This is a genomic window from Parafrankia elaeagni (assembly GCF_000374165.1).
Classification (GTDB): Bacteria; Actinomycetota; Actinomycetes; order Frankiales; family Frankiaceae; genus Parafrankia; species Parafrankia elaeagni.
On sequence record NZ_KB893683.1, the window covers coordinates 57,672 to 115,342 of the forward strand.

Annotated in this window: 40 protein-coding genes (2 of these 40 cut by a window edge); 18 read left to right on the forward strand and 22 right to left on the reverse strand. The window is 73.4% G+C overall.

Annotation, left to right across the window (positions count from 1 at the left end; translation table 11 throughout):
• The 4 genes from B207_RS32565 to B207_RS0104700 all read right to left on the reverse strand — a co-directional run.
• On the reverse strand, positions 1 to 1,876 hold the 5' portion of the coding sequence (locus tag B207_RS32565) for a glycosyltransferase (protein ID WP_018635365.1). It extends 1,364 nt beyond the left edge of the window; only the first 1,876 of its 3,240 coding nucleotides appear in the window; it begins with the start codon at positions 1,874 to 1,876; the stop codon falls past the left edge of the window.
• 351 nt (positions 1,877 to 2,227) lie between these two features.
• On the reverse strand, positions 2,228 to 2,833 hold the full coding sequence (locus B207_RS42745; protein WP_018635366.1) for a WhiB family transcriptional regulator: 606 nt from the start codon (positions 2,831 to 2,833) through the stop codon (positions 2,228 to 2,230).
• Between the two features lie 445 nt (positions 2,834 to 3,278).
• Positions 3,279 to 6,110 (reverse strand): bifunctional FO biosynthesis protein CofGH, encoded by a 2,832-nt coding sequence (locus B207_RS0104695; RefSeq protein WP_018635367.1) that lies wholly within the window; start codon positions 6,108 to 6,110, stop codon positions 3,279 to 3,281.
• Between the two features lie 87 nt (positions 6,111 to 6,197).
• Complete coding sequence (locus tag B207_RS0104700) at positions 6,198 to 6,485, reverse strand: hypothetical protein (protein ID WP_018635368.1); 288 nt, start codon at positions 6,483 to 6,485, stop codon at positions 6,198 to 6,200.
• A gap of 192 nt (positions 6,486 to 6,677) precedes the next feature.
• On the opposite strand from B207_RS0104700, the gene B207_RS32570 reads away from it, so the two are divergent.
• The 4 genes from B207_RS32570 to B207_RS32575 all read left to right on the forward strand — a co-directional run bounded on the left by B207_RS32570 (position 6,678) and on the right by B207_RS32575 (position 11,121).
• Positions 6,678 to 7,271 (forward strand): TetR/AcrR family transcriptional regulator, encoded by a 594-nt coding sequence (locus tag B207_RS32570; RefSeq protein WP_018635369.1) that lies wholly within the window; start codon positions 6,678 to 6,680, stop codon positions 7,269 to 7,271.
• A 193-nt stretch (positions 7,272 to 7,464) separates the two neighbouring features.
• Complete coding sequence (gene cofD / locus B207_RS0104710) at positions 7,465 to 8,547, forward strand: 2-phospho-L-lactate transferase (RefSeq protein ID WP_018635370.1); 1,083 nt, start codon at positions 7,465 to 7,467, stop codon at positions 8,545 to 8,547.
• A gap of 55 nt (positions 8,548 to 8,602) precedes the next feature.
• A complete protein-coding gene (locus B207_RS0104715) occupies positions 8,603 to 10,132 on the forward strand; it encodes a coenzyme F420-0:L-glutamate ligase (RefSeq protein WP_230204844.1) in 1,530 nt (509 codons plus the stop codon).
• 110 nt (positions 10,133 to 10,242) lie between these two features.
• Positions 10,243 to 11,121 (forward strand): DUF3105 domain-containing protein, encoded by an 879-nt coding sequence (locus B207_RS32575; protein WP_018635372.1) that lies wholly within the window; start codon positions 10,243 to 10,245, stop codon positions 11,119 to 11,121.
• A 21-nt stretch (positions 11,122 to 11,142) separates the two neighbouring features.
• On the opposite strand, the gene dnaN is transcribed toward B207_RS32575, so the two are convergent.
• Positions 11,143 to 12,321: a DNA polymerase III subunit beta gene (gene dnaN / locus B207_RS0104725; RefSeq protein ID WP_026310673.1), complete on the reverse strand. Its 1,179-nt coding sequence runs from the start codon at positions 12,319 to 12,321 to the stop codon at positions 11,143 to 11,145.
• Positions 12,322 to 12,757: 436 nt separating this feature from the next.
• On the opposite strand from dnaN, the gene B207_RS0104730 reads away from it, so the two are divergent.
• The 3 genes from B207_RS0104730 to B207_RS0104750 all read left to right on the forward strand — a co-directional run bounded on the left by B207_RS0104730 (position 12,758) and on the right by B207_RS0104750 (position 20,939).
• Positions 12,758 to 14,116: an acyltransferase family protein gene (locus B207_RS0104730; protein WP_230204836.1), complete on the forward strand. Its 1,359-nt coding sequence runs from the start codon at positions 12,758 to 12,760 to the stop codon at positions 14,114 to 14,116.
• A 226-nt stretch (positions 14,117 to 14,342) separates the two neighbouring features.
• Positions 14,343 to 15,653, forward strand: coding sequence for a septum formation family protein (locus B207_RS0104735; RefSeq protein WP_018635375.1), 1,311 nt, complete (start codon positions 14,343 to 14,345; stop codon positions 15,651 to 15,653).
• Between the two features lie 2,661 nt (positions 15,654 to 18,314).
• Positions 18,315 to 20,939 (forward strand): sensor histidine kinase, encoded by a 2,625-nt coding sequence (locus B207_RS0104750; protein WP_154675147.1) that lies wholly within the window; start codon positions 18,315 to 18,317, stop codon positions 20,937 to 20,939.
• A gap of 115 nt (positions 20,940 to 21,054) precedes the next feature.
• On the opposite strand, the gene manB is transcribed toward B207_RS0104750, so the two are convergent.
• The 8 genes from manB to B207_RS0104790 form a co-directional block, all read right to left on the reverse strand.
• Positions 21,055 to 22,128, reverse strand: coding sequence for a mannose-1-phosphate guanylyltransferase (gene manB / locus B207_RS0104755; RefSeq protein WP_018635378.1), 1,074 nt, complete (start codon positions 22,126 to 22,128; stop codon positions 21,055 to 21,057).
• Positions 22,129 to 22,290: 162 nt separating this feature from the next.
• Entirely contained in the window at positions 22,291 to 23,247 is a 957-nt protein-coding gene (locus B207_RS0104760) for a glycosyltransferase family 2 protein (protein WP_018635379.1), read from the reverse strand.
• Entirely contained in the window at positions 23,222 to 24,352 is a 1,131-nt protein-coding gene (locus tag B207_RS0104765; RefSeq protein ID WP_026310675.1) for a glycosyltransferase family 4 protein, read from the reverse strand. Before B207_RS0104765 ends, B207_RS0104760 begins: the two co-directional genes overlap by 26 nt.
• Positions 24,353 to 24,416: 64 nt before the next feature.
• Positions 24,417 to 25,628, reverse strand: coding sequence for a glycosyltransferase family 4 protein (locus tag B207_RS0104770; protein WP_026310676.1), 1,212 nt, complete (start codon positions 25,626 to 25,628; stop codon positions 24,417 to 24,419).
• 96 nt (positions 25,629 to 25,724) lie between these two features.
• Positions 25,725 to 25,913 (reverse strand): hypothetical protein, encoded by a 189-nt coding sequence (locus B207_RS0104775; protein ID WP_018635382.1) that lies wholly within the window; start codon positions 25,911 to 25,913, stop codon positions 25,725 to 25,727.
• Positions 25,910 to 26,623 (reverse strand): class I SAM-dependent methyltransferase, encoded by a 714-nt coding sequence (locus B207_RS0104780; RefSeq protein WP_026310677.1) that lies wholly within the window; start codon positions 26,621 to 26,623, stop codon positions 25,910 to 25,912. Before B207_RS0104780 ends, B207_RS0104775 begins: the two co-directional genes overlap by 4 nt.
• A gap of 16 nt (positions 26,624 to 26,639) precedes the next feature.
• Entirely contained in the window at positions 26,640 to 27,848 is a 1,209-nt protein-coding gene (locus B207_RS0104785) for a glycosyltransferase (protein WP_018635384.1), read from the reverse strand.
• Between the two features lie 7 nt (positions 27,849 to 27,855).
• Positions 27,856 to 28,800 carry a glycosyltransferase family 2 protein gene (locus B207_RS0104790; RefSeq protein ID WP_018635385.1) on the reverse strand — a complete coding sequence of 315 codons (945 nt, stop codon included), beginning with the start codon at positions 28,798 to 28,800 and terminating at the stop codon, positions 27,856 to 27,858.
• 139 nt (positions 28,801 to 28,939) lie between these two features.
• On the opposite strand from B207_RS0104790, the gene B207_RS0104795 reads away from it, so the two are divergent.
• The 5 genes from B207_RS0104795 (at position 28,940) to B207_RS0104815 (ending at position 35,716) form a co-directional block, all read left to right on the forward strand.
• Positions 28,940 to 29,614 (forward strand): acyltransferase, encoded by a 675-nt coding sequence (locus B207_RS0104795; protein ID WP_230204837.1) that lies wholly within the window; start codon positions 28,940 to 28,942, stop codon positions 29,612 to 29,614.
• Between the two features lie 4 nt (positions 29,615 to 29,618).
• Entirely contained in the window at positions 29,619 to 31,802 is a 2,184-nt protein-coding gene (locus B207_RS0104800) for an ArnT family glycosyltransferase (protein WP_018635387.1), read from the forward strand.
• Between the two features lie 61 nt (positions 31,803 to 31,863).
• Positions 31,864 to 34,578: a protein kinase domain-containing protein gene (locus B207_RS0104805; RefSeq protein WP_026310679.1), complete on the forward strand. Its 2,715-nt coding sequence runs from the start codon at positions 31,864 to 31,866 to the stop codon at positions 34,576 to 34,578.
• A 181-nt stretch (positions 34,579 to 34,759) separates the two neighbouring features.
• Positions 34,760 to 35,323 (forward strand): Uma2 family endonuclease, encoded by a 564-nt coding sequence (locus B207_RS0104810; RefSeq protein WP_018635389.1) that lies wholly within the window; start codon positions 34,760 to 34,762, stop codon positions 35,321 to 35,323.
• Between the two features lie 33 nt (positions 35,324 to 35,356).
• Positions 35,357 to 35,716, forward strand: coding sequence for a hypothetical protein (locus B207_RS0104815; protein WP_018635390.1), 360 nt, complete (start codon positions 35,357 to 35,359; stop codon positions 35,714 to 35,716).
• A 59-nt stretch (positions 35,717 to 35,775) separates the two neighbouring features.
• Here the strand turns inward: B207_RS0104815 and B207_RS0104820 are convergent, their stop codons facing one another.
• The 3 genes from B207_RS0104820 to B207_RS0104835 all read right to left on the reverse strand — a co-directional run bounded on the left by B207_RS0104820 (position 35,776) and on the right by B207_RS0104835 (position 40,849).
• A complete protein-coding gene (locus tag B207_RS0104820; RefSeq protein WP_018635391.1) occupies positions 35,776 to 36,084 on the reverse strand; it encodes a hypothetical protein in 309 nt (102 codons plus the stop codon).
• 164 nt (positions 36,085 to 36,248) lie between these two features.
• A complete protein-coding gene (locus tag B207_RS39495) occupies positions 36,249 to 38,261 on the reverse strand; it encodes a class I SAM-dependent methyltransferase (RefSeq protein ID WP_018635393.1) in 2,013 nt (670 codons plus the stop codon).
• Entirely contained in the window at positions 38,258 to 40,849 is a 2,592-nt protein-coding gene (locus B207_RS0104835; RefSeq protein ID WP_018635394.1) for an HAD family hydrolase, read from the reverse strand. Before B207_RS0104835 ends, B207_RS39495 begins: the two co-directional genes overlap by 4 nt.
• 339 nt (positions 40,850 to 41,188) lie before the next feature.
• Between B207_RS0104835 and B207_RS0104845 the strand changes: the two genes are divergently transcribed.
• From B207_RS0104845 to B207_RS0104865, 5 genes are read left to right on the forward strand one after another with little or no spacing between them, the layout of a single operon-like run.
• Positions 41,189 to 42,142, forward strand: coding sequence for an ABC transporter permease (locus tag B207_RS0104845; protein WP_026310680.1), 954 nt, complete (start codon positions 41,189 to 41,191; stop codon positions 42,140 to 42,142).
• Complete coding sequence (locus B207_RS0104850) at positions 42,142 to 43,404, forward strand: ABC transporter ATP-binding protein (RefSeq protein WP_018635397.1); 1,263 nt, start codon at positions 42,142 to 42,144, stop codon at positions 43,402 to 43,404. The genes B207_RS0104845 and B207_RS0104850 overlap by 1 nt, the downstream gene beginning before the upstream one ends.
• Positions 43,405 to 43,429: 25 nt before the next feature.
• Positions 43,430 to 44,914: a glycosyltransferase family 2 protein gene (locus tag B207_RS0104855; protein ID WP_018635398.1), complete on the forward strand. Its 1,485-nt coding sequence runs from the start codon at positions 43,430 to 43,432 to the stop codon at positions 44,912 to 44,914.
• Positions 44,911 to 46,554: a glycosyltransferase gene (locus B207_RS0104860; protein WP_018635399.1), complete on the forward strand. Its 1,644-nt coding sequence runs from the start codon at positions 44,911 to 44,913 to the stop codon at positions 46,552 to 46,554. The genes B207_RS0104855 and B207_RS0104860 overlap by 4 nt, the downstream gene beginning before the upstream one ends.
• A 12-nt stretch (positions 46,555 to 46,566) precedes the next feature.
• On the forward strand, positions 46,567 to 47,694 hold the full coding sequence (locus B207_RS0104865; protein WP_018635400.1) for a glycosyltransferase: 1,128 nt from the start codon (positions 46,567 to 46,569) through the stop codon (positions 47,692 to 47,694).
• 290 nt (positions 47,695 to 47,984) lie between these two features.
• Here B207_RS0104865 and B207_RS0104870 read toward each other — a convergent pair whose 3' ends face one another.
• The 6 genes from B207_RS0104870 to rfbD all read right to left on the reverse strand — a co-directional run bounded on the left by B207_RS0104870 (position 47,985) and on the right by rfbD (position 55,897).
• A complete protein-coding gene (locus tag B207_RS0104870; RefSeq protein WP_018635401.1) occupies positions 47,985 to 48,659 on the reverse strand; it encodes a DUF3592 domain-containing protein in 675 nt (224 codons plus the stop codon).
• 91 nt (positions 48,660 to 48,750) lie between these two features.
• Positions 48,751 to 50,508: a hypothetical protein gene (locus B207_RS0104875; RefSeq protein WP_154675148.1), complete on the reverse strand. Its 1,758-nt coding sequence runs from the start codon at positions 50,506 to 50,508 to the stop codon at positions 48,751 to 48,753.
• A 43-nt stretch (positions 50,509 to 50,551) separates the two neighbouring features.
• Positions 50,552 to 51,409, reverse strand: coding sequence for an NAD(P)-dependent oxidoreductase (locus B207_RS0104880; RefSeq protein WP_018635403.1), 858 nt, complete (start codon positions 51,407 to 51,409; stop codon positions 50,552 to 50,554).
• The gene (locus B207_RS0104885) at positions 51,409 to 53,073 is read right to left on the reverse strand and encodes a hypothetical protein (protein WP_018635404.1); all 1,665 of its coding nucleotides are present in this window, start codon (positions 53,071 to 53,073) and stop codon (positions 51,409 to 51,411) included. Before B207_RS0104885 ends, B207_RS0104880 begins: the two co-directional genes overlap by 1 nt.
• Positions 53,074 to 53,182: 109 nt before the next feature.
• Positions 53,183 to 54,883, reverse strand: coding sequence for a methionine--tRNA ligase (metG, locus tag B207_RS0104890; RefSeq protein WP_035739949.1), 1,701 nt, complete (start codon positions 54,881 to 54,883; stop codon positions 53,183 to 53,185).
• 99 nt (positions 54,884 to 54,982) lie between these two features.
• The gene (gene rfbD / locus B207_RS0104895; RefSeq protein ID WP_026310697.1) at positions 54,983 to 55,897 is read right to left on the reverse strand and encodes a dTDP-4-dehydrorhamnose reductase; all 915 of its coding nucleotides are present in this window, start codon (positions 55,895 to 55,897) and stop codon (positions 54,983 to 54,985) included.
• 126 nt (positions 55,898 to 56,023) lie between these two features.
• On the opposite strand from rfbD, the gene B207_RS32590 reads away from it, so the two are divergent.
• Positions 56,024 to 57,671, forward strand: partial view of a glycosyltransferase family 39 protein gene (locus B207_RS32590; protein ID WP_230204838.1) — the 5' portion only. It continues 407 nt past the right edge of the window; 1,648 of the gene's 2,055 nt are visible here — the first part of the coding sequence; the start codon lies at positions 56,024 to 56,026; its stop codon lies off the right edge, out of view.

Sequence of the window (57,671 nt, forward strand, 5' to 3'; positions counted from 1 at the left end):
GCGCCGACGCGGTCACGAGGACGGCGACCAGGCCGAACAGGGCGACCGGCAGTCGGGCGCCCGACCAGCCGCCCCCGCCGGAGCAGCCGCCCCCGCCGGAGCAGCCACGCCGGACAGCCAGGAAGGCGACAGGCAGGACCACAAGCGCGACCGGCGCCAGGGTGGGAGCGCAGGCGTTGAGGACGGTCAACCCGGCCGCGAGACGCCATGCCGGCCAGCCGGCCCGCAGCGGCGCGGGACGGCCGTGCAGGACCTCACCACGCACGACCTCACCGCGCAGAACCTCACCACGCAGGACCTCGTCGGCCGTGGCGAGGACGGCCGGGAGCACGGCCAGCGCCACGGCGGACTCGAACCGGCCGGCGATCACCGACCCTGCCACGGGCGGGGACATCGCGTAGAGCGCAGCCAGGCCGGTCCGCAGACGCCGGGAAGCGGTGATCCGCGCGGCGGCGCGATAGGCGCTGCAGGCGGCCGCGGCAGGTGCCAGCGCGAGCAGGGCCAGGCAGACCGCGCCGGCGTCGAGGCCGACCGGGCCGGCGAGGGAGGCGAGGGCCGCGAGCCCTGGCGTCCACGGGGGCGCGGCACCTGGCCAGCCGAGCGTGCCACCGGCCGAGCCCTGCCATCCGGACCACGCAGTGAACCACAGGTCGCGGGCGTCAGCGAGCATCGGCACCCCGCCGCCGGACGCGTCCGGAGCGAGGCGACGAGCCATCACCCCGCCGGCGACGAGCAGCAGCGCGATCAGGGCCACGAAGGCACGGGACGGGGCGGCCGTACGCGCCGCCAGACGGGTGCTGACGCTGGTGCTGGAACTGGTGCGCAGGCCCCCGGCCAGGGAGGTCGCGCCGCGCCGGGCCGGCAGCAGGTGCCGCACCGCGCGCCGGGGAACGGCGGCCGTCCGGGCTGCCCGCCGGCGCATCCGCGCCAGTTCGCAGGGAGCGACCAGGACCGCGCCGACCACCCCTGCCTCGACCGCGGCCGAGCGCCAGCGCTGACCGGGCCGCGTCAGCCGGCTCCCAGCCCTCCCGAGGCCGGTCACCACCAGCGCCAGCAGGGCAAACGGCAGCCAGATGGGCTGCGCCAGCGTCAGGCGCACCCGCACACCGGCGACGCGGTCGGCCCGGTCGGCCCGGTCGGCCCGGTCGGCCCGGTCGTGCACTCGCACACCTGCCCGGACCCGGACCGTCGCCCGGGGCACGGCGACCACGCGCAGACCGGCGCGCGCGGCGCGCAGACCCAGGTCGAGGTCGAGGCCCGCGGTCAGGCCGGGCGCGAGGCCGCCCAGGCGTTCCCAGGCGGCCGCGCGGATCAGCAGGCCGCTGCAGGAGACCGCCAGCACGTCGCGAGCGGCGTCGCCGGGCCCGGCGACGGACCACGCCGCAGCTGGGACCCGCCGCCCCGCCCGGTCGACGGTGACACCGGCTTCGACAGCCGTTCCGGCCCCGCCGACAGCGAGCAGCCCGGGCCCGAGGATCGCGGCGCTGCGGTCGACCCTGGCATAGGTGAGCAGGCGGTCGAGAGCGTCGTGGCCTGGCACGACCCCGTCGCCGAGAAGCCAGTAGAAGACATCCGGCCGGTCAGGCTCACCGCCGGCCCGTCCGGTCGCGTCGGCCCGGCCACGGTGGCGCTGGGCCGCCTTGTCGAGCTTGACGGCGGCGGCGACCGCGGCACCGAAGGACGTCCCGGGGGGAAGGTCGAGGACCACGACCGGAACCGCGCCGCCCGCGTCCGCCGGCCCGGGATGCTCGCCCGGGTGCTCGGCGCCGGCGGGCCGGTGGGCAGGTGGCCGACCCGACAGCTGATCGGATCCGGCGCGCTGAGCCGGGACGAAGCTCGGGCCCGCGGTCAGGATCCCACCTGGACGGACCACCACGATCCGGTCAGGGGGACGTGCTGCCGCGGCAAGATCCGCCAGTGCCTGGCCCAGATCGGTATCGCCCAGGCCATCGCTGGCGGACGAACTCCGAACCGGCCCGCGCAAGGTGCGCGGCACTGACGGGGTGTGCGGTACTGACGGAGTTCCCGGTGGCAGCGGGGTGCGTGGCGAGGGCACGGTACCCGGCGCTGGTGGGGTGCTCTGCGCACTCCCACCTCGCCGGGCGACCATGATCGCCACGACCCGCTGGCCGGAACGAACGGCATCTCGGGGACGAATCGCCCGAGCGCCTCGGCCGGTGCCCCGCGTTGGTGTGGTCATCGCGGGCGCCGTCCGTGGGATCCGGCGTCAGACGGCCCGTCGGCGCTGCTTGCGCCGCTCACGCTCGGACATGCCGCCCCAGATCCCGAACCGCTCGTCGTTCTCCAGTGCGTACTCCAGGCACTCGACCCTGACCTCGCAGCCGGAGCAGATGCGCTTCGCCTCCCGGGTCGACCCGCCCTTCTCAGGGAAGAACGCCTCCGGGTCGGTCTGCGCGCACAGCGCCCGCTCCTGCCATTCCATCGCCTCGCCGAGCAGATCCCCGAGACCGATGTCGATGACCTCGGCGAGGGAGTCCACCAGCGCGCTGCTCGTGCGGGGCGCGGGCACCTCACCGGGACGGACCAGCTCGCCGGCCTCGTCGTCGTCCTCGTCCTCGAGATCGTCGACCTCGGCGTCATAGCCGGGCTCGACCAGCCCGGGCCGGCCGCGGCCAGGCATGACCGGCGGCGCGACCGCCGCGGCGGTCGACCCGGCCGGCTGCGGGTGCGGCCCGGACACGAACGCCCCGGACACGGGGACCGGCAGCGGCGCCGCCTCGTGAGCGGCCTCCAGCACCGGTCCGGCGTGGTGCTCAGCGGGACGCTCGACGTCCGCCAGGACGGTGTGGACGCCCGCGTCGGTGTGCTCCATATGGACTCCTCCAGACCCGTCGCGGTGCGGTCGGCCACCCCCCGGACGCCGGCGCGCGGTGTCTTGGATCCACACCGACCGGACGTCGCCCTACCGCACGAGTCCCGCCGACGGGGGGAATGACACGCCGGTAATTACACGCGCCAGACTTGGCCGCGTCAACCCCACCGACGCAACATCTTCTACAACCAGCGATGAGACCATAGCTCACAGTCACTGGGGCTCGTCACAGAGGGTCCCCGCAGACCAACCCTCCAATACGGAGAGTGACAATCCGCGGGGTGCACCTGGAGCTTTGGATCTCGGCCCGCAGGGCGAACACCCCATAGCGGACGTCGAGATTCCCGGACATCCCACCCAAACCTACACCGATCACCAGGGCTGCCAGGCGGCACCCGAGGCCACGGTCACACTAGGTAGTGCCACCGACGAGCTGTGACGATCCTCAGTTCACGATGGCGAGCATGGTGCGCGCAGCGTCACCACGTGCGGCGACAAGGCGTTCCGAAGAGACCACACCGTAGGTAGTGGTCCGCTGTCGCGGGGGACGGCCGGCCGCCCCGGCAAGCTCCTCCAGCTCGGCGATCGAGCGGCGTGAGCCATGCTGCGACCCCGCCATTCGGCTGATCGTCTCCTCCATGAGGGTGCCTCCGAGGTCGTTGACCCCACCGTCGAGCACCTGGACACACCCGTCCGTGCCGAGCTTCACCCACGAACACTGGATGTTGGCGATCGCTCCGTGCAACAGGATCCGGGCCATCGCGTGCACCGCCCGGTTCTCCTGAACGGTGGGGCCCGGTCGGGCCACCCCGGCCAGATAGATCGGCGAGCTGTGGTGGACGAACGGCAGTGCGACGAACTCGGTGAAGCCGCCCGTCTCCTCCTGGATGCGGCGCAGCAGCCGCAGGTGGGCCACCCAGTGGGCCGGGGTGTCGACATGGCCGTACATCATCGTCGCCGACGACCGCAGGCCGACACGGTGAGCCGCGGTCACGACCTCGACCCAGGCCGCCGTCGGCAGCTTGCCCTTCGTGAGCACCCAGCGGACCTCGTCGTCGAGGATCTCCGCCGCCGTGCCGGGGATGGAGTCGACACCCGCCTCCTTCGCCGCGGTCAGCCACTCCGCCACGGACAGGCCCGTGCGGGTGACGCCGTTCATGACCTCCATCGGCGAGAAGGCGTGCAGGTGCAGCCCGGGAGCCGCCTTCTTGATCTCGCGGGCCAGGCCGAAGTAGGCGTCCCCCGGCAGGTCCGGATGGATGCCACCCTGGACGCAGACCTCGGTGGCCCCCACCGACCAGGCGTCCCGGGCGCGCGAGGCCACCTCGTCCAGCGAGAGGGTGTAGGCGTCGGCGTCGCCGCGGCGCTGGGCGAACGCACAGAACCGGCAGCCCGTGTAGCAGACGTTGGTGAAGTTGATGTTCCGGTTGACCACGAAGGTCACGTCGTCGCCGACGGTCTCCCGGCGCAGGCCGTCGGCGAGGGCGCACAGCTCCTCCAACGCCTGGCCGGTCGCCCCGAACAGGGTGAGCGCGTCGGTGTCGGAGATCCCGGCCGGGTCGGCGCCCGCCCGCCGCAGGGCGGCAAGCACCTCCGGCTCCGCCCTGGGCACGGCGCCCCGCGCCACCGCCGCTCCGCCTGCCGCCGCTCCGCCTGCCGCCGCTTCCGGAGCAGCCGCTTCCGGAGCAGCCTCGGCCGCAGCCGCCGAGCCGGAGCCGTAGACGCCGTCCACGCCGGTGCCCGCCGCCCGTACCTGCTCGCGCAGAGCCGCCCAGTCCCCGTACACCGAGTCGAAGTCGGAACGGGTGTCGGCGCGGCGACCCTCGACGTCCACCGCGGTGTGCAGGTCGGTGCGGCCGCTGTCCCCCAGCCCGCCGTCGGGCTCCTGCCAGGGGCGCCCCGTGGGCCGAGCGCCCGGGGCGAGCAGCCCGTCCGGACCGGCCAGCGCCGCCACGTGCCCGGCGACCCGCGGGTCGATCCAGGGCTCCTCCAGATGGGTGGGGTGCACGGTGAGCCGCGGCCGCAGCGTGAACCCGGCCTCCTCGGTCACCGCCCGCAGGACGTCCAGGTCCGGCCAGGGGCGTTCCGGGTTGACGTGGTCCGGGGTGACGGGGGAGACCCCGCCCCAGTCGTCGAGACCGGCGGAGAGCAGCAGGGCGCACTCGGCGGTGTCGACGAGGTTCGGCGGTGCCTGCACCCGCATACCCGGGCCGAGCACCAGTCGGGTCACCGCCACGGCCGCCGCAAGCTCCTCGGCACCGACGTCCGGCGCTCCGCGCATCGCGGTGTCGTCCTTGGCCCGGAAGTTCTGGACGATGATCTCCTGGATGGAGCCGTACTCCCGGGCGACCCCCCGCAGCGCGAAAATCGTTTCGGCCCGCTCGGTGACGGTCTCCCCGATGCCGAGCAGCAGGCCGGTGGTGAACGGGACGGACAGCCGGCCCGCGTCGGCGAGCACCCGCAGGCGCACCGCCGGATCCTTGTCCGGAGAGCCGTGGTGGGCGCCGCCGGGGGTGGACCACAGGCGGGTGGCGGTGGTCTCCAGCATCATGCCCATCGACGGTGCGACGGGTTTGAGGCGGGCCAGCTCCGCCCAGCTCAGCACACCCGGGTTGAGGTGCGGGAGCAGCCCGGTCTCCTCCAGCACGGCGACCGCGACCGCGCGCAGGTAGCCGAGAGTCGACTCGTAGCCGTGGGCGTCGAGCCACTCACGAGCGGCGGGCCACCTGTCCTCGGGACGGTCTCCGAGGGTGAACAGCGCCTCCGCGCAGCCCGCCGCCGCACCGGCGCGGGCCACCTCGAGCACCTCGTCCACGGTCAGGTAGGGCGCCGGGAGCCGGTGCGGGACGGTCGCGAAGGTGCAGTAGTGGCACCTGTCCCGGCACAGCCGGGTCAGCGGGATGAAGACCTTGGGTGAATAAGTGACGACACCGGGCCGCCCGGCGGAGACGAGCCCGGCATCCCGGACGCGCGCGGCGGAGGCGCACAGGTCGGTGAGGTCCGTGCCGCGGGCGGCCAGCAGGATCGCCGCCTCGGTGACGTCCAGGGTCGCGCCGTCACGGGCCCGTCGCAGCGCCCGCCGCATCGCGCTGACCGACGGCACGGCGTCGGCGGCAGCGGCGTCGGCAGCGGCAGCGGCAGCGGCAGCGGGCGTGAAGGTGACGGGCGGCGCGGCGCCGGAGGCCGGCGGCGGTTCCGGGCGGTGTTGGTGACCGGGGGTGGGAGTGATCCTCTCCCCGGCTGGTTCTCCGTCCGGTACCGCAGCCGTACTCGTCATGCGCTCACCCTGGGTAGATGGTCGTCTGGTCGGGGGATCCGACCGGCCGTGGAACGCGGCTGGTCGGCTGGTTGTGCCCTGCCGGGGTCAGGCGGTGCCGCCGCCGCGGGCGCCGCTCCGCCCGGGGCCGGCCGGCCGAAGCCGGTCGAGGGTTCCGATCAGCAGGTTCGTGCGCCTGCGGGCGGCCAGGCGGTCGGTCCGCGCACTGCCCGCGGACGGCGCGCCGCCCCGCAGGTCAGCGTGCCGGGCGGCCGCGACCTGCGGGGCCCGGACGCCGGCGAGGGCGCGGTTCAGGGAGGCGGAGAGGGCTTCGAGGCTCTTGGGGGTACGGGTGCTGGTACTGGTCGTGGCCCGTGTGTTCCTGATCGCGGACATGGAGGTCCTTCCAGCGACGTGAAGAGCTGCGTCCATCTCACAGCCCTCTCTAACCAGAATCAAGAGATGGCAGCTTCGCGCCGTGACCGTCACAGCGGGCAACTGCCGGGAGACACGGTGTGCCGGCCGGGTGAAGGCGCCGGTACACGACAATTCCCTCCTCCCCCGGGCCGGGGTCGTTACCCTGATCAGGTGCCACGTAACCGCCAGGAGGTCCCGCGCGAGGAGCGGATCGACGCGCTGCTCGCCGTCGCCGAGCAGCAGTTCCTCGCCCGTGGGTTCGCCGGTACCTCCATCGCCGAGATCGCCCGTGCCGCCGGTATCGAGCCCGGCTCGGTCTACTGGTACTTCCGGTCCAAGGACCATGCCTTCGCCGCCGTCCTGAACCGGCTGCTCGACGGCGAGACGGAGCGCATCGCGCAGCTGTCCGACGAACCGGCCCAGAAGCTCTTCGCGGCGCTGGACTCGGTCGAGCGGCGGCGGACCCTGCACCCCTGTGTCGCGGAGCGGGCGCCACACGCTCCGACGATCATGGAGTACCACGAGCGGCTGCACGACTGGCTGCACGGGCTCGCGCTGAGCGCGGTCGCCGATCTGGTACCCGAGCCCGACCACGAAATCGCCGCGGACGCCCTGGTGGCGACGATCGAGGGCGGCCTGGCCAACCCCGCGCCGTCCCGGCCGACCAGTCACCTCGTCCGCTACCTGCTGGCCGCGCTGGCCACCGCCCGGACCTCCCCCGCAGCCGCGCCCGCGCCAGCACCGCTGGACGCCGTCCCCCGCTGACCGATCCACGGTGGCCGCCGCCGCCGGCCGCACCGCCTGACGCCACCGAGCGCCCCGGGCTGCTCCCCGGGCCGCGCCGTTTCCTGGGCTGCCCCGTTCTCGCCGCCGCTGTCCGGCGCTTTCCGCCGCTGTCCGATGGTGGACGGGCAAGCCGTGCCGCGTAGGTGCGAATCGCGGGTGGAAGGATGGCCCGGTGAGGGTTACCGCACTGGCTGGTGGCATCGGTGGCGCACGGTTCCTGTCCGGGCTGCGGGCAGCCCGGCCGGACGCGGAGATCACCGTGATCGGCAACACGGGTGACGACATCACCCTGCACGGTCTGCGCATCTGCCCCGACCTGGACACGGTGATGTACACCCTGGGCGGCGGGATCTCCGCCGAGCGCGGCTGGGGACGCGAGGACGAGTCCTTCGTGGTCTCCAGCGAGCTGGCCGCCTACGGGGTGGGGCCGAGCTGGTTCGGCCTCGGTGACCGCGATCTGGCCACCCACCTCGTCCGCACCCAGATGATCGACGCGGGTTACAAGCTCTCGGACGTCGTCACCGCGCTGTGCGATCGGTGGCAGCCCGGCGTCCGACTGCTGCCGATGTCGGACGACCGCGTCGAGACCCATGTGATCGTCGACGACGACCAGGGGCGTCGCGCCGTGCACTTCCAGGAGTGGTGGCTGCGGATGCGGGCGAAGGTGCCGGCCGAGGCGATCCTGTCGGTCGGCGCCGCCGAGTCGACCCCGGCACCCGGGGTGCTCGACGCCATCGTGGACGCCGACGTCGTCCTGATCGGCCCGTCCAACCCGGTGGTCTCGATCGGGACGATCCTGTCGGTACCCGGCATCGCGGACACTCTGCGGGTGACCCTCGCCCCCGTGATCGGCGTCTCCCCGATCATCGGTGGTGCGGCCGTGCGCGGCATGGCGGACGCCTGTCTGAAGGCGATCGGGGTGGAGACCTCGGCCCGCGCGGTGGGCGCCCACTACGGCGGCCGGCACCGGGTCGGCGTCCCGGCGGGCGACAGCGCCGGGGGCACGGCGGGCAGCACGGCGGGCAGCCGGGAAGGCGACGCGCCGGACGGCGGCAAGGGCACCTCCGGGGGCACGGAGCGGGAGGTTGGTCACGGTCTGCTGGACGGTTGGCTGGTTGACGTCGTGGATGCCGCGATCGCGGCGGACCCGGAGGCCATACCCGGAGCTACCGTGAAGGCTGTACCGCTTCTCATGACCGATCTGGAGGCCACTGTGGCGATCGTGGAGGCGGCACTGGAGCTCGCCGGTGTCTGAGCTGTCCGCACCGGACCCGTCGGCGCCACGCCCGCCGGACGAGGTGCCCTCGACCATGGGGCCGTCGACGCTGGGAACACCCGCACTGGGGACTCCGGCTCCCCCGGACGGGCCACCGGCAGAGCCACCATCCGGGTCACTGGCCGGGTCACTGGCCGGGTCACCGGCCGGGGATGCCGAGCACCGGCAGGTGCCCGCGGAACCGGCCCCGCCGACATCCACCGACTCCGCGCGCCCGGAGGTGCCGGCGGCGCCGGCCGGCCCGGAGCCGTCCGCGGGTGAGGGGCTCCGGATCCTGCCGTTGCGCGGGATCGGCGAGGTCCGTCCCGGCGACGACCTGGCGGAGGTGATCGCCGCGGCCTCCCTCGCCGGCGAGCGGCTGCGTGACGGTGACACCCTCGTCGTGACATCCAAGATTGTTTCCAAGGCCGAGGGCCGGCTGCTCCAGATCGAGGGCGACCGGGAGGCTGCCCGGCAGGCCGCGATCGACGCCGAGTCGGTCCGCGAGGTGGCACGGCGCGGGCCGACCCGCATCGTCGAGACCCGGCACGGGCTGGTGCTGGCCAGTGCCGGCGTGGACGCCTCGAACATCACCAAGGACTCGATCGCGCTGCTGCCGGTCGATCCGGACGCGAGCGCCCGCACCCTGCGCAGCGGCCTGCGGGAGCGCCTCGGCGTCGACGTCGCCGTGATCGTCAGTGACACCGCCGGGCGCCCGTGGCGGCGCGGGCTGACCGACATGGCTGTCGGGGTGGCCGGAATGGCCGCGCTGCGCAGTCACATCGGCGACGTCGACAGCTACGGCAACGAGCTCGGCATGACCGAGATCGCCGAGGCCGACGAGCTGGCCGCCGCGGCCGACCTGGTGAAGGGCAAGCTCGGTGCGACGCCGGTGGCGGTCGTGCGCGGGTTCGGGCACCTGCCGGACGACGGGGTGGGCGCGCGGGCGATGGTCCGCCCGTCCGCCGAGGACATGTTCCAGCTCGGGACGACCGAGGCCCGCCGGTCGGCCCCGTTCGCCCGCCGGACGGTGCGGGAGTTCACCGACGACCCGGTGGACCCGGCCGCCGTCCGCCAGGCGATCGCGGCGGCGATCACCGCGCCCGCCCCGCACCACACGACGCCGTGGCGCTTCGTCCTCGTCGACGCCCGCCGGCACACCCTGCTCGACGCGATGGCCATGGCCTGGACCGACGACCTGCGCCGCGACGGCTTCGACGAGGACTCGGTGAGCCGTCGGCTGCTGCGCGGCGACGTGCTGCGCCGGGCCCCCGTCCTGATCGTGCCGATGATGGTCATGGACGGGTCGCACGCGTACCCGGACGAGCGCCGCTCCCGCGCCGAGGAGCGCATGTTCACCGTGGCGGTCGGCGCGGCCGTGCAGAACCTGCTGGTCGCGCTGGCGGCGGAGGGCCTGGGCTCGTGCTGGGTGTCCTCCGCGCTGTTCTGCGGCGAGGTCGTCGCCGACACGCTCGAACTGCCGCGCACCTGGACGCCGATGGGGGTGGTCGGGGTGGGTCATCCCGCCGCGCCCGCCCCGCCCCGGCCGGCCCGGGATGTCACGGCGTTCCTGCTGGAACGATGAGCTCCAGGCGGCCGCGATGACCCCGGCGGCCGCCGGCCGCTCCGCCCGACGGCGAGTCGGGCGGACCGGGTGTGCCAGGCCCAGTTCGACACTTCGTAGGATCGGACACCGTGGGAAAGAAGAGTGTCGCGCGTAACGCCCGTCTGGATCAGCTCCGTCAGGAGCAGCGGCGGAAGGAACGCCAGCGCGCCCTGCTGATCTACGGGACGTCCGGCTTCGTGGCCATCGCGATCCTCGCCGGGATCATCGTCTACAGCGTCATCGACAACCGGTCGAAGAGCGAGGAACGCAGGGTCGGCTATGTGGAGGCGGCCAGCCCCGCGGCGACGGCCGCCGGCTGCACCGGCATCCGCAACGACGAGTCGCGGGGCAACACCCACGTCGGGACGACGGAGACCGTCGACTACCAGGACATCCCGCCGTCGTCCGGCAGCCACGACGCGGACCCGCTGCCCGACGCGATCCGCTTCTACAACCCCGACTCGGGCATCCGCGTCGAGCGGGCCGTCCACAACCTGGAGCACGGCTTCGTCGTCGCCTGGTACGACAGCGAGCTGCCCGACGACCAGGTCGAGACGCTGCGCACCGTGGCCAACGACGCCGGCAACCGCTTCATCGCGGTGCCCTGGACACGCGAGGCGTTCGCCGCCAACCAGCACTTCGTTCTCACCGGCTGGGACCGGACGCAGCGCTGCACCAGCGTCTCCGCGGACGTGGTGCAGGAGTTCGTCACGAAGTGGGCGAACCCGCCGGCGGAGGGCGCGACCTGGGACTCACCCACCGCGTCGGAGTCCGGCCTGGCCGGCGGCACGCTGGACGTCACCGCGGACGGCCCCCTCGACGCGGCCGCTGCCGGCGGCATCGCGCCCGGCGCCGGGACGATGGACACCACGCCGCCCAGCCCGGGCGGCGCCACGGACGGCACCGGTACGCCGGGGGCGGACGGGGGCACCGCGCCGAACCCGGCCGACGACCCGGCCGCCCGCTGACCGGATCGCCCGGCACCGGGGTCAGGAGTCCGGGGACGTCCCGGTGCGGATCGGCATGAGCAGGTAGCGGTAGTCCTCCCCGTCGTCCTTGCCGGTCAGGACGGCGGGCTTGCTGGAGGCGATCGTCGGGTCCGCCGTGGCGAACCCGACGATCGCCTCGTCCCCCTCGACCGCGGCCAGGCCGTCGAGCAGGAACGCGGGGTTGAACAGCACCGACAGCTCGGGGCCGGAGTACTCGACCGGCACCAGCTCGCTGGCCTGCGCACCGCCGCCGTCACCGGCCTCGGCGACGACCTGACCGGCTGAGAAGGTGAACCGCAGCGGCGCCGTCCTGGTGGCCACCAGCGCGACCCTGCGCACCGCCGCGGCGAGCACCGCCGTCTGTGCCGTGACCGTGAGCTCCGACTCCTCCGGCAGCAGCCGGCGGTAGTTCGGGAACGTCCCGTCCAGCAGCCGCATGATCGTCTGTCGGCCGTTGACCGACAGGCCGAACCGGGCGACGCCGCTGTCGTCGGTGCCCATCCCGAGCGCGATCCGCGACGCGGTGGTCGGCAGCCGGGCGAGGTCGGCGAGCAGCCGGGCCGGCACATGCGCGACGGCCTCCGGGTCGTCCACCGTGGGCTGCCACGGGATCGTGCGCACGGCGAGCCGGTAGCGGTCGGTGGCGACCAGGGTCAGCCCGCCGCGGGCGATCTCCAGGCGCACGGCGGTGAGCACCGCGAGGGCGTCGTCCCGTCCGGCGGCCGGGGCGACCTGCGCCACGGCCGCGGCGAAGCCGAGGGTGTCGACCTCGCCGAGCGGTGGCGGGAACTCCGGGAGCGCCGGGTAGTCCTCCGCGTCCAGCGTGGGGATGCGGAACCTGGCGGCGCCACACTCGATGATCATTCTGGCCTCGGTAGCATCCACGACGACCGGGGCATCGGGCAGATTGCGCACGACGTCGGCCAGCAGCCGGCCCGGCACGACCGCCCGGCCGGCCTCGGTGACGACGGCCTCGACGGGTGCCCGGGCCGCCACCTCCCCGTCGAAGGCCGAGACGGTCAGCGCCGGAACAGGGCCCGCCGTGCCCGGCGCCGGCAGCGCCGCCTCCAGCAGCAGGCCGGTCAGCACCTGGTGGGAACCGCCTGCCGGCTTCGGCACGTAGCGGGCGGCCCAGCCCGTCACGTCGGCGAGTACGTCGCGTTCCACGCTGAACCTCATGCTGGGATTGTCCCGCTGGTCAACGCGGAATCTGCGCATTCCGCGAACGCCCGCTCCCGCCGTGCCGCCGCCCACCCCCGCCGGGACACCCACACATCGGCGCGTGGACGCGCGCGGCCGGCCCCGCGCGTCCCGGCCGACGGTCACGAAGCCCGCTGGCCGGCTCCGCCGCGGACCTGCCCGCGGCTGTCCGGCAGGCCCCCGCGCGACGCCGCGGGAACGGTCCCCGCCCGCCATACCACGCGGGGACCGTCGTTTCCGTGACTGCGCAGGATAGCCACGACACAATGAGAAGAAGCATCCCTGAGCACTTTCGGGCGTTCGCCGACACCACCTTCGAACAGGAGGTATAGGCGGGTCTATCGTCCGGTGGCAGTGCCGTTCGAACAGTTGGTTCCTGTGGGGGGAAGCCGTGGCAACAGAACATGTCAGTACCGTGCCGGCACGATCGGTGCCGGGCATCGCCGGAGGCGGACCCGGCGGGCACAATCCCGCGCTGGACGGGTTGCGCGCGATCGCCGTGCTGACCGTGTTCTTCCACCACATGGACCTGGTTCCGGGCGGCTACCTGGGTGTCGACCTCTTCCTGGTACTCAGCGGCTTCCTCATCACCGGGCTGCTGCTGGCCGAACACGACCGCGAGGGCTGGATCTCGCTGCGCGCCTTCTGGGCGCGCCGCGCATTCCGGCTCCTCCCGGCCTTCTACATCTTTGTAGCGGCCGGGATCCCGCTCGTCCTGATCGTCAAGGGTGCCGACGATCAATGGCAGTTCCTGCGCAACGCCCTTGCCGCCGTCTTCTACGTCGCAAATATCCAGCGAGCATTGAATCCGCCCGACAGCGGCGCATGGTTCGGGCATGTGTGGACGCTGTCACTGGAGGAGCAGTTCTACCTGGTCTGGCCGGTGGCGCTGGTGCTGATCTGCCGCAGTCGCCGGCTGCGCAACCGCCTGCCCGAGATCCTGGTCAGCGCGGTGCTCCTGGTACTGATCTGGCGCGAGGTCCTGATCTCCGCCGGCGTGTCGAACCTGCGCATCTACTACGCCCCGGACACCCGTGTCGACGCACTGCTCGTCGGCTGCCTGCTCGCCGTCTGGCGCTACGAGGCGGCGCGCGGCACCGTCACCCGGCGGCTCGGGACGCCGCTGCTGGAACGGGTCGCCCGGTTCGGGCCGGCCGGCCTGCTGGCGGTCGTGGTCCTCTTCGCCGTCGGCCCCGATCTGACGGGCCCGCCGACCTGGCTGGCCCGCGGCGGGTACCTGCTCGTCGCGGCCCTTGCCGCGGTCGCGATTCTCGGCGCCGACCAGCGCCGCCCGGGGTGGTACTACCGTGCCCTCAGCTGCGCTCCCGCGTCCTGGGTCGGCCGGATCTCCTACAGCCTCTATCTGTGGCACTTCCCCGTGACAGGGGTCGCCAACGACTCGTTGGTCCCGCGCTTCGGCCGGATCCCCTCGGCCGGTGCCGCACTGGTCGTCAGCCTGGGGCTGGCCTCCGCCTCCTACTACCTGGTCGAACGCCCCGTCCAGCGCCGGCGCCCCGCCTGGGTGAACGCCCGCGGGACGTCCGCGAGCCGGCTCCGCCCCGCCTTCGCGGGCGGCGAGGTGGCCGGTCCGATCGGGGTGACGACCAGCGCGGCCGGGGCACCCGGCATGGCGAGCGGGCCTGGTGGGAGCAGCATCGCGAGCCCGGCCGGGGTGCCGGGCGGCGGAGGCACGGCAGGAATGGCGGGCACGGCGGGCACGGCGGGGCCGGCCGGCTCCGCGAGACCAGCGTCGCGCCCCGGCGCCGGTGCCTGATCCTGCTGGTACCGGCCTGGTCCGGAGACGCGGCGTCTGCCCTACTATGAGCGGCCGCGCCGCCACTGGTAGCCAGACCGCTTCGTTGTGCATCCGTTCGCCGTCACGGGCTCGCCCGCTGCGCAGCAGGAGGCCACGGTCGATCTCGGGCCGACACAGGTGGCAGGCGCGGACGTCGCTGCTCCTCCGCGACGCCTCTGACCCCCGTGTCCAAGGAGTGGCCGGCGTGCCCGACGACAGCGCCCCCGCAGACGAAGCCGACGGGCGCCCACGGCAGGACGGTGGTGCCACCGCCGCCCGCGCGGTGGGCGAACCCGACCCGCTCGCCGACCCGTTCGCCGGCCTGGTCCTGGACGAGGCCTTCGTCTCGGCGGCGACGCGCTACGAGGCCCCCGCCCGGACCAGACAGGCCGTCGCCCGCTTCGCCCCACTCGAGGACGAGCGAGCCTGGCGCGGCTCCGGGCCGCGCCGGGGGCGCCGCGGCGCGGCCCGGCGGGCCGCCCGCACCGCCGCAGCCGCATCGCGGCGTGCCGTGCCGCCCGGGCCGGCAGCACGGGACCTCGGCTCACCCGCGCACTCCCGCGGGTATTTGATCCTGGCGATCGTCTGCCTGCTCCTGCTCGCGGGACTCCTCTACGGCTTCGGCCGCCCGATGGCCGACGACCCGCCACGCACCACCATCACCACCGGCAGCAGCGCTCCGCCCGGCGGCTCGCCCGCGGCGGCCGGCGACGGCGACCTCGGACCCGATCTGAGCCTCCCCCAGGCCCAGTGGCGAGCCGGTCGGTGCTACAGCTGGATCCAGTCCGCTCCCGCGTCCCCCGTCGACGACGTGCCCTGCGCCGGCCAGCACCTTTTCGAGGCGGTCGGGCCCCTCGACATCTCCCCCGCCTTTCCCGACAACCACCATTTCCCGTCCCGGGCGGAGTGGGAGGCCATCGCGCACACCCACTGCGGCCCCGTCATCACGGCCTATCTCGGCTACCCGCTGGATCCCTTCGGCAGGTTCGTCGACGACATCATCAGACCGAGCCGGGCAGGTTGGGACGGCGGCGACCGGATCATCGTCTGCGGGCTGGCGGCAGCCGGCACCACAGCGGACGACGACGGCTGGTCTCCGCCGTTCGAGGGCACTGTCCGCGGTGCCGACCAGGCACACGCCCACCCACCGGGCACCTGCTTCCGGGGCGGTGACGGGTCGTCGACGGTGGCCCCGTGCGACAGCCCACACCACGCGCAGAGCGTCGGAAGCGCCCGGCTGCCGGACACCGCCGACGGCCAGCCGCCCTCGTCAACGGTGTTCTCCGAACTGGCGGCCGCCGCCTGTGCCGCCTCGACCGCGCCCTATCTGGGCCCGGGCCCGGCCGGCGCGGTCTTCCAGGAGAGCTGGCATCTCATCCGCCCGGAGAGCTGGCGGGCGGGAACCCGCACGACGACCTGCACCGTGCGGCTCGTGGACGCGAACGGCCAGCTCCAGGAGATGAGCGGGCTACTCGCCCCGGCCGGCGAACGTGAGGCAGCCGGGGTCGCCGTGTGACCACGCCCGGCCCTTCGTTCACCCGCCGGACGGACGAACGATGGCACCTGTTTCCCGGCATCTGTTACCAAAGTAACAGCAATCGGGAGACAAGCCCTTTTGGCAGCAGCAACTCGGAAGCATCTGACACAGTTCAGTCTCGCGCCCTATCAGCACCACAGCCACACAACAACACGGCCACTTCGAAAGCTCACCAGAGAGTGATCGATCGTGCCTCGGGCCTGGCCCTGAACAGCACGCCTGCCCTCTACACCCTGGCGTCCCACGGCCGGAACCCGGCCCCAAGGGCGCTCCCGCACCCAGGAGGAAACCGCTGGTGAGTCGTCGTCCCCGACCTCATCAGCCTTCGGTGGACAGCGGCGCCGCCCTCACTCCGGACGGCACGGCACAGCACCAGCGAGCGACGGCGTCAACTCCCTCCGCGACGCGTGGCACCACCGAGACCCCACCGCGCGGCGGAGGGCGCCATCGCCGACCGCGGAACGGGCGCCCGGCGAGCACTTCCCGGAACGCCGGTGGATCCGTCGCGCAGGCTTCGGCCACCGGATCAACTCCGACCGCCGGGACCAGCGCGGTCGCGGCGACGGCGGTGTTCGGAGCGATCCCGCCCGGTGGCTCCCCTACTGCCCTGACCGCGGAACTGCCGGCCGTGCCGGCCGCCCCTCGCGGCAGCGCGGGCAGCACCGGCGGGGCCAGCGGCTCAGGCAAGGGCGGTCGATCGGGCAACGCCGGCCGACCGAGCAAGAGCGGCCGGTCAGGCAGGTCGGCGGGTGGCGCGGGCGCGGCGCGTAACCGCGCGACGCAGCGCGGCCGGCGGGCGGGTCTGGTGCGCACCGCGGCGCTGCCGACCGCCGTCACCGCCAGCCTGCTGTTCTTCTGCACCGCCGCCACCCCCGACACCGGCAGAAACCCCGGCGACCTCGACACCGTCACCGCCCCCCTACGCCCCGGCGACTGGCCCATGCCCGACCTCATCCGCAACACCCCACCCGAACCCGACCCCACCACCCTCACCACCGACGACCTCGCCGAAGACGCCACCTCCCCCNCCGACCAGCCCACCACCCCCATCACCCTCACCGCCNCCGCCCGCACCATCCCCGCCCAACTCCTCNCCGCCTACCANCAGGCCGCCCGCACCCTCGCCGACACCACCCCCGGCTGCCACCTCCCCTGGGAACTCCTCGCCGCCATCGGCAAAGTCGAATCCGGCCACGCCCAGGGCCGCCCCATCACCACCGACGGCACCATCACCCGCCCCATCCTCGGCCCACCCCTCAACGGCACCGCCGGCGTCGCCCTCATCCGCGACACCGACAACGGCACCCTCGACCACGACACCACCNACGACCGCGCCGTCGGCCCCATGCAGTTCATCCCCACCACCTGGGCCACCNCCGGCCGCGACGGCAACAACGACGGCCGNAAGAACCCCCACAACATCCACGACGCCGACCTCGCCGCCGGCCACTACCTCTGCGCCCGCGACCGCGACCTCACCAACCCCNCCGACCTGCGCGCCGCGATCCTGTCCTACAACCCCTCCGACGCCTACGTCCGCACCGTCCTGACCTGGCTCGCCGGCTACCGCCAGGGCGGCGCCACCCCCCAGACAGGCACCGGCACCAGCGGCACCGGCACGACCAGCGAGGACGCCGACGACCCGCTCACCATCGTTCCGTTGACCCCGACCGGGCAGACTCCCGGAACGGGCGAGCCGGGCACGACACCGGCACCGGGTGCGGCACCGTCGCTGGCGCCGGTCCCGGAGCTGACGCCCGACCCGGACGGGTGCGACCCGCTGCGCCCCGCCGACCTCGGGGTCGTCCTCACCGATCTCGACCCGGCCGCCCCCGGCGCCGAGGCACTCGATCTGACCACTTCGCGCCTGCCCTGGCGCGCCACCACCGTCACCGTCGAGGCGACCGCGGCCACCATCGGGAACCAGAAGATCACGACAAGCTGGACGACGCTGCAGGCCGGGGACGGCACCGCGGTACCCGCGCTCCTCGCCCGGATCCCGGGCGCCAACCTCGCCGCCGCGACGCTGCCCGAGGACGCCATCCTCGTGACGCTGACGGTCAGCCCGGCGGACCAGCACTGCCCGGCACAGCTGCGGGTCCGGATCAGCAACGTGCCACCCCGCGCCTTCGCCGCCGCGCCGACCGACCTGACACCGATCTCGCCGGTGCCGCTCACGCCGGCGCCGACGACCCCGGCCGGCACAACGCCGCCCAGCACGACGCCACCGGGTACGACGCCGCCGAGTGCAACGCCACCGGCCACCACCCCGCCCGCCACGGTCCCGCCCAGGACGACCCCGCCCACGACGCCGACCAGCACCCCGCCACCGGCCAGCACGCCGCCGGGGTCGCCGACCACCCCCGGCACGGCACCGTCAAGCCGGCCGCCGGCCAGCACGGCGCCGCCAACCGCCCCTCCCGCCACCAGCACGACCCAGAGCAGCAGCCCGACCAGCAGCCCGACCAGCAACGCACCCGCTGCCGACACCAGTACCCCGGCCGGCACGACGCCTTCCGGCACGTCGACCGCGACGCCCCCGGCGGCCGGCGGCGCCTGACCGGACGTCCGGCCCAAGGGCCTCCGATCGAGGTACCGAAACCCACCCGCAGGGGGCGAGGCGGGGGCCACACTGTGATCGTGGCGACGACTGCCCACCAGGCCCTCGACACAGTGACGGTGCGGGCCTTCGCCGCGCTCCGGATCCTGCATGTCGCCTATCTCGTGGGCTACGTGGTCGTCTGGCGCTCCTGGTACACCACCCATCCGGCCGGCCTCGCCGCAGCGGTCGCCCTGGCGGTCTGGGGTGTGCTCTTCGCCCTGGTCGTTCTCACCCTCGGACGGCTGCCCCGGCTGCTGGTGGCCGGCAACGTGCTGCTCGCCGCCGCGGTCAGCGCGGGAGCGGCGCTGTGTCTGCCGGCGCAGTCGGCCGGAGGCACCGGTACCTGGGTGTTCTCCGCCGCCACCCACGCCGCGGTGGTCGCGGCCTGGGCCTGCCGCCGCCGCGCGTTCACCGGGGTGGTCGTGCTGCTGGTCACCGCGTTCCTCACCGGCGGGGCCGCCGCCCAGGTGACGCTGGACAGCCAGGCCGCCGGGACCAACCAGACCCCGCTGGTGCGGGCTCTGATCTCCGCTGTGCTGCTGGTCGGCATCGCCGCCCTCTTCCGGATGGCGATCGTGCGGCTGGGCGTGATCGCGTCCGACGCCGACACGAGGCTCGGCACCGCCGCGGCCGAGCGGCAGGCGGCGGACGTCACGGCGGCCCGCCGGCGGGACCGGCGCGAACGAGAACGGATGCTGCACGACACCGTCCTGAACACGCTGACCGGCATCGCATGGGGCGGCGGCGCCCGGGACCGTCCCGGGACCGTGCTCACCGCCGAGCAGTGCCGCTACGCGATCGACGCCGTCCGCACCATGCTCGACGGCACCACTGCCGCCACCCGTGACCTGACCGGGCCGATGCTCCGGGTGGTCGCCGTCGCGCGGTCTCGCGGCCTGCGGGTGGACGTCCCGCCGCTGCCCGCGACGGACCTGCCGGCGGAGGTCGTCCGCGCGCTGGCCGGGGCGGCGCAGGAGCTGCTCGCCAACGTCCGCCGGCATGCCGGGACGGACCAGGCCACACTCGCCGTCACCGTGGGTCCCGGTCCCGGTCCCGGTCGCGGTCCCGGTCCCGGTCGCGGTCGCGGTCGCGGGGTGCGGGTCGTCGTCGCGGACAGAGGCCGGGGGTTCCTCGCTCAGGATGTTCCCGCGGACCGGCTCGGCCTGGCCCGGTCGGTCCATGCCCGGCTGGCCGAGGTCGGCGGGCAGGCCACCATCCGTTCGGAGCCCGGTCAGGGCACCACTGCCGAGCTGACCTGGGCCTCCGCCGGGGCCGGCCTGACCGCCCTGACCGCGTCCGCCGGGGGTGCCGAGCCGCCCGTACCACCGGCGAGGGCGGAGCCCGCTGCGCAGGTCGGGCCGGGCGCAGGCGCGGAACCGGTCGGACGGGCGGTGCCATCACCCGGCTGGGTGCCTTCCGGTACCTCCGCCGCCGAGCTGCGGGACTCCTACGCGGCGGGGCTGCGCCGCACGGTCGCCGTCGCGGCGGCGATCTGGTTCGGCTGCACCGCCGTCGTGCTGGTCGCGACCCTGCCGAGTTCCCGGTCGGTGGTCCTCTCCGTGAGCTGTTGGTGCGGGATGGCCCTGCTCGTCGCCGTCGCGGCCGGGATGTCACGCCGCCGCCCGCTGCGCCGCCGCGAGGCCCTCCTCATCGTCGCGCTGGGCCTGGCGATCACCGTTGTGGTCGGGCTCGGCACCGTGCCGACCTGGCACGGGACGTCCACGGGCGGCCCGCCCAGCCGGATCAACGCCTGGCCCGTGCTCGTGCTGCCGGTGCTGCTGGCGCTCCTCGCGGTGTCACGCCTGTTCGTCGCCTGGCTGGTGGCGATCGCCGCCACGATCGCCGTGCTCGGCGTGCTGGTGCTGACCGGAGCGGACGCCGGCGGCGGGCCCGCCACTGCCACCGGCTCCGGTGGTACCGGCTCCGGTGGTACCGGGCCGCTGGCCCTCGCCCAGCTCCTGGCCGCGACGAACGGCCAGGTCGCCTTGCAGATCATGGTGGCGATGGGCGGGCCGGTGCTGCGACGCACGGCCGACCAGGTGGCCCGGGCCCTCGAGGAGGAGACCGCCCGTGCCGCGCTCGAGCAGTCCGAACGGGCGGTGCAGGCCGACCGGGAACGCGGTCTCGCCACGATCCAGCAGGAGGTGCTGCCGATGCTGGAGGCGGTCGCCGACGGTCTGCTCGACCCGCGGGACCAGGCAGTGCGGGACCGCTGTGCCCGGCACGCCGCAGCGATCCGCCGGACGCTCGTCTCGGGCGCCGCGGGCGCGCTGGGCACACTCGCGCCCGCTGTCGTCGGCGCCCGGGCGCACGGGCTGGAGGTGGAGGTCCGAGTCGTCGGCGAGCCGCGGCACATCCCGCCGGCGGTCCGCGAACGGCTCGCCGAGGTGCTGCCCGGGATGCTGTGGGACGCCTCCGCCGCGGGGGCGGGCGAGGCGGTGCTGACCCTGATCGGCGAACCGGCCGGCGGGCAGCTGTTCCTCACCTACCGGAGGGCGGCCGGCCCCGCCGGCCCCCCCGGCCCCGCGCCGGCGACCCACCTCGCCGCCGGCGGCGAGGTGGCGGACGCGGAGATCCTCACGATCAGCACGGACGTCGAGGACGACCAGACGTGTGTCGAGATCGACTGGTCCGCGGTCGACGAGCACGCCGGACCACCCTGACCCCACCTGACCCGACCTGCCCGACGGGGACGGCCCGAACTGCGGACCGCCCCGGTCGGGCGGACGTCAGCTGACGGGTCAGGGGGTGGGGTCAGGTGGTGGGGTCAGGTGCCGATCAGGCGCGGTCGGAGCTGAAGCGGACGGCCCCGGCCCGCAGGACCGCGCCCGGGAACACCCGGGCACCGGCACGCAGCTCGTTGCCCGGCTCGATCACGGCCTCGTCCCCGATGACCACGTTCTCCAGGACGACACCGTTGCCGATCACCGCGTCACGCCCGACGACGCTGTCGCGGATGTAGGCACCGGCACCGACGGACGCCCGGTCGAACAGGACCGAGCCGTCGATGCGGGCGCCGGTGCCGATCGTGGCGCCCGCGCCGATCGTGGAGCCACCGCCGATCTTCGCGTCGGTGGCGACCGTGGAGCCGGGCAGCACCAGGCGGTCACCGACCGGCCCGGGCAGCGCCGAGGACGGCATCCGCCCGGTGACCAGGTCCCGCGAGCCGCGGACGAACGCCGCCGGCGTCCCCAGGTCGAGCCAGTAGGTGTCGTCCGGGTAGCCGACGACGGGCACCCCGGAGGCGAGCAGCGAGGGGAAGGTCTCCCGTTCGACCGACACGGGGCGGCCGGCGGGAATGGAATCGATGACGGACCGGCTGAACACGTAGCAGCCGGCGTTGATGAGGTTGGTGGGCGGGTCGGGGGTCTTCTCCAGGAAGGCGGTCACCCGGCCGTCGCCGTCCGTCGGGACGACGCCGAACGCCCGGGGGTCGTCCACCCGCGTCAGATGCAGCGTGACGGCTGCTCCGGAGCTGGTGTGCCGGGCGACGAGGGCACGGATGTCGAGGCCGGAGAGGATGTCGCCGTTGAAGATGACCACGGGTTCGTCGGTGCCGGCGTGCAGGCGCTCCGCGACGTTGCGGATGGCCCCTCCGGTGCCCAGTGGTTCGGTTTCGGTGACGTATTCGAGTTCCAGGCCGTGGCGGGAGCCGTCGCCGAAGTACTCCTCGAAGACCTCCGCCCGGTAGGAGGTGGCGAGTACCACCCGAGTAATTCCCGCGTCGCGGGCACGGGCGAGCATGTGGGCCGTCACCGGCACGCCGGCGACCGGCAACATCGGCTTCGGCGCCGACATCGTCAACGGGCGGAGACGGGTTCCCTGCCCGCCGACCAGCATCACTGCGTCCATGATTCGTCAGTGTCGCAGAGCAGGTGAGACCGGTTGCGCACACCTGTCCGGGAAGTCGCGCCCCTCAACAAGAGGCCACAAGCCGCACACGCACGACTTATAAAGCGTTTACTTTTCGTGACGGATATCTGATAGCTGGGTAAGCGGACGCCTCGGCCCCGCTCAGTGCAGGCGGCGTGCCGAGGTGAGCAGCTCGGCGGACCGGGTGGCCCGCGCCCCGGCACTGTCCCGGGCGAAGGCCAGCGCGAGCGCCAGCCGCCCGCCGAGGCCGACCGTCAGCGCGGCCCGCAGCGGCAGGTACCCCGGACCGGGGTACTGGCGACTCAGGTAGCGGATCATGCTCCGGTGGTGGGCGACGACCATCCGCCGCGACGACCGCCTGGTGGAGTGCCCGCCCAGGTGCTCGACAACGGCCGACGGGACGTAGACCAGCTGGCTGCCGGTCAGGCCGATGCGCCGGCCCAGGTCGACATCCTCCATGAACATGAAGTACGACTCGTCGAAGCCGCCGACGGACTCGAACACGTCGCGCCGCAGCAGCTGGCAGGAACCGGAGAGCCACCCGGCGGTCATCTCCCGGGGCGCGCCGCGCTCGCGGCGGTACGACGCCGTCCAGGGATTGGTCGGCCAGCACCAGCCGAACAGCGCGTGGCCGATGCCGCGCCCCAGCGACGGCAGGTCACGGGCGGACGGGTAGAGCGCCCCGTCCGGATTGGTGATGCCGGGGCCGAAGGCGCCACCGCCCGGCCAGCGGTCCGCGGCCGCGATCAGCTCGTCCAGGCTCCCGGGCGACAGGGCGATGTCGGCGTTGGCGACGAGCAGCCACGGGGCCGAGGCACCGGCCGCGCCGCGGTTGACACCGGCGCCGTACCCGAGGTTGCGGCCCGGGCACAGCAGGGTCACCTCCGGGCGCTCACCCGCGGCGCGGGTGCCGACATCCACCTGCGGCGAGTTGTCGACCACCACGACCTCGTAGGGGCGGGTGGTCGACTTCGCCAACGTGTCCAGAAAGGTGCCAATGACCTCTCCGGACCGGAAGGTGACGACGACGACCCGGATCTCCGGCTTCTCCACCGGAAGACCGTAGCGCGCCTCAGGCGTCGGCCACCGCACGGGCATAGCTGGCCAGGTGAGCCTCGGCCGAAGCGGCCCAGGTGAACTCGTGGGAGCGGGCCAGACCGGCCGAGGCCAGCTGCGCGCGGCGCTCCGCGTCGTCGAGCAGGGCACCCATCTCGCGGGCGATGGCGTCGCAGTCCGGCTGGGTGTAGGCGACCGCGTCGCCCCCCACCTCCGGCAGCGACAGCCGCGGCGTGGTCAGGACCGGGGCACCGCAGGCCATCGCCTCCAGCACCGGCAGGCCGAAGCCCTCGCCGTGCGAGGGGTAGGCCACCAGCTCGGAGCCGCCCAGGTAGCCGGGCAGGTCGGAGAAGCGCAGGTAACCCGGCCGGATCACGCGCAGGTGGCTCGGCACCGAGGCGACGGCCGCGTCGACGTCGTCGTCCCAGCCGGAGCCGCCCGCGAGCACGAGGGCCGGCGGCTCGTCCCGCCAGTGCACCGCCTCCGCCCAGCCACGGATGAGGTTCGGGACGTTCTTCCGCGGCTCCAGCATGCCCAGGAAGGCCACGTAGCGGGTGTTGCCGAGACCGAGCCGCAGCCGCACCCGCCGCCGGTCCTCCTCCGTCGGAGGGTGGAACGTGCTGGTGTCGACGCCGTGATAGGCGACGTCGGTGGTGGTCGGGTCGCCTTCCAGGACGCGGACGAGTTCGTCACGGGTCGCCTTGGACGGGACGATGATGCGGTTCGCCCGGCGCACCGCCGTACGCATCGCCGACCGGAAGAAGGTTCCCTTCACCGCCGTGTGCATCTCCGGCTCGGTGAAGAACGTGACGTCATGGATTGTCACGCATACCGGCCGTTGCGCCCGCAGCGGCATCGTGTAGTGCGGCGAGTGGATGACCTCGGCATTCACCTGCTCCGCCACCAGCGGAAGCCCGGTCTGTTCCCACGCCAGCCGCGCCGGTCGGTGGGCGATGGCCGCCGGGCCCGACAGGACGGTCGCCTGCGGCGCCATCCGACTGTAGCGTTCCTCGTCCGATCGCTGACATACCAGCGCCATGTCGGCGCCGGCCGCGCCCAGGGCGGCGACGAGCCCGTCGACATACCGCCCGACGCCACCGCGGTCAGCCGGGACCGAAGTCGCATCAACGAGCACCCGGGGTCCCACGGCGCTCCTTCCGAGACGTGCCGCCTGATTCAGTGTGGCCGCTTGCTTCTCAACGGGGGCAACACTACGCCCGCCCGTCGTCCGCGACGGACACGGCAGGGGAGCCGCTGATTCGACGGTAGAGCTCCCAGCACGATCGCGCCGCCCCATTCCAGGTATATCCCGCCGCACGGACCGGACCTGAACGCGACAAACGACTGTGTAGCCGGGGATTCTGGACGATACGCGCCAGCGCCTCGGCAAAGCCGGCCGGATCACCGATCCGGGCCACCAGCGCGGCATCCCCGGCAACCTCGACCAGAGCCGGCGTGTCCGACACGACCACGGGCACCCCGTGGGCCATGGCCTCGATGACCGGCAGCCCGAATCCCTCCGAGCGACTCGGCGCGAGCAGCACGGTCGCCCGGGAGAGCACGACCGCGAGATCTTCATCACTGATCCGCCCGAGACCACGGAACCGCCCGGACGCGGCAAGGTCGGCGAAACCACCCGTGCCCGCGGTCACAGCGCCGAGATCACCCCAGCCGGCCGCACCGACGTGCACCAGTGGGAGGTCCGGCGCCGACGGGTGCTGGATCGCCGCCAGCGCGGTGTCGAGGCCCTTGCGGGGCTCCATCGTCGCCAGCGTGAGCAGGTAGCCCCGTTCGGGCAGGCCCAGGCGGGCGGCCCTGCGCTCGGCGTCCGCCGGCACCCGCAGCACCGCCTCGGCGACCCCCTCACCGATCACGTGCAGCCGCTCCGGGTCGATCGGCAGGTGCCGGCGGACCTCCGCCGCGACGGCGTTCGTCGGGACGATCACCGCGTCCGCGTGCCGGGCGGCGCGCTCCCCCATCGCACGGTGCCAGCGCACGCCGTGCGGCGTCAGGGTCTCCGGGTGGGTCCAGGGCACCGCGTCGTGCAGCGTGACCACCAGGCGCCGCCGGCCCCGGCCCCGCCCGGCACCCGGCACCCGGTGCGGCAGGGCCCGGCGGGCCAGGAGGTGGTGCGGGGGCACGAGGAGCGTGGGGGCGTGGACGACATCCACCCCGATCGGGACGGGGCCCACATCACGCGCCCAGGCAGCGGCGAGCGCCCGGCGCGGCAGGCCCAGGCGCAGCGGCCCGAGGACACCCGGCACGGCTGCCGCGGCGGGGTCACGCCGCCACGCGCACCACCCGACGACGCCGTCCCCCGGCCGCGCGGCGCGGGCCAGGGCGGCGGCGAGCTCGGCGGAGTACCGGCCGGTACCTCCCGGCACCGGCGCGAGCAGCTGTTCGACCAGGAATCCGATCCGCACACGGGCCAGTGTCCCGCGCCCGGCCGGCCTGGCCGCCGCCACCCCGCGCGACCGGCACGGGACGCCCAGGCGGCGCGGCGTTTCTGGCCGCGGGGGCTACTGGTCCCGGCGGCTGGTGACGACGCCTGCCACGACCATGACCGCGCAGCAGCCGAGGCCCACCACGTGGCCCCAGCCGCGGTGGCCGAACTGGTCGAAGGCCGCGCCGAGCCCGAAGACGATCAGCGCGAACAGCAGGACGGTGAGGAACGCGGCCAGTACCTTCTGCGCGGGCGGCGCGCTCACGGCTGCCGCCGCCGGGCGTGCGTCAGCACCACGCTGCCGGTGGTGTCGGGCGCGCGGCGATCGGACAGCGCGACCAGCGGCGAGAGCGCCGCGGCCGCGTTCCAGCCGACCCGGCCGCCCTTGGCCGACAGGCCGAGGTAGAGCCGCTCCGCCCGCTCGGACCGGAACATGTACGTCTGGCGGACGACCTCCAGCCCGGCCGTGTCCAGCAGCTTCACCAGCCGCTCACCCGGATACGTGTGCTGGACGTGGTATTTCTCCCGGTGCCGGGCGAACAGGTCGGGCCAGCGCTCGGCCCGGGTCAGCGCGTCGGCGGACATCACCAGGTCGCCGCCGGGCCGCAGCACCCGCGCCATCTCGGCCAGCGCGGCCGGGCCGTCGTCGAAGTGCTCGATCGCGCAGACGGACATGACCACGTCGAACGTGGCGGGCGCGAAGGGCAGGCGCAGCGCGTCGCCCTCGACCAGGCCGGGGCGGTGCTTCAGGCGGCTTCCGAAGGCCAGCTTGTGCCGGGCGAGGTCCAGGCTCACCGCCCGGGCGCCGCGGCGGATCGCCTGACCGGCCCAGTAGCCGTCGCCGCCCGCGACGTCGAGCATCGTCCGGCCGTTCAGGTCGCCCGCCCAGGACAGCAGCGTCCCGACCTCGCGGCGGCGCATGACATGCACCTGATGGCCGGCGTAGGCAAGGGCATCGTCACGTAGGGGACTCATGGCGGACAGTTTGCCGTCAGGACGTCGTCAGCACGGCGTCGAGGTAGCGCTCCCAGGCGACGTCGGTGTCAGGCGGGCTCACCTTCGCGCGCAGCGCGGCGAGGACGCCGGGCTCGTACAGCCGCCGCAGCGCCGCGGCGAGCGCGGCCGGATCGTCCGGCGGGACGAGCAGACCGTCGACCCCGTCCCGGACCGAGGCGGCCAGCGTCCCGACGCTCGTCGCGACGACGGGCCGGCCGTGCAGGTGCGCGAGGTCGACGTTCTGCGAGGCCGTGCCGGCCCGGTAGGGCAGCACCAGCGCGTCGGCGGCGGCGAACAGCCCCGGGACGTCCTCGGCCGGCACGTAGCCGGGACGCAGCTCGACCCGCTCCGTCAGGCCCAGCTCCGCCACCAGGTCGCGGGTCGCCTCCACACCGCCCCAGAACTCCCCCGCCACGGTCAGCCCGACCTCCGCCGGCCCCTGCGCAAGCGCGCGCAGCAGCACGTCGAGGCCCTTGTACGGCCGGACCAGTCCGAAGAAGAGCAGCCGGTGGGCCGGGTTCGCCTCGCTGCCGGAGGCACCGGCTGACACCTCGGCCGGGAAATCCGCGGAAGCGGCGGCGCTGACGGCTCCGCCGCCGGCGGCGGAGCCGTCAGCGGACGGGCGCCACAGGTGCGGGGCCATCTCCGCGACCCGCACGGGGGCGCTGGCAAGCCGGCCGGCGAGCTCCGCCTGGGCCTCGGTGTGCACTAGGACGGCGGAGCAGCGGCGCAGCACGGCTGAGATCAGCGGCTCGTCGACCGACCGGCGCTCGTGCGGCAGCACGTTGTGGCACAGCGCGAGCACTGTGGGACCCCCACGCAGCCCGGCCAGGATCCCGAGGTAGGCGGGTGCCTGGATCGGGGTGACGACCACCAGCACGACCAGATCCACCGCCGGGCCGCGGCCGGAACCAGGACCGGGGCCGGGACCAGGGCCGGGACCGCGGCGGCGCAGCCGGCGGCCCAGGCGGAACCAGCTGTCGGGCCGGCGCCAGGACAGCGGGTAGGCGGTGGCGGCGAACGGCGTCCCCTCCGGGGTGTCGACGCGCTGGCGCCCCGGGTAGAGCCGCGCCGGGTACTGGTGGGACCAGGACTCGATCCGCACGTCGTGCCCACGCGCCGTCAGGCGGTGCGCCAGTTCGGTGGTGTGCTGGGCGATCCCGCCCTTGTACGGGTGCGTCGGCCCGACGATCGCGATGCGCATGGCCGGTTCAGGTGTCGCTGCGTGACCGGGCGACCAGATCACCGATCAACGCGAGCACCACGATCTGGAAACCGACCAGAATCGCGAGCAGTGTCGACGTGGTGACCCGGAAGTCGTAGCGGACGACGTCCGCGATCAGCTTCACGAAACCGAGCGCCATGATCCACAACGCGACCGGCATCAGGACCTTGAGCGGGTCGAAGTACATGACCATCCGCAGTACCTGCAGGATGTACCGGCGCGCGTCGCGGAACGGGTGGAACTTCGACGTCCCGGACCGCTTCGCATAGCCGATCGGCAGGTAGTCCACCGGGTGCTGGTTGGACAGGAACGCCATGGTGATCGTCGTGACGCAGGAGAACCCGGGCGGAAGCAGCCTCAGGTAGGGCAGGGAGACGTCCCGCCGGAAGGCACGCAGGCCGGAGTTGAGGTCAGGAATCTTCGTCCCGGAAAGCCGCTGGGCGATCATCCGGATGAGCCACTTCGCGGGCACCCGCGCCCATTTGTGCGTGCCTTCCTCGGAGGTCCGGGCGCCGACGACCTGATCGACGTCGAGATTGTCGTCCAGGTACCGGACGAACTCCGGAATCCGCTCGTTCGGGTACGTCATGTCCGCGTCGGTCCAGACGACGATCTTTCCGCGAGCCTCCTGGGTACCGATGCGGCGCGCGGTGCCCGACCCGCCGTTACGGCGGAACGGCATCAGCCGCATGTGCGGGAACTTCCCGGCGACATCACGCAGTACCGCGAGCGTGTTGTCGGTCGACTTGTCGTCGATCACGAGAAGCTCGTAGCTGTAGCCGCTGGCGTCCATCGCCGCGCTGATGCGCTCGAGCTCCAGGACGACATGGTCCTGCTCGTTGTAGCAGGGGAGCACCACCGTCACGTAGGGCGGTGCCTCGACCTCCGGGCTGGCCTGGTGATCGGCTGGAAGGATGGCACTGACACTCACGTCGCTGTTGCTCCCGGTAGTCGTCGCGCGCCCGCGTTCCGTCCCCGGCAGCTCGCAGGCAGTCCGCTCACCAGGGTGACACGGCCCAGGACGGGGCCGAACTCCGGTCACCGTCGGGACGGGCCTACTGTTACGACCTGTGGGGACGTTCAGAGGTGATCTACGCGAGTATGTGCGTCATGTGCGGGCCCTGCGGGCGGCACAGGAGACCTCGGCGCGCTCGTTCGTGGCCGGGTTGAGGTACCCGCTCGCCCATCGGCAGCCGATCTGGACCGGTTCGCGCACGGTGATCGAAGGCCGTGAGCGGATCGAGTTCGCCGACGGCGCCGCGCTGCGGGTCGGGCTCGCATCGTTCGGGCTGACCTCGAAGCACGACGTCTCGATAGTGCGGGTCCATCCCGAGGGCCGGATCCGCTGCGAGGGAGTCGTCTCGCTGCAGCGCGGGATTCGGGTCGTGGTCGACTCGGGCGTGCTCGAACTCGGCCCCTTCGCGAACATCAACGGATTCGCGAAGATCCTGGTGCGCGAGCGCGTCTCGATCGGCGCCTACTGCAATGTCTCCTGGGACACCCAGCTTCTCGACAACGATTTCCACCCGATGGTCGTCGACGGGGTGGAACAGCCCATGAGCGGGCCGATCGTCCTCGAGGACCGGGCCTGGATCGGCGCCGGCGCGATCGTTCTCAAGGGCGTCACCGTCGGTGAGAGCGCCGTGGTCGCGGCCGGCTCGGTCGTGACCCGGAGCGTCCCCGCGAAGGCGATCGTCGCCGGCTCGCCGGCGAAGGTCGTCGGGCACATCGACTACTGGCGTTGAGCCTGTGGCCCCGTCACCCACCGCCCCGATACCGCCGGCGTCCCCGGCACGGCCCCTGACCGGTCGCACCGGTGGCGGAGGCCTCGACGGCGGGACACGCCTGCGCCCGCTGCGGCTGCTGCGTTCCGTCCCGCTGCCGATCTGGCTGATCACCGCGCTGTTCGGCGCGCTGCTCGCCAGCTGGTCGGTGCTGGTGCCGCAGTACCACGCACCGGACGAGCCGAACCAGGTCGACGCCGTCATGCGCCTCGTCCAGGGGGCCGGGTGGCCGCATCCGGGGAACGCCTTCGTCCGCCCGGACGGGGTCGGCGCGATCGCGGCCTCGCCGTACGGCTCGGAGGCAGCGCCCTACGAGCTGGACTTCGCGCCGATCACCCGGGCCGGGGCAGTCCCCCGCGACGACCGCCCGACCTGGGACGAGCTGGGTGACACCCGGCAGGCCGACGGTGAGGTGCAGCCGCCCGGCGACATCCAGCAGCTCGTCCAGCACCCGCCGCTGTACTACCTGGTCGGCGCCGCGGCGCTGTGGGCGCTTCCCGGTGACGGCGACGAACTGCGCTGGGATGTCACGATCGGCGCGCTGCGTCTGATGAGCGCCCTGATGGTGATGTGGCTCCCGCTTCTCGCCTGGGCCGGTGCGCACCGGCTCAGCGGCGGGAACCGCATCGCGGCCACCTGCGCGGCGCTGCTGCCACTGGCGATCCCCCAGCTCAGCCACATCGGAGCCAGTGTCAACAACGACAACCTGCTCGCCCTCACCGCGGGGCTGGCGACGGTCACGATCATCTACGTGCTGCGCGGTGACACCTCGCTGCGCACCGCCGCCTGGGCTGGTCTGTTCATCGGGCTCGCACTGTTGTCGAAGTCGCTCGGGATCGTGCTGGTCCCGATGGCCGCGCTCGCCTACCTGGTCGCCTGGCGGCGCGCCCGCCGGGACGCGCCGGCGAGCGCCCGAAGCCCGGCGGCCTCCGGGCGGGGGGCGAGGGCTGGCCGAGGGGCGAGCTCCGGTCGGGATGCGGCGGCGGGCCAGGACCGGGACGCTCCGTTCCTGCTGGCCGACACCGGGCTGATGACCGTGCTGCCGGGCGCCACCCGGTTCCCGTGGCGCCAGCTGCTGCTCGGGGGCGTCATCATGATCGCTTCCGGGGGCTGGTGGTGGGTCGTCAACCTCGTCCGCTACCACACCTTCCAGCCCGAGACGCCCGGCTTCCCCCCCGGTGACTACCTCGGCGACGACTGGGGCGCCTACCTCGACATCCTGGTCAACGGGACGGCGCGGCGGTGGTGGGGCTCGTTCGGCTGGTTCGAGACGAACCTGCCGATGGAGGTCGTCGCGGCCGCGAGCGTCGTGGTGATCGCCCTGTTCGCACTGGCCGTCATCCGCGGCCGCGACGGCCGCACCAGGGTGAATCTCCTTTTCCTGCTCTGGCCCACCATCGGCCTTTTCGGGCTGATGACCCTGCAGGCCACACTCGCCTTTACCGACCACGGCCACGTGAGCGGAATTTCGGGGCGGTATCTGTACGCGGGTGTGACGGCCCTGGCAATCGGCGTCGGCATGGGCGCGGCGGCCTTCGGCCGGCATGTCTCGCGGTACTTTCCCGTTCTGTTCCTCGCCGCCGCCGCCGCTGTTCAGTGGTGGTCCGTCCGGACAGTTCTCACACATTTCTGGAAACCTGCCGGCGGCGATCTCGGCGACGCCTGGGAGGCGATGACGACCTGGTCGCCGTGGCCGCCGTCCGCCGCTGTCGTGACCGTGTGGACCGGGGTGGCTCTGGCCGTCATGGTCCTCGTCGCCTGCGTGTGGACGGCGGTGCTGGGCGACGGCCAGGACCGGCCCGAACCACCGGTGTTCCGGGACCCGACCGGGTGGCCGCCCGGGCCGGACATCTGGGTCCCCGGCCGGCTCACCGTCGAGGATCCCGCTACCGATCATGTCTCCCGGCCGTCCCCCCAGCCAGCCCCCGGGACAGCCCCCGAGACAGCGGAACCGGTCCCGGCGGAACCGTCGCGAACCGATTCGGCGCCCAGTGGTTCGGCGGCACCGAAATCCACGCCTTCACGGTCGGGGCCTGACGAGCGCGGGTCTTCCGGCTCGTTCCGGTCCGGGTCCTCGACAGTCACGTCAGCGCCCTCCACGGCAAAAGGGAAGCCACCGAGCACCACCAGCCCCGTGCCGTCACACTGAAAGCAGGCCGTGGACCGCTCACGTAGGCTCCCGGTAACGTCATCTCGGTTCGGGGGAAGCCGTGCGCCGAAAGCGGGACTGGGAAACCACACCGCCTGCGGACTCGACCGGGCCCTCGTTGACCGCCGCAGCACGGATGACAACGCCACTCGGCCCCGGTGACCCGGGCCGTCTCGGCCATTACACGCTGATCGGCCGCCTCGGCGAGGGCGGCATGGGCACCGTCTACCTGGGCCGCGGCCTCGACGACCGGCTCGTCGCCGTCAAGGTGATCCGGGCCGATCTGGCCCGCATGCCCGAGTTCCGGGCACGCTTCCACCGCGAGGCGGACATCGCCCGGCGGGTCGCGCGCTTCTGCACGGCCGAGGTCCTCGACGTCGTCGACCCACCCGACGGGCAGCCGTACCTGGTGACCGAGTACGTCGACGGGCTCACCCTGGCGCAGGCGGTGAACGTCGAGGGCCCGCTGCGCTCGGCAGACCTGGAGCGGGTGGCGGTCAGCGTCGCCGCGGCGCTCACCGCGATCCACGGTGCCGGGCTCGTCCACCGGGATCTCAAACCGTCCAACGTGCTGCTCTCCACCCTCGGGCCCCGGGTGATCGATTTCGGTATCGCCCGCGCCCTGGACGCGCAGACCATGCTCAGCCAGGAGATCCAGCGCATCGGCACGCCGGCGTTCATGGCCCCCGAGCAGGCCAACGGCGAGCCGGTGACCGCCGCGGCCGACATCTTCGCCTGGGGCGGGCTGGTCACCTACGCCGGCACCGGCTCCTTCCCGTTCGGCGACGGGCCGACTCCGGTGCAGCTCTACCGGGTCGTCCACCGCGAGCCACTGCTGGACGGGCTCAACCCGACGCTGCGGCCCATCGTCGAGCAGGCGATGCGCAAGGACCCCGCCGACCGCCCGACCGCGCAGGAGCTGTTCCTGCGCCTGGTCGGTACCGGGCCTGCGACCCATCCTGATCCCGCGGTCTCCGCGGCGATCCGGACGAGTGGCCCGCCAGCTCCCGGCGGTGCGCCGGGTGCCGGCGGAACCGTTTCAGCTGCCGGCGACGGAGCGGCACCCGACGACGACGCGACGGGCACGATCAGCCGCCCACGCGGCCAGCCAGGCGCCGGCGGCATCCCACCTCATGCCGACAGCCCCCCTCATGCCGACAGCCCGCCTGGTCCCGACAGCCCGCCCGGTGCCGACAGCCCGCCTGGTCCCAGCGCCGAGGCGAGCGGCGCGCTCAGCGGCCCGCCAGGTGCCACCGCCGATCTACCGGGATCCGTCGGGACGCCGGGTGGACCGGCTGCCGTCGGCACCCCGTCGGCACGCTCGCTCGCCGACGTACCGGCGCAGCCCGCTCCAGAACACGACCTCGCCACCGGTCCCCGGCACCCGACATCCGCCGGCACCGGCACCGGCGGCAGCAGCGGCGGCGGCGGCGGTCACGGTGACGTGGACCGCGGCGGACCGGCCGTCACCCGGTTCCTCACGCCGACGACGCGCCGCCGGATCGCGCTGTTCGCCGCGCCGGTGCTCGCACTGCTGCTGATCGCCGCGCTCGTCCCGCTGGCCTTCACCGGCGGTGGGAACGACGAGAAGACACGGGACGAGGTGGCTCGTCGTGTCGTGTCCACGGCCGAGGCGATCCGCGACTCGGACGCCGAACGCGCCGCACGCCTGAGCCTGGCCGCCTTCCGGATAAGCCCGGTGCCGGAGGCCCGCGCGAGCCTGCGGACGTCCTTCTCCCCCGCCACCGCGAGCGTGCTGAGCGGCCACAGCTCGTCGGTCCTCGGCCTGGGAGTCAGCCAGGACGGGCGCACCGTCGCCACCGGCGGCGCCGACAACCTGGTGCAGCTGTGGGGCGTCTCCGACCGCGCGCGCCCCGAGAAGCTCGCCACCATCACCGCGCACACCGGCTGGGTGCTCGACGCGACGTTCAGCCCGGACGGAAAGCTGCTCGCCACCGCCAGCTACGACCGCACCGTGCGACTGTGGGATATCAGCGACCTGGCCCAGCCGCGGCAGCTCTCGGTCCTGCTCGGGCACAACGGCTACGTCCTCGACGCCGAGTTCTCCCCCGACGGGGGGATGCTGGCCACCTCGGGCTACGACAACACGGCCCGGCTGTGGGATGTCAGCAATCCGGCCGAGCCGAGCGAGCTCGCCGTCCTCGACCGGCACACCAGCTGGGTCAACGAGATCGCGTTCAGTCCGGACGGAAAGCTGCTGGCCACCGCCAGCGCCGACCGCACCGCCCGGCTGTGGGACATCACCAGCCCGCGCCGGCCGCGTCCGCTGGCCGCCATCACCGCCCACACGGACTACGTCTGGGCACTGGCCTTCAGCCCGGACGGGCGGCAGCTGGCCACCGGCGCCTACGACGGGCTGGTGAAACTCTGGGACGTGACCGACCCGGCCAGGCCCCGTGCGACGGCGTCGGTGCTCGCCGACGAGAAATGGGTCTTCGACCTCGCCTACAGCCCGGACGGCCGCACCCTGGCCACCGCCGGCTGGGACACCACCACCCACCTGTGGGACCTGACCACCCCCGGCCAGGCGACAGCCGCCGGGCGGATCTCCGGCCACGGCGACTGGGTCCAGGGCGTCGAGTTCACACCGGACAGCGCGTCACTTGTGACCATCAGCGACGACTACTCGGCCCGGATCTCCCGCATGGACGACGCCGGCCTCGTCGCCCGCGCCTGCGCCGACCCGGCCAACCAGATCACCCAGGCCGAATGGCAACGCGACATCGTCGACGTCCCCTACCAGCCTGTCTGCTGATCGGCGTAGGCCCGCCCACGGGACACAGACAGGCACACACCTAGATCGACGACTCCGGTGCTGCCGGAAAACGTCGGGCTACCCTGAGAAGGGCCGTCCGGCGCGCGATGTGCGGATGGCGCGCGATGTGCGGATGGGCAGTGCGGATGGGCAGTGCGGATGGGCGAGGGGTGACCAGGCGATGAGCATCGCCATCGACCATGTCGGGCCGTGGACCGTCGCCGACGTCCTCGCCCTGCCCGAGGAGCGGACCATCCGTTTCGAGCTCCTGGGGGAATCCCTCGTGATGTCTCCCGCGCCAGGCCTGCGTCATCAGCGTGCCTCGCTCCGGCTGGCCATGATCCTGCACGCGGCTGCCCGCACCGCCGACGCGCCGGTCGAGGTCCTGGAGGCCGTCAACGTCATCCTGCCTTCCGGTCTGGTGGTGCCTGACCTGGTGGTGCTCGACGCCGCCGCGGCCACGGAGAACGCCATCAGCCTCGACGCCGAGGCCGTCCAGCTCGCGATCGAGCTGGTCTCGCCCGGGAGCCGCACCATCGACCGGAAGTTCAAGCCGGTGCTCTATGCCGAGGCCGCCATCCCGCGGTTCTGGCGCGTCGAGCTCGCCCCGGCGCCGATCCTCGTCGCCTACGAGCTCGACGGTGGTCGGTACGTCAAGCGGATCACGGCCCTCGCCGGCGCGACCGCCCACCTGGAGGCCCCGTTCCCGGTGGACATCGATCCGGCCGACCTCGCCCGGCCCTAGCCGGTCACCGCACGGTCTCCTACGCTCGGGGGCGTGATCGAGATCGGAAACCGGTGCCGGCGGCAGCCGCCCCCGCCCCGCGTCGTGTTCGAGGCGCTGGCCGAGCCCGGCCGGGACCCGTACCGCCCCTGGCTGTTGCTGCTGGGCGACGAACAGTGCCCGCGCATCCTCACATCCACACCGCCCGCCGAGCTGACCTGGTCCTCGCTGTGGCGCCGGCGTCCGGACGCAGTGGTCCGCTTCCAGCTGGAACGCAGCGCCGACGGGGGCACCGACCTGCGCTGGATCCTCCACGTCGAGGAGCCCGCTCCGGACGAAAGTCTCGTCGGCCACATGCGCAGGCGTCTCAACCAGCTCATCAACGCAAACCTGCGCTACACGTTCGGCCAGTAGACGCCACGACAACCCACACGCCCGCGCTGTCCCCATGCTGCGCGGGGACCGGAGCGGCTTCAGTTCAGGCGCTCGGAGTGCCAGGCCTGGCGGGCCACCAGAGAGCCACGCTCGTCGGGAGCGGCGACGTCGACGACCGGTCTCGTTCCCAGGGGGCGCTGGAGAAGTACGACCGTGCCCCATGTGCGCCCGGCGCCCTTGCGGGTCATTCTGGTGACCTTCCGCCCGTCAGTCAGTGTTCTGGACACGCCCCGCCCGAAGGTCGTCGGGCCGTTCGGGCCGAAGGCCAGCCAGGCGCGGACGGCGACACGTTCGGGAGTTTCCTCGACGTCGAAACCAGCGAGCACCTCGTCCGTGTAGCTGCTCACCGTGAACGACAGTTCGTGGCCATCTCGATGTTCGGGAGCAAGCGGACGTCGAGGCGTCTGCCGGCACCACTCATACCCGGCGCGGTGCCGTCACCCGAGTCCTTCGTGTCCACGGCCATGGCCTCGCTCTCGTTCAGGTCGCACGCCCGCCGGGGTGTCGGCCGTCAGCTCCCTGGAGTCCGGCGTCCCGGGTCGCCGCCGGTGGGCTTTCTGCTGGACCCGGTGGACCCGCCGGGCCCGCGGTGCTCGACGAAACGGGACAGGCCTGCGCCCAGGCGGACGACCGCGGCGCTGCCGGGCCGGCCGCTGCCAGCCGGAGCCCCGGGGTCACGGGTGGCGGGGTCGTCGCCGAGGCGTGAGCGCAGGGCGGCGCGGGCGATGCGGGCGGCGGTGACGATCTTTCGTTCGTCCGGTGTGGCCGGTGCCCAGGGTGGCCGTGGTTGCCGGCGGGCCGCCGCGAGCTCCTGCTCGAGTTCGCTGATCCGGTTCAGCCGCTGCAGGTCGCGGGCGGCGAGCTCGCTGCGCTCGGCGTCCAGGCGGGCCCATTCCCGCTGCCGGCCGCGGGCCGCGGCGACCGCGTCGTCCTGCAGTGCCAGGACGCGCAGGTAGAGGTCGATCCGGTTGCGTTCCATCCGGGAGAGCAGCGTGTTGGACACCCACGGGGCGAGCAGGTCCGCGACGCGGCGGGCCCAGGGGGCGCGCCGGTCGAGCAGCACGCCGAGGCCGAAGACCGGTGCCACGGTGATGAAACGCAGGTCGGGATGCTCCGCCGCGAAGTCCTCGACGGCCGTCCGCACGCCGTTACGGGGGCCGCCTTCGGTGAGCGCCCAGGCGAAGGCGCCCATCCCGCGGAAACCGCGCCCGGGGACCGCGTCGGCCTTGTCGATCTCCACGCCGACGTCCCACGAGTTCGGCTGGCGGTCGGCTTCGGGGATGCGGTCCGGGGAGTAGTACTGGTCCCGGCGGCCGGCGGGCCAGCCGACGTCGTGCAGGATCACCAGCGGGAAGTAGGTGCGGTCGAAGTCGCGGACGGCGGCGCCGATGGCCTCGAGCTCGCCGCGGACGGTGGCGTAGTTGTGGTCGCCGTCGATCAGGTAGGCGTCGGTCGGCGCGTGGCCGTCGAGTGCCTCCGGGCTGTAGCCGCAGATCACCTCGACGTCGAGCCCGCCGCCGGAGGTGGGTGCGACCCCCGGCTCGGGGTCGATGACGACCAGGCGCCCGCCGCCGCCGCGGCGCAGCAGGTTGACCAGCAGCGAGGTCGTCGCGCCGCTCTCCGAGCCGACCTCGGCGACACTGCGCGCGCCGGACGCCTCGAGCAGCGGGATCCAGATCTCCCGCAGGTCGGTCAGCGAATGCAGCAGGAGCGGCACGAGTGTCCGTTCCGTGATCTCACCGGGCTCGGCCGCGTGGTCACCACCGTCGTACGCGTCAACGGCGATCTCGGCGAGGCTCCCGTGCACCTTGCTGGACGTCTCGGCGTCCGGCCCGGTCCGGTCGGAAGAGTCTCCGCGCCGGTCAACGGGCTCCCGCTCTGCCGCGGCCACCTCGAAGGCGCGGGCAGGTACGACCGGGTCCTGCAGCGGGTCGAAGGTCGCCGAGGTCCCGGGGGTGACCGGATACCCGGACGGCGGCTGCGGAGCCGGCGGCTCCGGGGGCCAGGGCGACTCCGGCGGAGCGAGCCGACCCGGGGGCGCGGGTGACGCAGGAGGTGCGAGCCGACCCGGCGCCGCGGGTGACGCAGGAGGTGCGAGCCGACCCGGCGCCGCGGGAGAGACGGGCTGCGTGGTCTCCGCGGACCGGCGGGCGGCGCGCGGAGTGAACAGGGACGGCGGCGGAGACACCGACGGGAGCGAACCGGCGCGGATGGCATCGGACGGCGGCTGGCCCGGGCCCGCCTCGCCCGGCTGCGCCGGTTCGGAGCGGACCGGTTCGGAGCGGACCGAGTCGGAGCGGACTGGTTCCGACGGGTTCTGGGTCGGACGGAACCACCGGCCGGCCGTCCCGTCGGCGTCACCGGGTTCGAGGCCGCCGGGAGCACGGCGACTCGGGCCGCGGTAACCGGGATCGCGGTCGCGGTCGCGGTCGCGGTCGCCCGGATCAGCGTCGTCGGGGCTGCGATCGTTCGGGTGGCGATCGTTCGGGTGGTGGTCGTTCGGGTCGTCGGCCTCGGCCGTCATCGAAGCCCTCCCAGCTCACGACGAATCTTCCGGGCGGCTCGGGTGGGGAGAGCAGTGCGGGCGACGTCGCCGGTGCGCACCTGGAGCGGGTCGGCCCGGATCCCCAGCCAGCCGAACGCCATCTCGACCTCGATCGCGTACGTCCCGCCGAGCTGCGGCTGCGTCGCGAAGTCGATCGAGTAGATGATCTGCGGATCGTCACCGACGATCTCCATCAGGTTCGCCTGCAGCGGCCGCAGGCCGAGCAGCGCGAGCTGCTGGCCGGCGAGGTCGTCCAGCGAGGTCATCGTGACCTTGTACGGCTCGGGGGCGTTGTGCAGGTGGAAGGAGATGGTCAGCCAGTCGACCCGGAGCAGGCCGCGCCGGCCGGCCGGGTCGATCCGCACCCGGCGGACGCCGACGCCCTCGACCCTCAGCCGCACGATCGATCCGCCGTCGCGCCCGGAGCGGGTGACCACGGACTTCTTGGGCCCGTTCACGAAGTCGGAGCCGGTGTCGACGTACACCTCGACGGGGCCGGCGGCGGCTTCCGGGGAGACCTCCTCGGCGGGAACTCCGGCCGCGGCCGCCAGCCCACTGATCACTGCCAGCGAGCGGTTCGCGACACCGGCGACACCGGCCGGCCAGTACAGCTCCTGCATGGTGATCTTCTCGAGGTCCGCCGGGGTCAGGTACGGCATGCGGCGGACGAGCTCGGGGGGCAGCAGACCCTCGGTGGAGTCGGAGCCGAAATTGTCGTCGTGGGCCCACGCGCCGAACGCCGAGGCCTCTGCGGCGGTGGGGCGGGCGACGAAGCGGGTGAGCATCCGCAGCGCGGCGTGGCGGGCGCCGGGCTCGGACAGCGACGGCATCGGTGTCTCCGAACGCCGGTAGCGCAGCCATTCGCGCTGGAAGGCGAGGATGCCGTCCTGGACGGCGACCCGCTGGGCGACCTGGGTGCGCGAGGTGCGGTCGATGCTGAGCACCGGGCGGCCGTCGTCGTCGAAGGAGACCAGCGAGCCGATGTCCGGCATGCAGAGCTGTTCGAGCACCTCGGGGCTGCGCATGAGCTGGTTGGCCATCAGCTCGGGCTGCCCGCCGGAGGCGGCGTACCCCTCGATCTGCAGGCCGGCGAGACGGTGCGTGCCGGCGGCGGCGTTCGTCGCCAGGTAGAGGCCGATGACCTCGAAGTCACGCCCGGTGGAGGCGAGCAACCGGGCGAGCAGGGCCTGGATGGTGCCGCCCCAGCCGAGGTCGGCGAGGACGATCCGGCCGGACTCGGGCAGCTGGGTGTCGAGGTAATCGACGTACCGGTCACGCAGCCGGCCCGCGGTCAGGACGATCTCGCTGCGGATCCGCTCGTCGGAGCAGAGTGCCTCGAGGGTGTCGTCGAGCAGGCCGGGGACGTCGAGCCGCCGGTCCGCCAGCGAGGAGATGCCGGCGACGCCGTCGATGGCCACCCCGAGCTGGCGCAGCAGCTGCCCGACGCTCGGCGCATGCCGGCGGACGAGGAACCCGCGCAGCTCCTCGGGGGTGCCCTCGAACACGTTCGCCAGCGCGCACACCTGGCGGGACGCCCAGAGGGTCGAGGTGGTGACTCCGCTGTCGACGCCCGGCTCGGCGATCAGCCGGGAGAGGAACTCGCCCTCGCGCATCAGGCAGTACACGTGGTCGGCGCCGTGGTCCCTGGTGCGTTCCACCGCCCAGTCGCCGAAGCCGGTGAAGACCGGGCCGAACACGGTCGCCCCGGACTCCCAGTAGCGGCGCAGGCCGGGCGGGACGGCGGCGGCGTCCGCCCGGTGCAGCACGCGAGCCCGCAGCGCGGTCATGCCGTAGTCGCCGTTGCCGGAGTCGAGCGGGGTGTCGTCACCCGGGCCGGTGAGCAGGCCCTCCAGCGAGATCGTGGACTTCAGCGACCCGGAGTACTTCGGGTAGTGAATGGCGACCAGCCCGTGCTCGCGGGCGCTCTCGACGTCGGCGACCGGGTGGTCACCGAGGTGCACGACGCGGGACGGCTGCAGGTTCGAGGCGGCCAGCATGTGCCGGAACAGCCCGTCGCTCTTGCTGATCCCCGCGTCGGAGGAGGTGAAGATCTGGGTGAACGGCACCCCGGCCAGCTCCGGGCGGCTGAGCAGGCGCTCCAGCTGGGCCGCCGAGAAGTAGGTGTCGGAGAGCAGGTAGACCGGCAGGCCGAGCTTGGTCATGGCCAGCTCGGCGAGCTCGACGACCGCGAGGTCGGCCCGGCACAGGTCGCGCTCGACGGCGAGCTCGATGTCCATCAGGTCGCCGAGGCTGCCGGCGCCCGGCAGCGCCGGCACCAGGACCTGCCAGATCTCGTCGAGGCGCACCTCGTAGGTGCCCCGGACCTCGTGGGAGTGGTCGCGGGCCTTGTGCTCCGCGTAGATCCGCAGCCGGGCGAACTCCCCGGGGGTGACGCCGGAGGGCAGCTGACCGACCTCGGCCAACCGATGACCCAGGGTGATGAAAGCATGCACCGGTTCGGGAACCATGCGCCACAACAGGGTGTCGAACACATCGAGAGTCAGGGCCTGGGCACCGCCCGACTCCAGATGCGACCAGACCTCGCGAAGCCGGACGTCGGTGAACACTGCCCGCCCCTCCCCCGGACGACCGATCCCCGGTCGCCCATTCTGGGCCGGCCAGGCACCCCGCCGGCATGAGGCCACCAGCTGTCGATGGCGGTTCACCCGTGGAGCGGCTGCCGGCCGGAGCCAGATAGACGGCTCGATACTATGAAGCACCGCCGGAGTAGCACTCACCGGACTGGGGGCACCGTCATCGGGTGCCCTCGCGGTACGGTCTACGGCCATCGTCACCGAACACGGTGACGGCACTCGACGCGAGCCGGTGACGGTTGCGCTGGGCGGAGGAGGAGCCGAGCACGGTGCGGGTCCGCATTGCACGCCCGACGCGGGAAGAAGAAGGTCATGTCGCGGGTCGCTGACCTGTCCACGCTCCCGCCGTCGCCGCCGCCGGGCCAGGGCGGCCCCTCCCCGGCGCAGCGCCCGCGCACGTCGCGGTCCGGCGCGCGCCACGTCGACCACCGCAGCCGCGCGCAGACCCGGGTCCGCTGGGAGCTGCTGCGCAACCTGGTCCGCAAGGACCTGAAGGTCAAGTACAAGGGCTCCACGCTGGGTTTCGCCTGGTCGCTGGCGAATCCGCTGCTCCTTCTGGTCGTCTACACCTTCGTCTTCCAGGTCGTGCTGGACACGGGGATTCCCCGTTTCGGCATCTATCTGATGTCCGGCCTGCTGGTGTGGAACGCCTTCTCGGGCAGTGTCTCCGCCGCGTGCGGTGCGGTGGTGGCCAACGCCAACCTGGTGAAGAAGGTACGTTTCCCGCTGCTCGTACTCCCACTGTCCGCGGTCGGTTTCTCCGCCGTGCACTTCCTGCTCCAGCTGCTGGTGCTGTTCGTGGTCATCCTGGGGCTGGGCTACAGCCTGTTCGGGCCCGAGCTGCTGCTGCTGGTGCCGGCGGGGGTGGTGGCGCTGCTGTTCACCGTCGCGCTGTCGGTGCTGCTGGCCGCGCTCAACGTCCGCTACCGCGACACCCAGCATCTGCTCGACGTCGCCCTGGTGGCCTGGTTCTGGATCAACCCGATGGTCTACGCGTACGGGCTGATCCAGAACCAGCTGAACGACTGGACCTGGGTGTACCTGCTGAACCCGATGGCGGTGGTCGTGGTCACCTTCCAGCGGGCGATCTACGACCCGCCGCCGGGGAACACGACCGCGAACGGCTCGGCGTCGGTCATCGCCGACACCGGGTACGCCTTCTACCTCGAGCACCTGGCGATCGCCGGGCTGATCTCGCTGGCCATGCTGTGGCTGGGGCTGCGGGTGTTCCGCCGTTTCCAGGCCGACTTCGCCGAGGATCTCTAGTGTCGTCACCGCCACTCGCCCCGCCCGCGCAGCCGGCGCAGCCCGACGGGCCCGACCGGGCCGCCGCGCAGGTGCCGCCGCCTGGCTCCCCGACCGTGATCCGCGCGTCCGGGGTGGGCAAGAAGTTCGTCGCCTACCACAAGCGCGCGACCAGCCTGAAGGAACGGTTCGTCCGCCGGGAGGCCGCCGCCGGGGACGATTTCTGGGCGCTGCGCGACATCGACGTCCAGATCGGCCGCGGGCAGACGGTGGGCCTGGCCGGGGCCAACGGCTCCGGCAAGTCGACGCTGCTCAAGGTGCTCGCCGGCATCCTGCGCCCCACCCACGGCGAGGTGGCGGTCAACGGGCGGATCGCCTCGCTGCTGGAGCTCGGCGCCGGGTTCAACGGCGAGCTCTCCGGCCGCGACAACGTCTACCTGAACGCCTCGCTGCTCGGCCTGTCCAAGCGGGAGATCGACCGGCTCTTCGACTCGATCGTCGACTTCTCCGAGCTGCGCCACAAGATCGACGACGAGGTGAAGCACTACTCGTCCGGTCAGTACGTACGGCTCGGCTTCGCCGTCGCGGTGCACGTCGACCCGGACATCCTGCTCGTCGACGAGGTCCTCGCGGTCGGCGACGAGGCGTTCCAGCGCAAGTGCCTCGACAAGATCGCACAGTTCCGGTCGGAGGGGCGGACGATCCTGTTCGTCACCCACTCCCTCGATCTGATCGAGAGCATGTGCGACCGGATCCTCGTGCTGGAGTCCGGCAACATGATCTTCGACGGCCAGCCGGCCGTCGGCACGAAGCTGCTGCGCCAGCGGCTGGGGAGCCTGCCCGTCGAGGGCGTGGCCGTGCCCTACGACCTGGCGCCGGTGAAACCGACGGCGGTGGCGTTCAGTCACAGCCCCGGCAGCCCGGCACACGTGCAGTACGACCCGGGCCAGCAGCTCACCGTCAGCGTCGAGCTGGACCTCACCGACCACGCCCCCGCGCACGTCTACCTGCACGTGGAGATCATGGGCCAGGGCGAGGTCCCGATCTGGGTGATGGAGACCCCGGCCGGTGGGGTCAGCCCCGGCCCGGGTCTCTCCGTGGTGGACTTCGTCGTCCCCCGGCTGCCGGAGCTGCTCGGGGCGTTCGCGGTCAACGTCCGGGTGTCGGACGCGGCCACCGGTCAGCCGGTAACGGCACGGCGGTTCGAGGACCTGTTCGGCGTGAGCGGCCTGCAGGTCGCCGGGCTGCTCCGGGTCGACTACGAGGCGAGGCTGCGCCGGTGACGGCCGGCCGAGGGCGGATGGTTCGATGAGCGTCGGTCCGAACAGCGGTTCCCACCCCGGTCTCAACGGGCACGGCCCGCGGCCGCCGGAGGGGGCGGGCACCGAGCCGCTCGCCACCGTCGTGATCGTGAACTGGAACGGGGCGCATCTGCTCCCGCCGTGCCTGGATGCGCTCGCGAAACAGGACGCACCGTTCACGTTCGAGACCCAGGTGGTCGACAACGCCTCCGCCGACGGCTCCCGGGAGCTGCTCGCCCGCCGGTACCCGTGGGTGACGGTCGTCCCCTCCGACCGCAACCTCGGCTTCGCCGGCGGGAACAACCTCGCGCTGCGGGGCGTCACCACACCGTTCGCGGTGCTGCTGAACAACGACGCGATCCCCGAGCCGGACTGGCTGGCGCGGCTGCTCGCCCCGTTCGGCGCGGCCGGCGGCAACCGCCTCGGCGCGGTCACCGGCAAGGTCGTGTTCCTCCCCCGTTTCCTGCGCCTCACCTTCTCGGCGCCGACGTTCTCCCCCGGCCCGCACGACCCCCGCGAACTGGGCGTGCGGATCAGCTCGGTGACGGTGGACGGGCGCGAGGTGCTGCGCGAGGTGCTCTGGGAGAAGCTCACCTTCGGCGCGGAGGGCCCGCCGAAGGCCCCGTTCTTCTGGACCCGCGGCGAGGGCGAGCTGTGCGTCCCGGTGCCCGAGGGCGGTCCGGTCACGATCGGGATCACCTGGGCGGCGGACACCGCCAAGCAGGTCACCCTCGGCTGGGAGCCGGACCCGGACTCGGAGCCGGAGCCGGGCACCGAGGCAGGAACCGGAGCGGCCGGAACCGGAGCGGCGGCGCCGTCGCGAACCCTGCCGGTGGGCGCCGAGCCGAGCACCGTCACGTTCACCGTTGACGCCGGTGCGCCGCGGGTGGACGTCATCAACAACGTCGGCGGCATCGTGCTGACCGACGGGTACGGCGCCGACCGCGGCTACCAGCAGATCGACACCGGCCAGTTCGACAACGCCGAGGAGGTCTTCACCGCCTGCGGCAACGGCATGGCGATGCGGACCGAGCTCGGCCACGACCTCGGCTGGTTCGACGACGACTTCTTCCTCTACTACGAGGACACCGACCTCTCCTGGCGCATCCGGTCGCGCGGCTACCAGATCCGCTACGTGCCGGACGCGGTGCTGCGCCACGTCCATTCGGCGTCGAGTGTCGAGTGGTCCCCGCTGTTCGTGTTCCACACCGACCGCAACCGGCTGCTGATGCTGACCAAGGACGCGACCGCCCGCACCGCGCTGCGGGCCGTGGCGCAGTATCCGCTGACGACGGCGTCGATCGCTGTCCGCACCGTGCGCCAGGCCTGGCGCGCGCGCAGCCGCCCGGCGGTGCGGCCGACGGTGCTGCGGGTCCGTGTGTTCTCCTCCTACCTGCGGCTGCTGCCCGCGATGCTGCGCCGCCGCCGCGAGATCGGTGCCGCGGCCACGGAACGCCGCGTCAGCCTGCAGAGCTGGCTGGTGGAGCGATGAGCACCCCGACCGACCCGATCGACGCGGCCAGCCCGAGCCCGACCGACGGGGCCGCCCCGGGCACCCCGGCCGGCGGCCCGGCTGTGCCCGATGGCCTGCGGGCCGCCGTCTACAACCGCTTCTGGCACTCGATGGGCGGCGGCGAGCGCCACAACGGCATGATCGCCCAGGTGCTGGCCGCCGACGGCCTGGACGTCGACATCATCGGGCATTCCGACGTCGACCTCGACGCCGTCGGCAGCCACCTCGGGCTGGACCTCTCCGGCTGCCGCTACCGGCGGCTGCCGGACCGCGGCGAGGAGGCGGTCGCCGCCCTGTCGGACGAGTACCACCTGTTCGTCAACGGCTCGTACATGAGCCGCCTCGCCCCGCGCTCGCCGCGCTCGGCCTACCTGTGCTTCTTCCCGACCCCGTTCGACCACGACATGGCCCCCTGGCGCAAGGCCGCGGTGCGCACCGCCGGCCCGCTGCTGCGCGGCGCGACACCCGCCGTCAGCTTCGGGCAGGGCTGGTATCCGCCCGAGGGCGGCCGCCGCCGGCAGTGGACCTGGACGAACGGCGCCGGAATCCTCGCCGTCAACCCCGGCGGCGGGCGGACCCTGCGGGCCGACATCGGACGTCCCGGCGCGCCCGAGGGCGTGCGCCTGCAGGTCCTCGACGCGGGCGGGACGGTGCTCGCGAAACTGGAGATCGGCCAGGAGTTCGCCCCGTTCGAGGTGGCGCTGCCGTCCTCGACCAACGGGACCGAGTTGACCCTGGTCAGCGACGCCTTCTCGCCGGGGGAGGCGGACGTCCGTGAGCTGGGGGTGGCGGTGAGCCGCCCCCGGGTCGCCGACGCCGACGAGGGCCCGCTGGAGCGGATGGCGCTGCGCTTCCCGTGGCTGCTGCGCGACCCGGCGGACCTCGGCTACCTCGACGGCTACGACACCGTGATGGCGAACTCGCAGTACACCCGGGGCTGGATCCAGCGGCTGTGGAAGCGGGACTCCGATGTTCTGTTCCCGCCCATCCAGGTCGAGCGCCTCACCCCGGCCGCGGCGCGGGAGAAGGCCGTCATCACCGTCGGGCGCTTCTTCGCCCCGGGGCTCGGCCACGCGAAGCGGCAGCTGGAGATGGTCCAGTGGTTCGGCGAGCTGTACCGCTCCGGCGGGCTGCCCGGGTGGCGGATGTACGTCGTCGGCGGCTGTGAGGACTCGCAGAAGCCCTATGTGGAGCAGGTCCGTGCCGCCGGGGCGGGGCTGCCCGTCGAGGTGCTGCCGAACGCGCCGCGGGCCGAGGTCGAGCGGCTGCTGTCCACCAGCTCGGTGTTCTGGTCGGCCACCGGCTACGGCGAGGACGACCGGCGGAAGCCCTGGACGGCGGAGCACTTCGGGATGACGACCGTCGAGGCGATGGCCGGCGGCTGCGTGCCGGTGGTCATCGACCGCGCCGGCCAGCGCGAGATCGTCCGGCACGGCCGGGACGGGTACCGCTGGGAGGGCCCCGAGCAGGTCGCCTCGTTCACCCGCCGGCTCGCCGCCGAGGACGGGCTGCGCTCCCGCCTGGCCACCGCCGCCGTCGAGCGGGCCCAGCAGTTCTCCGACGCGGCCTTCGCCGAGCGCTGGCACGACATCGTCGAGCGCCGCCGGCTGTACTCCTGATCGGCCGCTGACGTGCGCGTCGTCCTGGACGGCACCCCGCTGCTCGGGCAGCGCACCGGTGTCGGGCGTTACACGGCCGCCCTGCTCGCCGGGCTGGCCGCGCTCGGTGACCCGAAGCTCGACCTGGCCGCCACCGCGTTCACCTGGCGCGGTGGCGGCAGGCTGGCGGACGCGCTGCCGCCCGGGGTGCGGCCCGCGGCCCGCCGGGTCCCCGCCCGCCTGCTGCAGGACGCCTGGACCCGTTCCGAGCATCCCCCGACCGAGTGGTTCACCGGCCCGGCGGACCTCGTGCACGGGACGAACTTCGTGCTGGGCCCGCTGGCGTCCGCCCGCGGGGTGGTGACCGTGCACGACCTGTCCTACCTGCGCACCCCGGACACGGTCTCGGCGGCGTCGGCCCGCTACGCGACGCTGGTGCCGCGCGGGCTGCGCCGCGCCGCCGCGGTGCTGACCCCGAGCCGGGCCGTCGCGGACGAGGTGATCGCCGCCTACCGTCTGGACCCCGCCCTGGTCACCCCCACCCCGCTCGGCGTCGACGCCGCCTGGTTCGACGCTATCGCGCCCACCCGCGGCTGGCTCGCCGCCCGCGGCCTGCCCGAGCGCTACCTGCTGTTCGTCGGCTCCGCGGAACCGCGCAAGAACCTGCCGGTGCTGCTGGAGGCCCTGCGACGGCTGCGCGCCGACGACCCGGACACCCCGCCGCTGGCGCTGGTCGGCCCACCCGGCTGGGGCCCGGCCCTCGACACCGCCGGCCTGCCCACGGGCGCCGTCGTGACGCTCGGCTACCTCGACGAGGCGGAGCTGCGGACGATCGTCGCCGGAGCGGCGGCACTGTGCTTCCCCTCCCGCTACGAGGGCTTCGGGCTACCCCCGCTGGAGGCGCTCGCCGCCGGGACGAGGGTCGTCGCCGCCGACATCCCGGCGGTCCGCGAGGTGGTCGGCGGTGCCCCCGGGGTCCGCCTCGTCACTCCCGGCCGGGCCGACGCCTTCGCCGAGGACCTTGCCGCCGCGCTCGCCACGCTCCTCGCCGAACCGGCCGGCGTCAGCGCGACCGCCCAGGGCCGCGACCACGCCCGGACCTTCACCTGGGCCCGCACCGCCGAACTCACCGCCGCCGTCTACCGCCGCGTCGCCGGCTGAGCCCCAACGCCCAGGACCTGGTGCCCGGATCGGGGCCTCGCGGAACCCGGGCCGCGGGACCCGCGGGCCGCGTTTTCCGGTCGACAGCCGCAATCTGACACTGTGGTTCGGCTTCTCGGCCCGAGGTCGTATGTTGCGTTTCCGCTCCCAAGAAGCCACTTGTGTCCGTTCTCGTTGGAACGAGGACGAGTCACACGAGAAGATCGCCAGGAGCAACCTTCGCAAGGCCCTCAATTTCCTGCCCCTGGACGACAGGGAATAGTGGAGTCAACGGGAGTGGGCAGCGCACCTCAGAGCAGAACGTCGAAGACGATTACTACTCCGATCAGCACCCCCGTGAACAACAGACCGGAGATGAGGTGGTACACAATTCTCCTGCAGAAAACGAACCAGTACCCGATACGCAGAACGACGACGAAGAAAACCAGTCGACGCCCGGACAGACCCCAGGCCACACGCCGGGGAAACCACGGGTCATGGCGTACCGACACCCGCCCGCCCACTGTCGTCAGTGGCACGTGCATCCAGCAGAGTCGCGTCACATCTCGCGCGGTAATGTAACGGATCCGGGCAAGGTATCGGTCGGAACCGGCGGAACGGCGCTCCCGTATGCTCTCGACAACACCTTCGACGACCACGGCCCGGCGCGCCAGCCGCAACTGTTGACGGAGCTGCTCCCCACTTCGCACCACGAAGACGAACGCTCCGATGACGATCAGCGCCGCGACGCCTTCGACCGTCCAGAACACGAGTACGGCAGCCAGCGTCACGACGGCTGTCTCCCCGATCGGCCAGACCACGCTGTTCACCAGAGCACCGATCGTCCGCTCGGGCACTCCGGTCCGCCGACGATCTCTGTCGTCATGATCAGCAATGACGTCCGCGACCGCCAGTCGCTGGGAGAGTTTCCGGTAGCCCGTTCGCCCGATACCGGGGCCGCCCGCGACCTTGCCTTCCACCGACATCGGCCGATTGTTCCGCAAGATGCTTCGGCCGTTCTGACCGGCCGCCCGGCAGAGACGAGCCTGCGGGCTGGTCAGTGCGAAAGACCTCTGATCACGTCTCTCGGTAACTTTCACCGACGAGCTGGTCGCCGTCAGCCACTTCCGTGTCGACTGCCGAGACCGAGACCGGACGCCACCGCCACCGCCACCGTGGGACCGTCTCCACCGAGAGCTTCCACAGGGACAGCCCCAGGAGGGCGACGCCGAGCACGCCCAGCGCGATCAGGACGGCCAGTACCAGCGGGGCACGACCCGCTCCGACCGCGGTCACGTCGAGTGCGCCATGCAGCTGGTCGAACGGGGAACGGCCGTCCAGGAAGGGATCACGGCGGGCCAGTTCGCGACCGAGCATGGTCAGGACCGTCCCGCCGAGCACCAGGACCACCGCGAATGTCGGCAGGCCGCGGCGGGCCAGCGGAAGTGCCGAGCAGCCGGCAACGACCGCCAGCGTGAGGAGGGGCAGTGCCGGCAGCAGGTAGCGGGTGAAGGTCGCCCCGCCGGCGGCGACGTAGCCGACCAGTGTGGCCGTCGCGAGCAGGGCCTCGGCAACCACTGTGAGCCAGCAGATGACGTCCACCGCCCGGTCGTGTCGGGCAGGCTCCCAGCGGGTCCGTGGGGCCAGCAGGGTACGGATGGCCGCGGCGAGCAGGCCCAGCACCGTGAGCAGTCCGACGCCGACGATGGCCCGGTGCGGCACACCGTGCAGAAGAGTGGGGCGGCCGAAAAGGCCCTGGTAGATCGTCCACCAGAAGTCCTGGCTGGTGATGATCTCCCATACCGGCCGCTCGCCGTAGCCGGTGGGGAACATCCAGGCGGCCCGCTCGCTGCCGGCCGGGTCACCGTACAACCGGTTGTTGCGTGCGTAGAACCAGCCGGCCGCGGCGATCGTGAGCAGTCCCGTGACCGCGCTCGCGCCGAACCCGGCCAGCAACGGCCGGCGCCATCCAGCACCGACAGCCCGGGTGAGGTGGGTGCGGTCGGGGCCGGGGCGGTCGGGGCCGGGGCGGGTCCCGAGGGCGGCGGCGAGGCCGACGGCGGGCACGAGCACCGCGGCGGCCAGCCCGCCGCTGGCCCGGCCCAGCGCCGCGGCGGGGACGAGCAGGGCGATCGGGAGCAGCGTGCGGGCGGACGGGCCGCGGCGCGCCAGCGCGAGGGTGGCCGCGGTCGCCGCGGTGATCAGGGCGACCGCGAACGCGTCGTTGTAGACCTGGGAGGTGACGGCGATGAAGATCCCCGTCACCGCGAGGACTGCGGCGGCGCCGACCGCGAGGTCCGGGCGGGCGGGCAGCAGGCCCCGTACCAGCCACGCGGTGGCGACCACGGCGGCGATCCCGACCGCGAGGTTCAGCAGCCGGGCCGCGTAGAACCCCGCCAGCGGATGGTCCAGCGCCCGACCGGCGCCCAGCGGCAGCGCCTCCAACAGGTAGAACAGCGGCGGATGGTTCGCCGTGTACACCAGGTCCCAGTTGGTCAGCGCGGCGCCGGATCTCCGCGCGCAGGCGGGGAGCAGGGCCGCGTCGCGCCGGTCGACGGCGGCGCGGGCGGCTGCCGGCGGCATGTGGCAGTCCGGCGGCAGGCCGGGCATCCCGGGGATGGTGGAGCGGACCGGGGTGTCCAGTTCGGGCAGCCGGCCGGCCGCGACCTCCAGGGCGTAGGCGGTGTGCTGGGCCTCGTCGGCTCCCGCGAAGGGTTTCGTCGCGAGTGCCCCGGCCAGCCCGAGCACGCCGAGCAGCAGGCCCGCGGCGACGACACCGAGCACCAGCCAGCGCCGGGACGTCACCGGGACGGTCGGCTGCCGTCCTGGCGTCACCGGGACGGTCGGCTGGCTGTCGGGGGTCGCCGGGGCGGTCAGATCAGGCCGGGCCGGGGACATCCGCCGCGGCCAGAGCGGCGAAGTCGTCGTCGGCGTGGCCGGCGCTCTCGGCGGCGGCGGCGAGCCCCAGCGTCGCCTCCGCGATCGGCAGGCGGCCGGCGACCGCCTCGGTCGCGAGCCGGACGTCCTTCGCGATCCCGGTGACGGTGAAGGCGGCCGGGGAGTAGTCGCCCGACTCCAGCATGGTCCGCTTGTAGTTGACGAGGAAGCCGAGCGGCCCGCCGGCGAGTTCGGTCAGCAGCAGCCCGCGGTCGACACCGAGCTCGGTGCCGTAGCGGAGGACCTCGGCGACGGCGGCCATGCCTTCGGCGAGGCCGAGGTTGAAGACGGTCTTGAGCGCACTCGCGGCGCCGACGGGGCCCACATGGTCGATACGCTCGGCATCGCCGAAGGTCTCGAGGAGGTTGCGGGCCGCGGCCAGATCGGCCTCGCTGCCGCCGACCAGCACTCGCAGCGTCCCGGCTTCGGCTGGGCCCACGGTGCCGATCACCGGGGCGTCCAGGTAGCGCAGCCCGGCGGCGGACGCCTTCCGCCCCAGTTCGCGGGCGGGTTCGGGGCCGACCGTGGTGCAGTTGACCAGGAGCAGGCCCGGGGCCGCGGCCGGGATGACCGCGGCGAGCACGTCGGCGGCCGACCGCGGGTCGAACAGCATCAGCACGGCGGCGTCCGCCCCGCGGACGGCGGCGGCGGGATCCGCGGCCTCGGTCGCCCCGGCGGCCGTCAGCTCCCCGGCGCGGCCCGGGGTGCGGTTCCAGACGACCAGGTCGTGCCCGGCGGTCAGGAGGTGGCGGGCCATCCGGCCGCCCATGCGTCCCAGGCCAAGAAACGCGACCTTCATCAGGTTCCCCCGTCCGTCGTCGCAGCCGCCTTCCCGCGAAGCGCGGCGTCGTCCTGCTGCGCCTGTTCTACCCGCGGCGCCGCCACCACCGGCGTTTCCACCCGCGGCGTCTCCGGCGGCCGTGACGGGCGGAGGAGGCCGAGGGCGCCGAGCACCGCGGCCGGACCGAGCAGGCCGGTGACGGAACCCAGGTAGCGGTAGTCGAAAGCCGAGGTCAGGGAGGCGAGGAGCAGGGTCGACAGGCCCGCGCCGGCCGTGAGCCAGAACAGGCGGCCGGGGCCGGAGCGCCCGCGCCGCCAGCCCACGGCGCCAGCCGCCAGCCCACCGAGGATCCCCAGGCCGACCAGCGGCATCGCCGCGTAGGACAGCCCGGAGTAGCTCGCGAGCGGGCCGGCCAGGTGATCGTTCAGGTTCCGGACGGTGAGGTAGCCGTCGGTGGCGTGGGGATGGCCGTCAGGCAGTCGGTTGCTGCTGCTCCGCGGCAGTTCCCAGGTGTCGGCGCGGCTGGTGAGCACCGTCTCGTACGGGACGGGCCAGAAGTACCCGCCGAGGTAGCGGGCGGTGCTGGTGACCATCGTCCACGGCTGGGCGCGGATCACCTCGTGGGCGAACTCGCCCGCCAGCTCCTCCCGGCCCGGCGGGACGAGGTCGTTGCCCTGCCGCAGCAGCGAGTCGTCGGGCCACAGGTAGGTCACCGGGGAACCGCGCTCGCCGACCGGCCGGGGATCGCACAACGACCGCAGGTCATCGTCGTCGGGGAGCCGGTCGCAGTCGGCGAACGGTGCGACCCGCCCGTAGAGGAAGAATCCCGAATGGGCGGAGACAGTGAACCCCTTGCCCTGGCTGGCGCTCCAGGCCGAGTAGGCAACCACGGGCACGGCCGCCGCCAGCACGAACGCAGCCACCGGAGCGCCCCCGGCTGCCCAGCCGCGACCAGCCGCGAGCCTGCGACCGCCGCCGCCAACTCCGGCGTCACGGGTCGTGTCAGTCGTGTCAGTCGTGTCAGTCGTGTCGGTCGTGTCGGCGATGCGGGCACGCAGGGCGAGGACGACCGCGGCCAGCGCACCCAGCGCGATCGGGCCGTAGCCGACCGTCCGAACGGTGACGCTGGCACCGAGGAGGAGCCCGCCGAGGGCCCACCGCCATCCGACCGGAGGCCCCGGCCAGGCCAGGGCCAGGACGCCGCCCAGGACCAGCGTCCCGAACAGGCTGTCGGCGAGGACGAACTGGCCGAGGTCGAGCACCCAGGGTGCCAGCAGCGCCGGTGCCGCCACCAGCGCCGCCGGCCAGCCACCCCGCCCCCGGGCCAGTGCCGTCGGGCCGTGGTGGGCGAACAGCCGCCGCACGGCGGCGTACAGGGCGACGCCGGCCAGCAGCGTCAGCAGGTGCTGGACGACGACCAGCCGGGTCAGGTGATCGGGCGCGCCGATGACCCGCAGGAACATCGGATAGCCCGACGGGCGCCAGTCACCGGCCCACAGCCGCCGGCCCGCCTGGTCCAGGTAGGCGGGTGAGTCACCGTGGTAGAGCAGCGCGGGCCGGTAGGCCGCGATGACGACCACCCGGGCGGCGACGGCCAGGACCAGCACCGCGACGAACGCGGCGTGCCGGCGCAGCAGCCGCCCGGCGGTCCCGCGGCCGCGGTCCGCGGATGAGCTGGCCATTACCCGTCAGTCTCCCAGCCCCGCCGCGACCGCCGCGATCCAGCCCCGGGGTCCCGGCCCACGCCGTGCGTCCTGCGGCCAGCGTCCTGCGGCCAGCGGTTCGGCTGGGTCAGGCGGAGGCTTCGGTGCCCGCCGGGGCCTCGACGCCAAGCACGTCCGCGTCCAGCTTGGTGAACAGCCCGCCGGACCACTCCAGACGCCGCCCGGCCGGCACCGGCTGGCGGGCCCAGACATCCAGGTCGATGCCGAGCACCTCGGCGACCCGCGCCGAGCTGAACGGCAGGAACGGCGCGAGCGCGGTGGTGATGCCGGAGATCGCCTGGATCGAGACCGCGAGGCTGTGTGCCGCCGTGTCCTTGTCGACCTTGACGGTCTTCCAGGGCTCCTCGCGGTAGAGGTAGGCGTTGACCTCGGCGGAGATCTCCATCGCCGCGCGCAGCGCCGCCCGCAGCTCGACCCGGCCCAGCAGCTCGGCCACCTTCACCAGCCCGGCGTCGACGGAGGCGAGCAGCTCGGCGTGCACGCCGTCGAGTTCGCCGGTGGCCGGCAGCTCACCGCCGAAGAACTTGTTGATCTGCGCCATCACGCGGTTGACCAGGTTGCCCCAGTTCGCGATCAGCTCGTCGTTCACCCGGCGGACGATGTCGGCGTCCGAGATCTCGGTGTCGTTCTGCTCGGGCAGCACCGAGGCGAGGGCGAAGCGCAGCGCGTCCGGCTGCAGCAGCTCGAGGTACTCGCGCACGCCGCGGCCGATCCCGGCCGACTTGGACGCCTTGGCGCCCCCGAAGGTGACGTACTGGTTCGCCGGGACGTCGGTCGGCAGGTTCAGCCCGCCGTGGCCGAGCAGCATCGCCGGCCAGATGACGGTGTGGAAGGGGATGTTGTCCTTGCCGACGAAGTAGTAGGCGGTGGCCTGCGGGTCCTCCCACCAGGCCCGCCACGCCTGCGGGTCGTCCGTGCCGGCCGCCCACTCCTTGCTCGCCGACAGGTAGCCGATGACCGCCTCGAACCAGACGTACAGCCGCTTGCCCGGGCCGAGTTCGTCCGTCGGCAGCGGGACGCCCCAGTCCAGGTCACGGGTGATCGCGCGGTCGTGCAGGCCGTCCTTGACGAACTGCACCGACCAGTTCAGGACGTGCCGGCGCCAGCCCTGGCGGGTCTGCAGCCAGTCGAGCAGCTGGTCGGAGAGGCCGGACAGGCGCAGGAAGAAGTGTGTCGTCTCCCGCATCTGGGGCACCGCGCCGGTGACCTTGCTGCGCGGGTCGATCAGCAGCTCCGGGTCGAGGGTGCGCCCGCAGTTCTCGCACTGGTCCCCGCGCGCCTGCGGGTAGGAGCAGTGCGGGCAGGTGCCGACGACGTACCGGTCCGGCAGGAAACGGCCCGCGTCAGGGTCGAAGAACTGGGAGGTCTCCTTCGGGTAGATGTACCCGGCGTCGCGCAGGCGGGTGAACACGTCCTGCGCGGTGGCCTCGTGGTTCTTCGTGCGGGTGGTGGTGAAGAGATCGAAGCTGATCCCCAGCCCGGACCAGATCCGCAGGAACTCCGGGTGGTACCGGTCGACGATCTCCTGCGGGGTGACGCCCTCCTCGTCCGCCCGGACGGTGATCGGTGTGCCGTGCGCATCGGACCCCGAGACCATCAGCACCCGGTTGCCCGCCATGCGCTGGTAGCGGGCGAAGATGTCCGCGGGCAGGTAGGCACCGGCGATATGCCCGAGGTGCGGCTGCCCGTTGGCGTACGGCCACGCGACGGCGACAAGGACGGGACGGCCCTCGGGCCGCGCCGCCGTGCCGGGGGTCTGAGTGCTCACCACATCAACCTACCCGCCGGACGATGGTCGAGATCCACAGCCGCGGGGCGGCGGTTCGCCGGTCGCGGACCGGCCTGGCACGGCCTGGCACGGCGCGGCTCAGCCGTGCAGCTCCGGGCCGAAGTCGGCGACCGCGGCGGCGAACGCCTCGTCCCAGCAGCGCAGCGGGCGCAGGCCGGCGTCCTGCCACGACCGGGCGGAGAGCACCGAGTAGGCCGGGCGCTGCGCCGGGCGCGGGAACTGGGCCGTGGTGGTCGGCGCCACCTTGGCCGGATCCTCGCCGATCGCGGCGACGATCGCGCGGGCGAAGCCGAACCAGGTCGTCTCGCCGCCGCCGGTGCAGTGGTAGATCCCCGGGGCGGGTCGCGCCGTCACCAGGTCGAGCAGGCCGGCGGCCAGGTCGGCCGACCAGGTCGGGCTGCCGTGCTGGTCGGCGACGACGCTGAGCTCGTCGCGCTCCCGGGCCAGTCGCGCGATCGTCTTCACGAAGTTGGTGCCCGACCGCCCGTAGACCCAGGCCGTGCGCACCACGTACGACGCCGGGCACAGGGCCAGGACGGCCTCCTCGCCGGCGAGCTTCGTACGCCCGTAGGCGGAGACGGGGGCCGGCGGATCGTTCGTCTCGTACGGCTTCGAGGCGGTGCCGTCGAAGACGTAGTCGGTGGAGAGGTGGACGAGGGCCGCCCCGGCCTCGGCGCACGCCGCCGCCAGGTGTGCCGGGCCGGTGGCGTTCACGGCATAGGCACCGGCCTCGTCCGCCTCGGCGCCGTCGACGTTCGTCCACGCGGCGGTGTTGATGACGACGAGGCCGCCCTGCACCTTGGCCGGCCGGGCCTGGTCGGCGATGACCGCGCGTACCCGGGCCGCGTCGGAGAGGTCGAGCTCGGAGCGGGTCAGCCCGGCCCAGGCGAGCACGCGCGTGTCGCGCGTGCGGTCGGCCTGTGACTCCACGTCGAGGAGACGACACAGATCATGACCGAGCTGTCCACCGGCACCAGTGACGAGGATGCGCACCCCGCGAGTCTGGCAGACGTGGACGAACGGCTGGTGACGCCCCGTCAGCGGTGTCGCCGGGGCCGTACCCGCCGGGCCGGACCGGCATCGATCGACGCGAGGGGCGTGAGGCTACCCTGCTCCCTGATGACGCCCGAGACGCCCACGACGGACAAACCCGAACCGCGCGGGGAACAGCCGCCGGCGGCGGACGCCGCGGGCCCACCGGCGGGCACCGGTGCGACCACCGGGGCAGGCACCGCCCCCACCGCCGGAACCGGCACGGAAGCGGGCACCGGATCGGGTGGCGGGGTAGCCGGCCGGCGCCCCGCCGTCCCTGCGCTGGTCCTCCTCATCACAGCCCTGCATGTGGCACTTCTGGTGACCTATGCGTTCGTCTACCCGACCTGGACGGGCTACGACGAAGCGCAGCACGTCGACATGGTCTACGGCCTGCAGCACGGCGCCGGGTGGCCCGCGCCCGGCGAGAAGATGATCGCAACCGGGGTCGCGGCGACGTCCGACGACTTCGACCGGGGCCGGTACCAGGACATGTTCCAGTCCGGAGGCAAGCGCCGCGGGTCGCCGTCGTTCGCCGAGATCGCCCCCACCCCGCGCGGCGAGCGCCGGTCCTTCGACGAGCTCGGGGGGCCGACGCCGCTCGACGACGGCCGGCTGTCGAACCAGATGATCCAGCACCCGCCGCTCGTCTACGCCGTCGGCGCGGGTCTGCTGGAGATCCTGCCCGGTTCCGCCGGCTGGGCCTACGACCAGCAGGTCCTCGCGCTGCGGCTGCTGAACATCCTGATCGTCGCCCCGCTGCCGTTGCTCGCCTGGGCCGCCGGGCGCCGGTTCGGCCTGCCCGGGCCGCTCGCCACGGCGGCGGCGGCGCTGCCGCTGGCGGTACCCGGCTTCACCCGGGTCGGTGCGACCTTCAACAACGACGGCATCCTCGTGCTGGCGACCGGGGCGCTCACCGTCGTGCTGGCCGGAGTCGTGCGGGGCGACCTGCGCCGGCGGACGGCCGCCTGGGCCGGGCTCTGGTTCGGCGTGGCGATGCTGTCCAAGGCGTTCGCGTTCGCGCTGCCCGTGACGATCGTCGCCGCCTATCTCGTCGGCTGGCTCCGCCTCCGGCCGCGCGTCCAGGTCACGGATGACGGCAGCCCGGCCCCCACCCCGGCCCCCGCCCCCGCCCCCGCCCCGCGCCGCCCGCCCGCGCTGCGCCGCCTGCCTGTTCCGCGTGGTCTTCCCGTCCTGCCCGCGACCATCGCGGTCGGGCTGGGGCTGGTGATCGGCGGCTGGTGGTGGGTGCGCAACTTCGTGCTCTACGACGCCCTCCAGCCCAACGGCTGGGCGACGAACCCACCGCGCCGCGAGGCGCTGTTGCTTCCCGACTCGTTCCTCACCTGGTTCGGGTACTTCTTCCGGACGATGATCAGCCGGTTCTGGGGCGGACTCGGGATGTTCGAGCCACCGCAACTCTCCCCGGTGGCGATCGTCGCCGCCACCGTGACCGTGGTCGGTCTGGTCGTGACCGCGGTCGTCACGGCCGCCCGGCGCGGTCAGCCGGCAGCGGGCGAACCCGGACGGATCGCGTGCCTTGGTGCGCCGCTCGTACTCCTCACCCCGGCGGCCTTCGCGTATCTCATGGTCGGCCAGCGGAGCTGGGCCGAGTACGAGCGGTACACCCGGGGCATCGCGGTCCAGGGCCGCTACCTGTATCTGGGCCTGGTCGGACTGGCGGTGGTCACCGCCGCCGGGCTCGGGCGCGTGCTCGGCGGCCGAACCCGGCTGG

Bases quoted from the DNA above. Each gene is read 5' to 3' on its own strand.
- B207_RS0104715 (WP_230204844.1), top strand. From the start codon at position 8,603: ATGGGGCCGTCGACGCTGGGAACACCCGCACTGGGGACTCCGGCTCCC.
- B207_RS0104845 (WP_026310680.1), top strand. From the start codon at position 41,189: ATGTCGCGGGTCGCTGACCTGTCCACGCTCCCGCCGTCGCCGCCGCCG.
- B207_RS0104885 (WP_018635404.1), bottom strand. From the start codon at position 53,073: ATGGCCAGCTCATCCGCGGACCGCGGCCGCGGGACCGCCGGGCGGCTG.
- B207_RS0104855 (WP_018635398.1), top strand. From the start codon at position 43,430: ATGAGCGTCGGTCCGAACAGCGGTTCCCACCCCGGTCTCAACGGGCAC.
- B207_RS42745 (WP_018635366.1), bottom strand. From the start codon at position 2,833: ATGGAGCACACCGACGCGGGCGTCCACACCGTCCTGGCGGACGTCGAG.
- B207_RS39495 (WP_018635393.1), bottom strand. From the start codon at position 38,261: ATGACGGCCGAGGCCGACGACCCGAACGACCACCACCCGAACGATCGC.
- B207_RS0104760 (WP_018635379.1), bottom strand. From the start codon at position 23,247: ATGCCCGTGCGGTGGCCGACGCCTGAGGCGCGCTACGGTCTTCCGGTG.
- manB (WP_018635378.1), bottom strand. From the start codon at position 22,128: ATGGACGCAGTGATGCTGGTCGGCGGGCAGGGAACCCGTCTCCGCCCG.
- B207_RS0104700 (WP_018635368.1), bottom strand. From the start codon at position 6,485: ATGTCCGCGATCAGGAACACACGGGCCACGACCAGTACCAGCACCCGT.
- B207_RS0104695 (WP_018635367.1), bottom strand. From the start codon at position 6,110: ATGACGAGTACGGCTGCGGTACCGGACGGAGAACCAGCCGGGGAGAGG.
- B207_RS0104810 (WP_018635389.1), top strand. From the start codon at position 34,760: ATGAGCATCGCCATCGACCATGTCGGGCCGTGGACCGTCGCCGACGTC.
- B207_RS0104780 (WP_026310677.1), bottom strand. From the start codon at position 26,623: ATGAGTCCCCTACGTGACGATGCCCTTGCCTACGCCGGCCATCAGGTG.
- B207_RS0104880 (WP_018635403.1), bottom strand. From the start codon at position 51,409: ATGAAGGTCGCGTTTCTTGGCCTGGGACGCATGGGCGGCCGGATGGCC.
- B207_RS0104785 (WP_018635384.1), bottom strand. From the start codon at position 27,848: ATGCGCATCGCGATCGTCGGGCCGACGCACCCGTACAAGGGCGGGATC.
- B207_RS0104870 (WP_018635401.1), bottom strand. From the start codon at position 48,659: ATGTCGGTGGAAGGCAAGGTCGCGGGCGGCCCCGGTATCGGGCGAACG.
- dnaN (WP_026310673.1), bottom strand. From the start codon at position 12,321: ATGAGGTTCAGCGTGGAACGCGACGTACTCGCCGACGTGACGGGCTGG.
- B207_RS0104860 (WP_018635399.1), top strand. From the start codon at position 44,911: ATGAGCACCCCGACCGACCCGATCGACGCGGCCAGCCCGAGCCCGACC.